Source organism: Rheinheimera riviphila, from assembly GCF_004005945.1.
GTDB classification, from domain to species: domain Bacteria; phylum Pseudomonadota; class Gammaproteobacteria; order Enterobacterales; family Alteromonadaceae; genus Pararheinheimera; species Pararheinheimera riviphila.
Genome location: NZ_SACS01000014.1, coordinates 57672 through 115342 on the forward strand (window position 1 = coordinate 57672; position 57671 = coordinate 115342).

The 57671-nt window shown below is 49.8% G+C and carries 57 protein-coding genes (2 of these 57 cut by a window edge); 32 read left to right on the top strand and 25 right to left on the bottom strand.

The window, feature by feature from the left end; translation table 11 throughout:
- The 5 genes from EOE67_RS13235 to EOE67_RS13255 all read right to left on the bottom strand — a co-directional run.
- Positions 1 to 839, bottom strand: the 5' portion of a protein-coding gene (locus tag EOE67_RS13235) for an IS91 family transposase (protein ID WP_206099588.1). The gene continues 241 nt to the left of window position 1, outside the view; only the first 839 of its 1080 coding nucleotides appear in the window; its start codon is at positions 837 to 839; its stop codon lies off the left edge, out of view.
- 79 nt (positions 840 to 918) lie between these two features.
- On the bottom strand, positions 919 to 1164 hold the full coding sequence (locus tag EOE67_RS20995) for a tyrosine-type recombinase/integrase (RefSeq protein WP_276317444.1): 246 nt from the start codon (positions 1162 to 1164) through the stop codon (positions 919 to 921).
- 64 nt (positions 1165 to 1228) lie between these two features.
- Complete coding sequence (locus tag EOE67_RS21000) at positions 1229 to 1903, bottom strand: site-specific integrase (RefSeq protein ID WP_127699670.1); 675 nt, start codon at positions 1901 to 1903, stop codon at positions 1229 to 1231.
- 211 nt (positions 1904 to 2114) lie between these two features.
- The gene (locus EOE67_RS13250) at positions 2115 to 2414 is read right to left on the bottom strand and encodes a type II toxin-antitoxin system RelE/ParE family toxin (RefSeq protein ID WP_127699672.1); all 300 of its coding nucleotides are present in this window, start codon (positions 2412 to 2414) and stop codon (positions 2115 to 2117) included.
- Positions 2411 to 2653, bottom strand: a complete 243-nt coding sequence (locus tag EOE67_RS13255) for a type II toxin-antitoxin system ParD family antitoxin (protein ID WP_127699674.1) — start codon at positions 2651 to 2653, stop codon at positions 2411 to 2413. The genes EOE67_RS13250 and EOE67_RS13255 overlap by 4 nt, the downstream gene beginning before the upstream one ends.
- An 867-nt stretch (positions 2654 to 3520) precedes the next feature.
- On the opposite strand from EOE67_RS13255, the gene EOE67_RS13260 reads away from it, so the two are divergent.
- The 7 genes from EOE67_RS13260 to EOE67_RS13290 all read left to right on the top strand — a co-directional run bounded on the left by EOE67_RS13260 (position 3521) and on the right by EOE67_RS13290 (position 7590).
- Positions 3521 to 3784 carry a hypothetical protein gene (locus EOE67_RS13260; RefSeq protein ID WP_127699676.1) on the top strand — a complete coding sequence of 88 codons (264 nt, stop codon included), beginning with the start codon at positions 3521 to 3523 and terminating at the stop codon, positions 3782 to 3784.
- A 105-nt stretch (positions 3785 to 3889) separates the two neighbouring features.
- Positions 3890 to 4366, top strand: coding sequence for an ASCH domain-containing protein (locus tag EOE67_RS13265; protein WP_164852330.1), 477 nt, complete (start codon positions 3890 to 3892; stop codon positions 4364 to 4366).
- Between the two features lie 62 nt (positions 4367 to 4428).
- The gene (locus tag EOE67_RS13270) at positions 4429 to 4851 is read left to right on the top strand and encodes a VOC family protein (RefSeq protein WP_127699680.1); all 423 of its coding nucleotides are present in this window, start codon (positions 4429 to 4431) and stop codon (positions 4849 to 4851) included.
- A gap of 160 nt (positions 4852 to 5011) precedes the next feature.
- On the top strand, positions 5012 to 5425 hold the full coding sequence (locus EOE67_RS13275) for a DUF1801 domain-containing protein (protein WP_127699683.1): 414 nt from the start codon (positions 5012 to 5014) through the stop codon (positions 5423 to 5425).
- 8 nt (positions 5426 to 5433) lie between these two features.
- Positions 5434 to 5847: a DUF5655 domain-containing protein gene (locus EOE67_RS13280; protein ID WP_127699685.1), complete on the top strand. Its 414-nt coding sequence runs from the start codon at positions 5434 to 5436 to the stop codon at positions 5845 to 5847.
- Positions 5848 to 6043: 196 nt separating this feature from the next.
- Positions 6044 to 6250, top strand: coding sequence for a DUF4287 domain-containing protein (locus EOE67_RS13285; protein WP_127699687.1), 207 nt, complete (start codon positions 6044 to 6046; stop codon positions 6248 to 6250).
- Between the two features lie 296 nt (positions 6251 to 6546).
- Positions 6547 to 7590, top strand: coding sequence for a hypothetical protein (locus EOE67_RS13290; RefSeq protein ID WP_127699689.1), 1044 nt, complete (start codon positions 6547 to 6549; stop codon positions 7588 to 7590).
- A gap of 60 nt (positions 7591 to 7650) precedes the next feature.
- On the opposite strand, the gene EOE67_RS13295 is transcribed toward EOE67_RS13290, so the two are convergent.
- On the bottom strand, positions 7651 to 8364 hold the full coding sequence (locus EOE67_RS13295) for an alpha/beta fold hydrolase (RefSeq protein WP_127699691.1): 714 nt from the start codon (positions 8362 to 8364) through the stop codon (positions 7651 to 7653).
- 315 nt (positions 8365 to 8679) lie between these two features.
- On the opposite strand from EOE67_RS13295, the gene EOE67_RS13300 reads away from it, so the two are divergent.
- From EOE67_RS13300 to EOE67_RS13325, 6 genes are all read left to right on the top strand, one after another.
- Positions 8680 to 9186 carry a GNAT family N-acetyltransferase gene (locus EOE67_RS13300; protein ID WP_127699693.1) on the top strand — a complete coding sequence of 169 codons (507 nt, stop codon included), beginning with the start codon at positions 8680 to 8682 and terminating at the stop codon, positions 9184 to 9186.
- A gap of 201 nt (positions 9187 to 9387) precedes the next feature.
- Positions 9388 to 9846, top strand: a complete 459-nt coding sequence (locus EOE67_RS13305; protein WP_127699696.1) for an SRPBCC family protein — start codon at positions 9388 to 9390, stop codon at positions 9844 to 9846.
- Between the two features lie 76 nt (positions 9847 to 9922).
- The gene (locus EOE67_RS13310) at positions 9923 to 10300 is read left to right on the top strand and encodes a GFA family protein (protein WP_127699698.1); all 378 of its coding nucleotides are present in this window, start codon (positions 9923 to 9925) and stop codon (positions 10298 to 10300) included.
- Positions 10301 to 10373: 73 nt separating this feature from the next.
- Entirely contained in the window at positions 10374 to 10886 is a 513-nt protein-coding gene (locus EOE67_RS13315) for a hypothetical protein (RefSeq protein WP_127699700.1), read from the top strand.
- Between the two features lie 187 nt (positions 10887 to 11073).
- Positions 11074 to 11430, top strand: a complete 357-nt coding sequence (locus tag EOE67_RS13320) for a DUF6694 family lipoprotein (protein WP_127699702.1) — start codon at positions 11074 to 11076, stop codon at positions 11428 to 11430.
- A gap of 227 nt (positions 11431 to 11657) precedes the next feature.
- A complete protein-coding gene (locus EOE67_RS13325) occupies positions 11658 to 12062 on the top strand; it encodes a GFA family protein (RefSeq protein ID WP_206099589.1) in 405 nt (134 codons plus the stop codon).
- 175 nt (positions 12063 to 12237) lie between these two features.
- On the opposite strand, the gene EOE67_RS13330 is transcribed toward EOE67_RS13325, so the two are convergent.
- The 4 genes from EOE67_RS13330 to EOE67_RS13345 all read right to left on the bottom strand — a co-directional run bounded on the left by EOE67_RS13330 (position 12238) and on the right by EOE67_RS13345 (position 17373).
- Positions 12238 to 13551: a sensor histidine kinase gene (locus tag EOE67_RS13330; protein WP_127699707.1), complete on the bottom strand. Its 1314-nt coding sequence runs from the start codon at positions 13549 to 13551 to the stop codon at positions 12238 to 12240.
- Positions 13548 to 14255: a response regulator transcription factor gene (locus EOE67_RS13335; protein WP_127699710.1), complete on the bottom strand. Its 708-nt coding sequence runs from the start codon at positions 14253 to 14255 to the stop codon at positions 13548 to 13550. The genes EOE67_RS13330 and EOE67_RS13335 overlap by 4 nt, the downstream gene beginning before the upstream one ends.
- Positions 14255 to 14644: a DUF3019 domain-containing protein gene (locus EOE67_RS13340; RefSeq protein ID WP_127699712.1), complete on the bottom strand. Its 390-nt coding sequence runs from the start codon at positions 14642 to 14644 to the stop codon at positions 14255 to 14257. Before EOE67_RS13340 ends, EOE67_RS13335 begins: the two co-directional genes overlap by 1 nt.
- A 122-nt stretch (positions 14645 to 14766) precedes the next feature.
- Positions 14767 to 17373: a TonB-dependent receptor gene (locus tag EOE67_RS13345; protein WP_127699714.1), complete on the bottom strand. Its 2607-nt coding sequence runs from the start codon at positions 17371 to 17373 to the stop codon at positions 14767 to 14769.
- Positions 17374 to 17679: 306 nt separating this feature from the next.
- Here EOE67_RS13345 and EOE67_RS13350 point away from each other — a divergent pair, with 306 nt between their 5' ends.
- The 5 genes from EOE67_RS13350 to EOE67_RS13370 all read left to right on the top strand — a co-directional run bounded on the left by EOE67_RS13350 (position 17680) and on the right by EOE67_RS13370 (position 22573).
- Positions 17680 to 18318 carry a c-type cytochrome gene (locus tag EOE67_RS13350; RefSeq protein ID WP_127699717.1) on the top strand — a complete coding sequence of 213 codons (639 nt, stop codon included), beginning with the start codon at positions 17680 to 17682 and terminating at the stop codon, positions 18316 to 18318.
- Positions 18315 to 19682 carry a cytochrome-c peroxidase gene (locus EOE67_RS13355; RefSeq protein WP_127699720.1) on the top strand — a complete coding sequence of 456 codons (1368 nt, stop codon included), beginning with the start codon at positions 18315 to 18317 and terminating at the stop codon, positions 19680 to 19682. The genes EOE67_RS13350 and EOE67_RS13355 overlap by 4 nt, the downstream gene beginning before the upstream one ends.
- Positions 19679 to 21175, top strand: coding sequence for a parallel beta-helix domain-containing protein (locus tag EOE67_RS13360; RefSeq protein WP_127699722.1), 1497 nt, complete (start codon positions 19679 to 19681; stop codon positions 21173 to 21175). The genes EOE67_RS13355 and EOE67_RS13360 overlap by 4 nt, the downstream gene beginning before the upstream one ends.
- 145 nt (positions 21176 to 21320) lie before the next feature.
- Positions 21321 to 21935, top strand: coding sequence for a DUF6151 family protein (locus tag EOE67_RS13365; RefSeq protein WP_127699725.1), 615 nt, complete (start codon positions 21321 to 21323; stop codon positions 21933 to 21935).
- Positions 21936 to 22033: 98 nt separating this feature from the next.
- Positions 22034 to 22573, top strand: a complete 540-nt coding sequence (locus EOE67_RS13370; protein ID WP_164852331.1) for a GNAT family N-acetyltransferase — start codon at positions 22034 to 22036, stop codon at positions 22571 to 22573.
- Positions 22574 to 22995: 422 nt separating this feature from the next.
- Here EOE67_RS13370 and EOE67_RS13375 read toward each other — a convergent pair whose 3' ends face one another.
- The 3 genes from EOE67_RS13375 to EOE67_RS13385 form a co-directional block, all read right to left on the bottom strand.
- Positions 22996 to 24027 carry an IS110 family RNA-guided transposase gene (locus EOE67_RS13375; RefSeq protein WP_127699730.1) on the bottom strand — a complete coding sequence of 344 codons (1032 nt, stop codon included), beginning with the start codon at positions 24025 to 24027 and terminating at the stop codon, positions 22996 to 22998.
- A gap of 347 nt (positions 24028 to 24374) precedes the next feature.
- Positions 24375 to 25346, bottom strand: coding sequence for a transposase (locus tag EOE67_RS13380; protein WP_127699732.1), 972 nt, complete (start codon positions 25344 to 25346; stop codon positions 24375 to 24377).
- Positions 25347 to 25742: 396 nt separating this feature from the next.
- Positions 25743 to 27368 carry an amidohydrolase family protein gene (locus EOE67_RS13385; protein WP_127699734.1) on the bottom strand — a complete coding sequence of 542 codons (1626 nt, stop codon included), beginning with the start codon at positions 27366 to 27368 and terminating at the stop codon, positions 25743 to 25745.
- A 228-nt stretch (positions 27369 to 27596) separates the two neighbouring features.
- On the opposite strand from EOE67_RS13385, the gene EOE67_RS13390 reads away from it, so the two are divergent.
- From EOE67_RS13390 to EOE67_RS13415, 6 genes are all read left to right on the top strand, one after another.
- The gene (locus EOE67_RS13390) at positions 27597 to 28022 is read left to right on the top strand and encodes a VOC family protein (RefSeq protein WP_127699737.1); all 426 of its coding nucleotides are present in this window, start codon (positions 27597 to 27599) and stop codon (positions 28020 to 28022) included.
- 193 nt (positions 28023 to 28215) lie between these two features.
- Positions 28216 to 30111, top strand: coding sequence for a DUF885 domain-containing protein (locus EOE67_RS13395; protein WP_127699739.1), 1896 nt, complete (start codon positions 28216 to 28218; stop codon positions 30109 to 30111).
- A gap of 128 nt (positions 30112 to 30239) precedes the next feature.
- Positions 30240 to 30662 (top strand): VOC family protein, encoded by a 423-nt coding sequence (locus tag EOE67_RS13400; protein WP_127699740.1) that lies wholly within the window; start codon positions 30240 to 30242, stop codon positions 30660 to 30662.
- 261 nt (positions 30663 to 30923) lie between these two features.
- Complete coding sequence (locus EOE67_RS13405; RefSeq protein ID WP_127699742.1) at positions 30924 to 31283, top strand: gamma-glutamylcyclotransferase family protein; 360 nt, start codon at positions 30924 to 30926, stop codon at positions 31281 to 31283.
- Between the two features lie 49 nt (positions 31284 to 31332).
- A complete protein-coding gene (locus tag EOE67_RS13410; protein ID WP_127699744.1) occupies positions 31333 to 31740 on the top strand; it encodes a cupin domain-containing protein in 408 nt (135 codons plus the stop codon).
- 25 nt (positions 31741 to 31765) lie between these two features.
- Positions 31766 to 32002, top strand: a complete 237-nt coding sequence (locus EOE67_RS13415) for a hypothetical protein (protein ID WP_127699746.1) — start codon at positions 31766 to 31768, stop codon at positions 32000 to 32002.
- Between the two features lie 228 nt (positions 32003 to 32230).
- Here EOE67_RS13415 and EOE67_RS13420 read toward each other — a convergent pair whose 3' ends face one another.
- Together EOE67_RS13420 and EOE67_RS13425 are read right to left on the bottom strand one after the other, a co-directional pair.
- Positions 32231 to 35206 (bottom strand): TonB-dependent receptor, encoded by a 2976-nt coding sequence (locus EOE67_RS13420; protein ID WP_164852332.1) that lies wholly within the window; start codon positions 35204 to 35206, stop codon positions 32231 to 32233.
- A gap of 376 nt (positions 35207 to 35582) precedes the next feature.
- Entirely contained in the window at positions 35583 to 36455 is an 873-nt protein-coding gene (locus EOE67_RS13425) for a hypothetical protein (RefSeq protein WP_127699751.1), read from the bottom strand.
- Between the two features lie 241 nt (positions 36456 to 36696).
- On the opposite strand from EOE67_RS13425, the gene EOE67_RS13430 reads away from it, so the two are divergent.
- From EOE67_RS13430 to EOE67_RS13440, 3 genes are all read left to right on the top strand, one after another.
- A complete protein-coding gene (locus tag EOE67_RS13430) occupies positions 36697 to 38784 on the top strand; it encodes a S9 family peptidase (protein ID WP_127699754.1) in 2088 nt (695 codons plus the stop codon).
- A 211-nt stretch (positions 38785 to 38995) separates the two neighbouring features.
- Positions 38996 to 40522: a sensor domain-containing diguanylate cyclase gene (locus EOE67_RS13435; RefSeq protein WP_164852333.1), complete on the top strand. Its 1527-nt coding sequence runs from the start codon at positions 38996 to 38998 to the stop codon at positions 40520 to 40522.
- Between the two features lie 121 nt (positions 40523 to 40643).
- A complete protein-coding gene (locus EOE67_RS13440; protein WP_127699758.1) occupies positions 40644 to 41591 on the top strand; it encodes a pseudouridine synthase in 948 nt (315 codons plus the stop codon).
- A gap of 89 nt (positions 41592 to 41680) precedes the next feature.
- Here EOE67_RS13440 and EOE67_RS13445 read toward each other — a convergent pair whose 3' ends face one another.
- On the bottom strand, positions 41681 to 42310 hold the full coding sequence (locus EOE67_RS13445) for a DUF2799 domain-containing protein (RefSeq protein ID WP_127699761.1): 630 nt from the start codon (positions 42308 to 42310) through the stop codon (positions 41681 to 41683).
- Positions 42311 to 42496: 186 nt separating this feature from the next.
- Between EOE67_RS13445 and torT the strand changes: the two genes are divergently transcribed.
- The 4 genes from torT (at position 42497) to EOE67_RS13465 (ending at position 46411) form a co-directional block, all read left to right on the top strand.
- Positions 42497 to 43534 (top strand): TMAO reductase system periplasmic protein TorT, encoded by a 1038-nt coding sequence (gene torT / locus EOE67_RS13450; protein WP_127699763.1) that lies wholly within the window; start codon positions 42497 to 42499, stop codon positions 43532 to 43534.
- Positions 43535 to 43679: 145 nt separating this feature from the next.
- Positions 43680 to 44609: a type 2 periplasmic-binding domain-containing protein gene (locus tag EOE67_RS13455; RefSeq protein WP_127699765.1), complete on the top strand. Its 930-nt coding sequence runs from the start codon at positions 43680 to 43682 to the stop codon at positions 44607 to 44609.
- A gap of 58 nt (positions 44610 to 44667) precedes the next feature.
- The gene (locus tag EOE67_RS13460) at positions 44668 to 45972 is read left to right on the top strand and encodes a class I SAM-dependent methyltransferase (RefSeq protein WP_127699767.1); all 1305 of its coding nucleotides are present in this window, start codon (positions 44668 to 44670) and stop codon (positions 45970 to 45972) included.
- 67 nt (positions 45973 to 46039) lie between these two features.
- Complete coding sequence (locus EOE67_RS13465) at positions 46040 to 46411, top strand: acyl-CoA thioesterase (protein WP_240652816.1); 372 nt, start codon at positions 46040 to 46042, stop codon at positions 46409 to 46411.
- Positions 46412 to 46442: 31 nt separating this feature from the next.
- On the opposite strand, the gene yjjX is transcribed toward EOE67_RS13465, so the two are convergent.
- The gene (yjjX, locus tag EOE67_RS13470) at positions 46443 to 46955 is read right to left on the bottom strand and encodes an inosine/xanthosine triphosphatase (protein WP_206099590.1); all 513 of its coding nucleotides are present in this window, start codon (positions 46953 to 46955) and stop codon (positions 46443 to 46445) included.
- 76 nt (positions 46956 to 47031) lie between these two features.
- Entirely contained in the window at positions 47032 to 47733 is a 702-nt protein-coding gene (locus EOE67_RS13475; RefSeq protein ID WP_068066515.1) for a YebC/PmpR family DNA-binding transcriptional regulator, read from the bottom strand.
- A gap of 155 nt (positions 47734 to 47888) precedes the next feature.
- On the opposite strand from EOE67_RS13475, the gene EOE67_RS13480 reads away from it, so the two are divergent.
- Positions 47889 to 48323 (top strand): cytochrome b562, encoded by a 435-nt coding sequence (locus EOE67_RS13480; RefSeq protein ID WP_127699773.1) that lies wholly within the window; start codon positions 47889 to 47891, stop codon positions 48321 to 48323.
- A gap of 61 nt (positions 48324 to 48384) precedes the next feature.
- On the opposite strand, the gene EOE67_RS13485 is transcribed toward EOE67_RS13480, so the two are convergent.
- The 7 genes from EOE67_RS13485 to EOE67_RS13515 all read right to left on the bottom strand — a co-directional run.
- Positions 48385 to 48780, bottom strand: coding sequence for a ribonuclease E inhibitor RraB (locus EOE67_RS13485; RefSeq protein WP_127699776.1), 396 nt, complete (start codon positions 48778 to 48780; stop codon positions 48385 to 48387).
- A 53-nt stretch (positions 48781 to 48833) separates the two neighbouring features.
- Entirely contained in the window at positions 48834 to 49352 is a 519-nt protein-coding gene (locus tag EOE67_RS13490; protein WP_206099591.1) for an acyl carrier protein phosphodiesterase, read from the bottom strand.
- A gap of 31 nt (positions 49353 to 49383) precedes the next feature.
- A complete protein-coding gene (locus EOE67_RS13495; RefSeq protein WP_127699780.1) occupies positions 49384 to 50142 on the bottom strand; it encodes a transporter substrate-binding domain-containing protein in 759 nt (252 codons plus the stop codon).
- A gap of 43 nt (positions 50143 to 50185) precedes the next feature.
- Positions 50186 to 51073 (bottom strand): DMT family transporter, encoded by an 888-nt coding sequence (locus EOE67_RS13500; protein WP_127699783.1) that lies wholly within the window; start codon positions 51071 to 51073, stop codon positions 50186 to 50188.
- A 108-nt stretch (positions 51074 to 51181) separates the two neighbouring features.
- Positions 51182 to 53695, bottom strand: coding sequence for a glucosidase family protein (locus tag EOE67_RS13505; protein ID WP_127699785.1), 2514 nt, complete (start codon positions 53693 to 53695; stop codon positions 51182 to 51184).
- A 344-nt stretch (positions 53696 to 54039) separates the two neighbouring features.
- Positions 54040 to 57303: an error-prone DNA polymerase gene (locus EOE67_RS13510; protein WP_127699787.1), complete on the bottom strand. Its 3264-nt coding sequence runs from the start codon at positions 57301 to 57303 to the stop codon at positions 54040 to 54042.
- Positions 57303 to 57671, bottom strand: the final stretch of a protein-coding gene (locus EOE67_RS13515) for a Y-family DNA polymerase (RefSeq protein ID WP_127699789.1). It continues 1227 nt past the right edge of the window; only the last 369 of its 1596 coding nucleotides appear in the window; the start codon falls outside the window, past its right edge; its stop codon occupies positions 57303 to 57305. The genes EOE67_RS13510 and EOE67_RS13515 overlap by 1 nt, the downstream gene beginning before the upstream one ends.

A 57671-nucleotide genomic window follows, 5' to 3' on the forward strand; every position in this document is an offset into this window, starting at 1 on the left:
CGCCATAAAAAATCGACGGCAGGCTCGGTGATGCGTTGATATTGCTTCGTGGTGCTGTTTTTGTACCCGAACGTCACCATGCCTTGTTGATAAGACAGGATGTTGTTTTCACTAATCACCCCGCGGTACAAATAGCGTGCAAGGTAGGTTAAGGCGCTTTGGCCACTGCCGACATGTTCACAATCGGCATTCCATTTCTGAGGGCATGGGTCGGGTAAGTGATAACCGGCCTGCTTCAGCGCATGAATACACTTGGCACGAAACACCTTGGCTAAGTTATCGGGGTTGAACAGGTATTTACCGGGCTTCTGCCGCCATATTTTATGTCGCGGGTTTAAACAACCTGCAGGCACAATCAGATGCACATGCGGATGATAATCCAGGTTACGGGCATGGGTATGCAGCACGGCGGTGAAACCAGCATTACCTTGTAGCTTTTTATCGCGCATAAAAAAGGCTTGCAAGGTGGCCATAGCGCAATCAAATAGCGCTTTGTAAGCCCAGCACTGGTGATGCCAGATAAAGGGGCGCAGTTGCCGCGGTACCGTAAAGGTCACCAGATAATAGTGAACCGGCAACAGTTTTTGTTGTTGCCGGGCAAGCCAGTCACTGTTGGCATTATGTTGGCAAGCCGGACAAAAACGGTCGCCACAAGAGCAATACTGCACGGTATCCCGCTGGCAACCCTGACAATGGCTGTGGATCTCACCACATTGTGGGGTATGGCAAGCAAGAATATGCGTAATAGCGCTGTGGTGCACGGCGTGCATCCGGGCGCCATAGTCGCGGATCAGGTTCGACTGTTGCTCGCGTAAAATGGTGGCTAAGCTACTCATCATCATCAGCCTCCGTAGCCCTAGCGTCAGCCCACTGAATGTGCAGGAGGCTGAGCATGTCATTAATCATCAATGCACTATTTTATGAAATACATCCCTGTATTTCATCCTTCGGACCATCCTGCGGATGTTCAAAATGGCTCCAGGCCATTTTGTGCGTCACTTCCTCAGTCATTCTGGTATAGCGTGCGGTGGTGATGGGGCTGGCATGACCTAAATGTGTTTGAATGGCACGCAAACTAACGCCCCGTTGCAACAAGTGGGTGGCGAAGGAATGCCTTAAGGTATGCACATGCACGTTTTTGCTAATACCACATTGTTTTGCCACGATTTTAATAGCTTTTTATTCGTGCTTTCCCTGCGCTCACCCCTTCGGGGCCAGCCTTCGGCTGTTAAAAATCATTCCAGATGATTTTTTGGACTCCACCTTTATCCATCACCATAGGTTTACCGTCACGAAAGTGAGGTGCTTTGCCGCCGGGAAACAACAGGGTGGGATGACGATGGGTCGCCCAATAACGACGCAGTGCCGCTAAGGTGCTTTGCGGCAAGGGCACAAAACGGTCTTTTTTGCTTTTAGTAAAGCGCAAATGTACCCGCATCAGGTGACTGTCAATATCAGCAATCGTGAGATTGAGAGTTTCACTCAGGCGCAGCCCCAAGCTGTAAGTCACCCAATAATAGGTTTGATAACGCAATTCCCGGGTGGCATTGATAATGGCAGCGACTTCGGAGGGCGAGAGCACATCTTGCAGTGGTTGCACCACCGGTGGCTTCACAATCGGGATCCAATCCCAGGGTTTATTCAGCACATGACGGTAAAAAAACTGGATGGCGTTCCGGGCAATTTTAACGGCGCTCCAGGATTTGGTTGCAACCAATTTCAGGAAATAACCTTTAAGTTCAGCGGCGGTGAGCGCATCGGGGCAGGTATCAAAAAACAGAGAAATTTGCCGCAGGTAGCGGCTATACATATCAACGGTTTTCGGACTTTTCCCTTGCAAGGTTAACGCATTAAGATATTCTTGATACAAATTGTTAAATCGGGTTTGGTCGTTGATGTTCATGACAGCACTCCTCAGATTACCTTCATCATTGAAGGGCAAAAGAAGTACAGTTGAAGATCATCTCTGCCGCAGAGCGGCTTCGTCCAACAAGGCGTTGCAGCACCGTTACGGCTTCGCCTCCACTGGACAGTTTGTAAGTCGCGCTTATGTGGTTTTGCTTCGCAAAAGTATTCCACAACGCGCAACTCACAAACTGCCGCTGAACTTAGCGTTATGTGCCAAGTATCGGATTAACATCCATACTCTTATGAAGAATACGGATGATTTTAATTTGTTGACTTCCGATCTGTTGATAAAAGATGACGTGGCTGCCTTGAGGGAATTTACGATATCCGATTCTGATTCCATCGCATGTTTTACCGATATCGGGGTTTTCTGCTAAAAGCCAAAATGAATCATCAAATTGTTTTAAATAGATATTTCGTTGCTCTTTTCCCCAGCGACGCTGGGTAAATAACGCGATATCTCGTAAATCGGCTTTAGCAGCAACAGTGAGATTAAATGGCTTCATCGAGCGTTTTCATTATCAAGCTCATTGATAAAGCTATCGAGATCATATTCTGCGTCACCGCTTTGTTCGCCTTCGACAAGTAGTTGACGAAGTGAGTTAAGTTTGGTTTCTTGGTTTTCGAGTAAGCGTAGCGCTGAGCGAATGACTTCACTCGCTGAGCCGTAACGCCCACTTTGGATCTGGCTTGCAATAAAGCCCTCAAAGTGTTCTCCAATAGTTATGCTTGTGTTCTTGGCCATGTGTAGTTCTCCGAATACCAAAAAATACCTAATTATGGTATTAAGTGGGATTGAGAGCAAGGCGCATCACAAACAAATTTTATCGCCAGCAAACAGCACTAAATTTGGGCGTTATGCATAGCGGAAGGGAATCAGCTTTATGACTGAAGAAAAGATCAAATCTATCGTTCACCAATACAGAAGAAAATCTGCAGCGTGTTTGCTCGTATTCCTTGGTTTTGCGATATTTGCAAATTGGTTTTTAGTTAATTCAAAAATAGATTGTCATTTTGAACTTGGTCTCGAATATACCCGTCATCCTTGAAGATTCGGGGTTGTTGGCCGCCTTCACTCACCCCAGTCACATAGGACAACTATGCTCCTGGGGATTCGTTCAGTTGCCGCCTACCCGAATCTTCAATGATTTTGGGTATATACCTCAGGCGATCAAGGATTTATTTGGGGAATAGTGATTTTGGGTCTAAATATTGTTTTACTACTTTTCTTTTATTCATTAGAGAAAATTTTACTGTGTTTATATAAAGAACACAGCGCTTAAATTATGCATAACAATCGCCAGAACAAAGCTTAGCGTTAAATTCATGGAGTGAAAATGAAAAATGTATGGATAGCTATAGCCTTTTAATCAATGGTCTTGTCTTCTTGTGGTGGTTCTGAGGGGGGGGCGGCTAATAAAGAGTTAACAAGCGACTTTCAATAAAAATCATCCAATACATCTTGAGAGAAAGAATTCTCTGCTTACAATAAATTGCGAGTGACGAGTTAAAAGATGCATGGGATGTCAAAATTAAGCTAAGTATAGATTATTCGCTGAAATCCACTTATCGAACAGAGTATTTTCATCCAAACGATACGGGATGTAATTCAATGATGTTCGATGCTATGGATATCTCGAAATTTGATATTAGAGGTCAAATAATAAGTGATGAGAGTATTGAAACTTATGTTCTAAATGAAACTTTTACTTATAATTCAGGTGGTCGAGATACCCCTCCGAATTACACTTTAGTATACATTGATAGTGAAAAATTATATTTTGGACAAAAATCTGCTAAAAGTTCTGGAAAAACATCTGAAACAAGGCATTCTTCTATTTCCCTTGATAATTATTTCAGGAAAATTATAAAGTAAAACCCTAACAAGGATGCACAGTCGCCGAATGCAAAAAGCTGTATTGGTCTGGGCATTGCGATCGCCCGGCCTGTGTGGCCGGCGTCATGCTACCGGGAGATGACTATGCACCGATCAATAAAACTTATGTGGGACAACTACCTTGCGTGTCAGTCTCAACCATCACAATACCCGGTTGATGCGCCACAAGCCTGGCATTTCTGCGACAACGAGGCCGATGCTCATGAGTGTGCTCAGTTGGTCTTGAGCGGCACTAAGCGCGCAACATCACCATCGTTGTGGTTTTTTGAGAGTAGCGGTGAGGCTCTGCCCCATGAAGGTGATCTGAATATTGTGACGGACTGGAACGGTAAGGCAGTGTGTATTATCCGCACCACCAAAGTGCAGATCCTTCCGTTCAACGAGATCACTGTGCACCATGCAGGAATTGAAGGTGAGGGGGACGGAACGCTTGATTGGTGGCGCAAGGTTCATTGGGACTATTACCATCACGAGCTCCAAGGGACTGGCTATGAGCCTCAGCCTGACATGCCGGTTGTCTTTCAAGAGTTTGAGTGCATTTTTCCGGCAGACGCGGTTTAGCCTTCACTGCGTGCATATGGGCGGGATCAGATTTTCAGAAAAGCAAAAAGGATATTCCCGGCATGAGCTTATCATTTCATCTCAACTTCAACGGCCAGTGTGAGGAAGCGTTTCACTTCTACGCCGATCACCTTGGCGGCAGCATTGGCACCATGTTGCGGCTGAAAGATTCTCCGGTCCCGCTATCTCGTCTGACTGCAGATGCGGGTGCTGAAGATCGTGGGCAACAAATTTTGCACGCCAATATCTGCATCGAGGGTGTTGAAATTGCCGGTGCGGATGTTGCCCCGGATCAATACCAAACACCTACCGGCTTTTGTGTGTTGCTTGGTGTTGATTCAAAAGCCAGAGTCGAAGCTATTTTTAATGCGCTGCAAGCGGGTGGTCAGGTGATCCTGGCGCCGCAGCAGACCTTTTGGTCACCTTGTTACGCCATTGTGGTTGACCGGTTTGGCGTGCCGTGGAAGATTAATTGTGTGGCCTGATGTTTCAGCCACCGCTGTCCGGCTGCGGTTGTCTTTTTTTCCAGCTTCCAGTTTTGAGCTAGGATTATCCAACGGTGTGCCAGCATTTGAATATTATCTTTTCGCCAAAGGGGTTCTCACGAACTGCCAATGCGTTTAAAAAGTGGTGAAGGAGCCTTCGATGCCAGAAAATAAAACCAAAGCCACCGATGCCAGCATTGATGCCTACATCGCCTCACGCGCCAATGTGCAGCAGGCTGCGGATTGTCAGGTGTTGCTGGCGCTGCTGGAAAGGCTAACCCAACAACCACCGAAGATGTGGGGTCCCAGTATTGTCGGTTTTGACTCCTACCGGTACACCTACGACAGCGGCCGCAGTGGCGAGGCACCGCTGGCAGGCTTTGCGATCCGTGGTCGCGAGCTGGTGGTTTATCTGAGTTGTGAGAATGACGACGAGCCGTTGTTTGCCAGGCTCGGTAAGCACAAGATGAGTAAATCCTGCTTGTACTTTAAACAACTGGCCGACCTTGATATGGCCGTGTTGGAGCAGTTGATTGTGAATTCGATGCAAAGTGTCAAACGGCGATACGGGTAACCCGCCAAATGACTCCGTCACAGTGGCAGTGTCCACAATGCAGCCGGGAGTTTAGCCGCAAAAATCAGCGGCACGCCTGTGATGCGGGCAATTCTGCGGACGTCATTCGGGATCGGCCGCAATCGGTGGTCGAGGTTTATCAGGCGATTGCCGACTTTGTGAACAAACTTGGCAAAGTTGAAACTATTGCCAAAGATCGCTATGTGCTGTTTCGTAGCGTGCGCATATTTGCTGATCTATCAATCATGAAAGACGTGGTGCGGGTGGCGATCCATATTGGACGGAGGATCGATAATCCGATCTTTATCAAGGTCGTTGACGATGGCCGGCAATTTACCCATGTGGCTAAAATTGGCAGCCTGCATGAACTGAAAGAAATAGAAACACTGCTTAGCGAAGCCTATGAGTTTTCGTTATTTTAAGTTTGCGTTATCTTAAGTTTGTGTTGGTTGGAGTTTGATTGGCCGGGGTTTTCATGCCCTTGCGTGATGAGCTGCTGCTGGATAATCACTCGATAGCACAGTTGCCAACTTGTAGAAAAAATAGTTAAATTGGCGTAAAAATAGACAAAATCGGTCAACAGTCCGCCACTGTTGAGTTAAAGCAGAGGATAGCGTGATGTCAGCAACGGAAAAAGTAACAGGTCCCGCCAGCTATTTCCCTTCCATCGAAACTAAGTATGGTCAACCCATTCAGTATTGGATTTCGATTGTGGAAACGAACCGGGCAATGAAGCATATGGAAATTGTGAACCTGCTGAAATCGGCGCATGGCATGGGGCACGGCCATGCAAATGCAGTGGTTGCGCACGTACTTTCCAAATAGACATTTGGTGTGCTAATTAAAGAACGGCAGCTGTAACCGAATTGTTGATTTTCCGGACCTTTTTCGGACCTTTTTCGGAACAACAGCTGCTGTCTTGACCTCGTTCAACTCCTTCAGCAATACGCAAAAACTATGCAATAGCTGTCAGCTTTTTTTGCATTTTTATGACGCTCAAAGTTGGCTAAAAAATAAACACCCTCATTTTGTTGCAGATTTTGCATTTGGTTTAGTTTTTGCTTATGTACTCCCCGAAACAGTGCCCGGCTTGGGCGCTGAAACAGCAAGGTGGAGGAGCTATGTTAATCACTCGTAAGGGTTTTTGGCTGGCTATCCTGAGTTTTGCAGTCACAGGTAGCCTGACATTTCCGGCCAAGGCCGGAGTCATTTCGCAATTTACTGAAATCAGCAGTTACCAACGAAGTTGTCCTGGTCTGGCCGATCCCAATTTCAGTAGCAATTGGGGCGCAGCTATCAAAACTATTTATGAAGTGGAAAGTTTTGGTACTGACATCGCCTGCCATTTTAACGGGTCTTTTCAGCGAAATTTTTACAACGCGGACGGCAGTCCTAAACGTCCCGGGCTGCCAGCTGGCGTGCCTTACACCTTAGCCGAAGTTGGAACCACGGAGGCCGCAATCGCCTTTGGTGCCAACAATGCAGAAATCGGTAGTATCGATGGCGATTTTTACGGCAAAGTAACGCTGGATGCGGACAATCTTGGCCTGCCGGAAATCAAAATAAAATCATCATCAGACGCGCTGGAACGCAATTCGGTCAATGGTTTTGCTGCGACAGAGTACCAATGGCTGGGCGCGGCACAAACGCTGAGTTACAGCGTCAATTTTGACTTTTTTAATTCGTATGCGCTGTGGGGGATCCCGGGGGCAACAGAGGTGCATGACTATTCGCTGGGGCTGACGTTTGGGGTGAGTCAGGACATGGAATTCTCGTATGACGTGCCGTTTAACTTTGACTTTGGTAACGTACAGACGACGGCAGCCTTCATGAGCCATATGTTGGAGATGATTGACTCCGATTTAGAAAATCCATTTATGGGCTCCCTGACCATCAACTTCGACGTGGATACCGGTGACAAGTTCTGGTTATGGACGCAAGTACAGGCTTTTGGTTTAAATGGCGGTTTTATTGATGCCACCCATACCGTAACGTCGGCGCTGGCGGTGGAAGGGCTGAGTCAGGAGGAAAGCAAGCGGCTATTCGCCACCGATTTACGGCAGGTTCCAAACCAGATCCCACTTCCTTCTGGTTTGGTGTGGTGGTTTACCGCCTTGCTGTTGTTGTGTTGGAAACGGCGAAAAATCGCAATCAGACGGCGGTAAGCCGTTATTAAATGACTCGCTTTTGAAATTTAGGCCGGTATCGCACCGGCCTTTATGCCTTCACTTTATCAGCTCGTACTGTGTGGCCGCAGTATCTGTTTGCAGACCAAAATGCCCCAGCGCATAGGTATAAGTAGCGTTCTGCCCCCAGATGCTGCTGCTATGGACACCATAGACCAAACAAGATCCGCTTGAGCACACCACCTGATCGATATTGCTTTTTATCGAATACACTCTGCTGCCAAATCGAACGCCGTATAGTCCATCCAAAAATGGGTTGCCAACTGATAACCCAGCGCTGCCGCAGGTGCTGGTGAGCACATTAAACGGATACACACCGCAACTTAACAAGCCACGAAAGGCTCCGGCCACACCAACAAAAGCGTCAACCTGACTTTGGATACCCAGTTTAGTAATTTGCTGCGCTGCCAGCGTCGCGCCCATCGAATGACCAATCACATCAATTTTGCCGGTGCAGGAACTGGCCAGCGCATTCTGGATCGCAGTTCGTACCGGCGTTTCTTCACTACCATTGTGGTCGTTGCATGCAGCACAACTACTACTGCCCCAAGCCGGACGCTGAATTTGCGCTGCGGTATAACCTTTGGTAAGCAGCAAATTGTAAGTATTATTCCAGCTCGATGGCGCCGCTGTATTGCCATGCACTAACACGACCGCATCTAAGCAGGCGGCCAGAGCGGCAGGACTGCAAAGCAGCAGGCAGATAACGGAGCGCATTAGTAACACGCGGTTGAGCATTGTTTTAGTTTTCATATCGTATCCTTGGTTAGCAGGCTGTTCAACCATAGTGAGGTGATTGAAAAATAGACATAACACTTTGGTGCAGTGCCCCCTGGATAATGTAACTAGACAGTACATTGCAGTGGCAATTGCCAGCACTTATAGAAAGTGGGTTTTTGTTATCAAATGGTTTTTTCGGTGTTAGCATGTTTGGAGCCTGCAAGGGGCGGCGGTGACGGTCGGGAACATTGAATTGACGTTGCAGCCGAAGGCCTGGAATTGTTGACAGCAGTCGTTGCTGAAGTTTACCGCCGGGTTTTATATGCTAAGCACTAACAAGGATTTCTGATGTCGCTTGAAATTTGTCAACACACTGATGAACACCAGGCAGTGATTTGGAATGTTTTTCAATACTATTGCTACGATACCTCGGTGGAAGATGGTTACGATCTGAAAGAAGATGGCCGGTATTCGCTCTGTGCTGAATACTTTTCGCAGTACTGGACCAACCCGAAGTGGCGTGCGCATTTGCTACGATGGAATGGCGCTATTGCCGGTTTTGCTTTGCTTGAAGAGTCAGATGCGCTTATTGGGGCGCAGGAAATTGCCGATTTGTTCGTGATGAAACGGTTTCGAAGGCATGGCATTGCACGCAAAGTCGTCCAGCATTTTATGACGCAGCGCGTCGAGCCATGGACAGTCGTGGTATTTGATGAAGCGACTGAAGCACAGCTTTTCTGGCAAAGTATCTTTCAAAATCCACAATTTAAACCAGATCGGCTGGTGGCGGATCCGGATGATCGAGCCGTGACTGTTTACGTTTTGGAGCCAAATGTTCAGCACGAGCTGGCGTAATGCAGGTCGTGACACGCGGCGCAAAGCTGCTCTGATCTGCAGCTGTAAAAATTTCTGGCCGCTGTCGAATTTGCAGCATGGCTTTCGACTATGGCGGTTGCTGCTGATTTTCATCAGGCAAAATTTGCTAGCACATCATCCGCGAGCAGGCTGCTCTGGGTCTGCTCGCGAAGGTCAATTTGTCACAATATGGAGCACAAAATGTCGAATGAAACAGGTACAGTGCGGTTACATCGGGTATTAAAAGCACCAGCGGCGCGGGTTTACAAAGCTTTTACTGATAAAGGCGCGCTGGAGCGTTGGATCCCGCCTTATGGATTTATCGGAACTATCCATGAGATGGATGTCCGGGTTGGTGGTGGTTATCGCATGTCTTTTACCAACTTTGGTACCGGTAGTAGCCATTCGTTTGCGGTGACTTACCTCGAGCTTATTCCGGATACGCTTATTCGTCATACCGATGTGTTCGACGATACCAATTTGCCGGGTGAAATGCAGGTGACTGTCGAGCTGAAACCGGTGCTTTGTGGCACTGAACTCAGCATCGTACAACAAGGGATCCCGGCCGTGATCCCAACCGAAATGTGTTATTTAGGCTGGCAGGAGTCGTTGGAGCAATTGGCGAAACTGGTAGAGCCGACGATACCGGATCATGGCTGAGGCGGTGATTGCGATTTGCCGGGCTGTTGGCCTTGAATTGACCTGACAATCTCGTCATGACCTAAAGGAGCGACAAATGTACCAGGGCAGTTGTTTATGCGGACAAATTCGTTACCAGCTAATAGCGCCAATTCGCGCCTCGCACTGTCATTGCCGGATGTGTCAGAAGCAGCATGGTGCGGCTTTTGCCACTTATGTCAGTGTGCAACTTAGCGATTTTCAGTTGCTAAGTGGCGAAGATCTGCTGGTGCAGTTTCAATCATCGCCCGGAATTTACCGTGGATTTTGTCATTGTTGTGGCTCCAGCCTGTTTTGGCGCGACAGCAGCAGTGATGAAATTGCTGCGGCACTAGCAAGTTTTGATACCCCTTATGTACCCGAGCAAATCCCGGATATTTATAGCCAAAGCCATGCACTTTGGTGTCCGGCTGCGCAGCAGGATAGATCCAGCTAATTCTGCTCCTTGCTGTGATCATCTTCAATCGCCAGTAGGGTAGCCGACATCGTCAACTTAAAGGAACGCTTTGATGCAAAAGCTATTTTTATTGATATTACCGCTATTAACGCTGCCACTTTCCTGCGTTGCGGCAGAAAAATCTGCAGAAGAAACGGTGGCCACGCTATGGAACGCGATATCCAACGACGCCGGTGCCACCGCAGATACGGCAACTTTGCAACGGATTTTTCATCAGGACGCGGTGATATTTGGCGGACGTTACCAAGATGGCAAGCCGGTGGTGCAGCGCAGTATGCTGGACGATTTTCTAAAGCCATTGGCCAGGGTGCAGGAAAAGGGTTTTTACGAGTGTGAAATTTCCAGAGTTGTTCAGACGTACGACCGTTTTGCCGTGGCCTACAGTGTGGTTGAATCCAGAACCGAAAAAACCGCCACCAAGCCGGATTTTGTGGGGGTGAACAGTGTGCAGCTCTATAAACAAGGTGATTCGTGGCAGATTTTGTCGTTGTATTATCATGTAGAAAAACCTGATTTGCCGATTGCAGCTCCCAATGCTGTATCCGGTCGCTGCCTGAATCACTGATGCTCACCCCTTCAAACCGATTGAACACAGCAATTTATTGCATTTAGGTACATTTGTCTTTATTGTAAATGTTGTACTATTTATGTATCGCAAATTTATTGTGCTGCATTAGTATTTCCGCGCTGACATCATGCAAATGAGCGATGCGGGTGGCGCAAACTTTTTTAATTAAAATGCAGGAGTATGTATGAAAAGGAAATTATGTGCCGTGATGGTGGTTTTATTATTGTCGGCTTGCGCCTCAACCACCGAGGAACTTCGGATAAATGGCAGTTCGGCGCTGACCACGGAGCGGGGGATCGCGGCGATGAAACGCCAGCTCAAGAAGGAAGATCGTCTGCCATTCAGTGCGGCTATCATGACCATTCAGTTCTCTGAGTTATCGAGCGCAGTGGATATGACCGACAAAGAGAAGTTAACAACCACAGACATGACCGTTGTTGGCAAAAAAATTCACGGCATGACTTATCAGGAAATTCTGGCGCTGGCGGCAGCATCGCCGAACAAAGTCACCATTGAACGTCACTCGCGGGTTCGTTACTGATCTGCTGGTATATACCCAAAATCATTGAAGATTCGGGTAGGCGACAAGTGAGTACGACCCCAGGAGCATAGCTGTTCTATGTGACTGGGGCGGACGAGCGAAGGCAACAACCCCGAATCTTCAAGGATGACGGGTATAGGTCGATGATTCGAGTTGGTGCCTTGGTGAGACGGATTGATAGGGTCAGTGTAACCCACTGACCACGAACCAGTTATAAGAAGAACATCATGTATTTAGGAAGCTGTCTTTGTGGGGGAGTTACTTTAGAAATCACTGGCCCCATTGATTCGATTATTCACTGCCACTGCTCGAAATGTCGTAAAAGTAGTGGCACTGCTTACGCCACCAATGGCTTTGTCGCGGCGAATGCATTCAAAATTACCGCAGGCGAGCCGTTATTGGCCAGTTACGAAAGTGCCCCTGGCAAACGTCGCCATTTCTGTAAAATCTGTGCATGTCCGGTTTACAGTAGCAATGCTGCTAACCCGGAGCGAATTCGGTTGCGGTTAGGAATTTTGGACTCAGCCATCAGCGAGCGGCCCATTTCGCATAACTTTGTGTCATCAAAAGCAAACTGGGATGATTTGGATGCGCAGCTGCCACGCTCCGATAGTTATGAGCCAGGGCGTTAGTCTTGTATAAGGATTTTTTTGCTGATTGTCGCGGCAATTTTATGGGGGGTGATGTGGCCTGGTGCATGCAGTGCCGGGCGAGCGTTAGTTGTTACGCCGGTTGTTTCAGCGATATCTTGCCGCATCTGTCTGGCAGTATGCTGATGGCCTAAGCAGGGCAGGTTATCCTTTAGTTTTACCCCTCTTGCTCTGCTGCAGCATTTGAAGCAGGCGCTTGTTCTGCTGTCGTATCCGATCCCACCGGCAGCCGCAACCTTGCGATAGCACCGCATTCGGGCCGATCAAGCCGGATAAACTCGCCACCGTGTTGATGGGCGACTCTGGAAACAATCGCCAGCCCAATGCCATGGTGCGAGACGCCATCAGTGTGTCCCTGATTGGCTGAACTTGTTGCCAGATTGACCGGATTTGCTGGATAAGCTGCGCTGCTTTCTTTTACCGGTGGCTGTTGCCAGCCACTGCCATCATCACAAATATCTATAAAAATATCAGTGCCTTGAATACTGAGTTCAATCCAGACTTTATCGCGGCAATAGCGCAGCGCATTACTGAGTAAATTCGAAAGTGCCCGTTGTAATAGTTTTTGGTCGGCCTGGATCATCAGCGTTGGGCCTGGCAACAACGCCAGTTGATGTTCGGAATTGGCGGCGAATTTATCAATCAGTTCTTGCACCAGGGCGGGTAAATGAAGCTGACTGAGCTGTAAATCGGCGCGAAAATCCTGTTGTGCCAGTCGTAGGTAATCGTACACATTGTCTTCAATTTCCTGCAGATTACGCTGAACTTGGGCGTAATGTGCCGGGCTGACGTTCGCTTCGATGCTCAGCATAATAAAACGTAGCCGCGCCAACGGCGTTTTGATGTCATGACAAACGGTGTCTGCCATTTCCCGTTGTAGCGAATTTAAGTCAGTAATACGTTGATTCATCCGGCTTAATGAGCGTGCCAGCGGTTGCAAATAGGATTTGGCGCTCAAGCGAAACGCCGGTAAATGACCAAGTTTTATTTCCTGCAACGCGCTTTGGCGCAGCGTTTCGACATCCCGGAATACATTGCGGCTGAGCCAAAACAAACACAACAACAACAGCAGAATAAATACATGAGCAAGATCAATACTAAAATCGGTGCCGTCAGGCAGATTGAGCTGACTTAGACACAACAGTTCGCCACCGGCCACTTCGCTGCACATTGAGGCGTGGCCGTTGGCATCGCGCATCACTTCAATGGCGTAATAAAAACCCGCTTGCGGCTGCCACATGCCGGACGGATAAGTCACAAATAACGCATCCAGACAATCGTCGGTATCAGAAATGCGGCAACTAAGCCGGTGCTGCAAGGTGTATTCATTGACGTGCAGCAGCATACTTTGAGCGGCATCGGCAATATCATCACGCTGATAGACCCAGCTGTAGAGCTGATTCAGACTGAAAAACAGCAGCAGCACCACCAACACAATACCCAGATAAAACCGTAGCAGGGTTGATCTCATTGGCTAGTCACCGTATCAGTGGGCGGGACATCGGCATAACTGATGCTATAGCCCTGGCCCCACATCACCCGGATATTCCAATGCGGATCAACGGCTTGTAATTTACGTCTTAGTCTAGAGGCGCGGCCGTCCATGGTGCGGTCTTCGCCGTCATATTCACGGCCGAGTTGTTCGCGAAACAGCCGCTCGCGACTAATCGCCATGCCGTAATTGTCCAGCAGCGCCAGCAATAACTGATGTTCGGCGTTGGTCAGACAAATATTCTGCCCGGCCATACTGACCTGGCCGCTCAGCCGGTCGACCGTCAGATTGTGATGTTCCAGCACAGTGCTGATTTGCGCAGGCTCGGTGGCGCTTAAAAATATCTTGATTTTGGCCAGTAAAATGCGTGGATCCAGCGGTTTTAACAGATAATCCTGCGCGCCCAACGCCAGCCCCTGCAGCTGCGCGCCGACCGAGGTTTGCGCCGTCATAAACAAAATTGGCCCTTTAAATTGCTGGCGGATTTGCCGCACTAAATCAAAACCGCTGCTGCCTGGTAGCATCACATCACAGACAATCAAATCAAAACGTTGCGCTAACAACAGCTTTTTGGCTTTTTGCGCATTACCGCAGCTGGTCACTTTGTAGCCTTCACTTTGCAGGAAATCGGCGACTAACTTTGCCAGTTCTAAATCATCTTCAATCAACAATAACTGGTGCATTATGGGTTGCCCCAGCTGGCGCGACTGCGTTTTAACAGCTGATCACCGGCATTTAAATCGACCTGCAGCACCCGCACCAAGCGTGAATCGAGCAGGGTGCCGTCTTGTTGCGAGCGCAGTTCTAACTGGGTGTTGGCGGATAAATTTAGTGTGAGTAGCTGCTCTTTGCCATCACCACAGAGTAGTGGCTGCTGCCCGGCTTTTTGGTATAAACAAGCCGGCTCCTGTTGTTGCCAGCTGACCTTGACCTTGAGTTCACACTGTTGTTGTGGATAGTGCAGGCACAATCGGGGTTGCAATTTAAACTCAGCGGCTGCAAGCGGCTGGCTGAAACAACCAAGCACCAACCACAGGCCAGCCGAAAGTACCATCAACAACCTGCCAATCATGGTTTGCTCCTGTGTTCAGTGGCCCGGCATCACACCGGGCTTTGCCTGTAACAGATACTGCCGTGTTCCTTGCCAGAGGTAAAGCTCGGCAAAGCACCACAATTCGGGTCACACAATTGGGGTCAGAACTGATACCGCACCTCAGCACCATAAGTCCGCGGCGGATTAAGTGAAGTGATAGGGGTGCCCAACACATCCGCCGCCCAGCCACCGATACCACCGGTGGTTTCACTGTCGGTCAGGTTTTTGCCCCACAGCGCCAGCTCCCATTGTTGGTCGGCGCTGGTCCAGCTCACTCTGGCATTCAGGCTTTTACTGTCGGCAAAATAGGCCGGAATGGTTTTGGCCACTTCCAGTAAATCCGGGTCGTCGGCACGGGTATTTTCTTCATACACATAATCCATGTGGAGCTTGATATCACCTGCCAGCCATTGCTGGGCAGGGGTCCAGTCGGCGCTCGCAGTGTAAGAATCGGCGGTAGAAGACTTTTCAACATCGGTCACTAAATTACCTTCGGCGTTGTAGAACTGCTGCCATTTCGATTCAGTGCTGCGATATTCGGTCACCAGCCCCAGTTTCAGGGTGTCGGTGGCTTGATAATCAAGGATCATTTCCACGCCATTGATATCCTGATCACCGTTGATCACCACCGGCACCGCGACACCAGCGCCAGGCTCTTTGCTATTGACCGAGCGTTGGCGGTTGGTTAAGTCCATCTGAAAACCAACCAGTTGCAGCCGCACCTTGCCCCATAAATCAGCTTTGTAACCCAGTTCTAAGTTACCAACTTCTTCCGGCGCAAAGGGGGTGAACGCTGAACGTGGATCTAACGAATCGTAACCACCTGATTTATAACCGGTTGAATAAGACAGATACAGCATGCTGTCTTCATCGAGGTGATAACGGGTCACCGCGCGGCCAGTGAGTTTACTCCAGCTGTGGCCGGCATCGAGGCGTGGCATCACCGGAAATAAAAAGTCGGTTAGGCCAGGCATCGCCGCGCCAAACGAGCGTTCTTTAATTTCCCAGCTGAAGTCTTTGTCATCGCGACTATAACGTAGGCCTGCGGTGAAGCCCCATTGGTCGTTGAACTGATAATCAACGTCGGAATAGACACCATAAGAGGTAAATTTGCCGCTGTTGATAATATCTTCTGCCCAGAGTTTGCCGGCATTGGACGGGCCAAAAATCTCATTGATCCCAAGACCGGCGCCGATTGCCTGATAGGTTAAGTCGCCGGTGGCCGCGATTGCGCCTACCAGTTCCGGGCTAAAAGGTGCAGCGCCTAGCATTTGCAATAAGTCGCCGACGCTGGGGTCAACCATCGCCATTACACTTAAAATGCTGGCCCAGTCTTGTGGGTTCCACAGGTGATCGGCCGGCAAACCCATTTGCGCGATCATTTCATCTGGCAAGCCAGCGCCTTGTAAAGCGCCGATCAGCATGCCATTCAGATTGGCGGTGGTAAGCCTGGCGACAGTGTCGGCCATAATATTCAGGCTGGTTTTCTGGTAGACATTTTCGGTGCTGTAGGTGACACCGCCGACATAGCTAAACCTTTCTTTTTGGTAGTTAATTTGCAGCTCGTTATAGAAAATATCGGAGTCTTCAAAGTTGATGGTATCCAGATAACGGGTTTTATCGGCAGTGCCGTCCGAATCATCGCGGCCTGAAACTTCCCATTGCCGCTTACTGCTAATCAGTTTTCCCGACCAGTCGTCGTTAAAATCGTGGGTGATTTTCAGCGACAACGCGCTCATATCCCGCCGTTCATGGCCGTCTATCACATCGTTTTCGATGGTGCGATCAAGTGGATTGGTGCTGTAGGCAAAAGGGCTGACGCCAATCGACGGTGCGTAACCCTGATTGACGTCGTCCCAGTCATAGCTCAATTGCACTTTGGTGGCGGAACTTGGTTGCCACAACGCGGCCAATCGCGCCGCCTGATGATCGGTGTTGCCAAGCTCTTCGCCCTGATAATCGGGATAGACGTTATTTAAAAATGAATCACGCTGATTGCTCATTAAATTCAGCCGCAGCGCAAATTCATCACTGAGTGCAGTATTGGCCATCGCCTCATACCGGCGCAGCGCATAGTTGCTAACAGTGGCTTTTAAAAAGGCTTCGTCTTCTTGCGACGGCGCATTTGGGATCATGTTCACCACGCCAGCGGCGGCATTTTTACCAAACAGGGTGCCTTGCGGGCCTTTCAGGATTTCAATGCGCTGCATATCAGAAAACATCACACTTTGCGCCGCGCGTGGCAGGTAAAAATCGTCAAAAAAAATCGCGACTGATGGGTCGCCGCCGGTGCTGATATTGCTGCTGGAAATACCGCGCATGGTAGCACTGGCCTGGACCACCGCGTCTTTGCTGAATTTAAAGCCCGGGGTGTAATCGGCGATATCGCCGAGCAGCACTGAGCTGGTTTCTTTTAAATCGGTGGCAGAAATGCTGTCGATGGCCACCGGCACATCCATTACATTTTGCACCCGTTTTTGCGCGGTGACGGTGATGGTTTCGATGGCCTGATCTTTCGCTGCTGTCTCTGTTTTATCCTGTGCCAGCAACGGGTTGTTGTAGCCAGCGAGCAGCAGGGTGATGCAAAGGGCTAATGGTTGCGCTTTAAAGGTTAACGGGTGGCTGGTTGTTTGATGACTGATTGTTTGAAAAAGGGGGTGCTTGGACTTGGTTGGCGCAGCGCTTTTGGACTTAGCTGTTGTTGACATCGCTCTCTCCGTTTTTTGTACCGGTTTTTGTGCCGGTTTTTTGGCCGGTTATAGTACCGTTTGTTGTAATTATTGTTTGTTGTTGGCCCGGGATCTGAAAATCGCTCTGCGTATTCGCAACCTGCTTTTCGCAACCAGCTTTTGCAACCACTCAGAAAGGGTCCTAGTCGCATTGATAGTAACAATGCAAAGCGCTAAATAAAGCCAACTGGACAATTTTGCACACTTTTCGGTTTGAACCTTGAGTCCCAAGAAAGCAAGCTACAGCCCATGTCCACCGCAATGAGCAGCCACTGCTGAAGCCTGATGCGAAAATTAAAAACATTAAAAAAATCGTCCAGTGCATTGTTTTTATTAAGTTTACTGTTGTTACTCCCTGTGCAATGGGCTGTGGCGGCGACTGCCGATACGTGCAACGCTTGTCATGCCGCAGCTGTACGTAAGGCGAGTAAAGCGCCACAACTGGCCGGTCAGTCCGCTTCGTACCTTAAAAAGCAACTTTTGCAGTTTCAATTGGGCGAACGTGGGGCAGCTGCTAATGACATGACAGGGCAGCAAATGGCAGTGATGGCGAAAACGCTGACGGCGGCGGAGATTGAAACACTGGCGATTTTTTATAGTCAGCAAACGGCTGTCGCTGAACCCGTTACCGGATCCAATGCCAGTAACGATGCTGTGCAACTTGATCAAGGCCGTCGATTGTATATTGGTTCTTGCGGTGCTTGTCATGGTGCCAAAGCGGAAGGAAATCCTGCGTTAAATGCGCCGGTACTGCAGATGCTCGGCAAAGATTATCTGCAACTGCAGGTGCGGCATTTTCGTGATGGAGTGCGCGGCGTTAGCAAAACCGATAAACCGGGACGGCAAATGGCACTGATGAGTCGTGAGCTTTCCGATGCCGATATTGAGGCCGTGGCAGCTTACATTGGAGCTGAATTACCATGATGCTGACTTTGCTGTTGGCGCTGGCCACATCTGTTGTTGATGCGACGCCAATGACCCTGAATGCCAACTGTCCACCCAGTTTTGAGCGAACTGCGGCCAACACCTGTCAGCTGGTCACCCGTTATGATGCTTATGATTCGTTGCAAAACAAAGGCGTTGGCGGCACTCAAACTGCTTTGCCCAAAGCGCGGGATGGCTTTAGTCCGCAGCAAATTGATTTAGGCCGTTATCTGTTTTTTGATCCGTTGCTGTCCGGTAATCACCGGCAGGCTTGCGCCAGTTGCCATCAGCCAGCACAAGGTTTTGCCGATGGTAAAGCTTTGAGTACCGGCACTCATGGCGATATCGGAACCCGCAGCGCACCTGGTTTATGGAATGTTGCTTTTCAAAAAAAACTATTCTGGGATGCCCGCGCCGATTCGCTGGAGCAACAAGCGCTTATTCCATTATTTGCCCCGCATGAAATGGCTAATACCGCCGAGCAGTTATTGGCTGATTTAGCGGCGAGTCGTGAATATCCGGCGTTATTTGCGCAGGCTTTTCCGGAATCATCTCAGTTTGAGTTGTCGCAGGTCGCGTCGGCGCTGGCGGCGTTTCAAAGCTCGTTGATTTCACTCAATAGCCGGTATGACCAATATGCCCATGGTTATCACGAAGCGCTGAATGAGGAAGAAATCAAAGGTATGAATGTGTTTCGATCTTTTGTTGCGCGCTGTGCGGAATGCCATACGCCACCACTTTTTACCAATCAACAAATTGCGGTGATTGGCACGCCGGAGCCGGACGGTATGCCGTTTGATAGCGGTGCTGGCAATAGCAGCGATAAATCCAAGCTACGTGGTGCTTTTAAAGTACCAAGCCTGCGTAATGTCGCCCGCACCGCGCCTTATATGCATTCCGGCCGTTTCGCCACTTTGGCAGAAGCGGCCGAGTTTTATACCAAAGGCCGTGGTCATGCGGTGGCCGATCAAAAACTGCTGTTGCACTGGCATATCTGGGAGCCAAAACTGACCCCGGAAGAAATTGGGCAAATCAGCAAATTTCTACACAGCTTAACTGATGAAAGCCTGATGCCGGCGGTACCAAATAGGCTGCCTTCGGGGTTGCCGTTGCCTGCTGAATTACGGACACCCACTGCTGAATTACGTGAATTACGGACACCCACAGATCTAAACACCAAAACAGTTAAATTGCGGACACCCATAGATCTAAACACTAATGCTGAATTACGGACACCCATAGATCTAAACACCAAAACCAAGGCTGAATCGCGGACACCCATAGATTTGAAATCCCAAATCAACACAGAAAACAACTCAGAAAAAATAACAACACCATCCAACACCCAGGGGACCCAACCATGAGAAAAACTACCATAGCGCTGGCGTTGCTGGTGCCTGCTGCATTTTTTGCCGGCCAATTTTTAAGTGCCAAAACACCGGTTGCGCCCAGTTACGCACCGGAAGTCAGTTACAATGCTAGCGGTGCTGCAAAGTCAGGTAACGTGAAAAAGTCGGTGATAAACGCCGCACCGACCGGCAAAGTGCATCAGGTGAAAGATGGTCAGCTGATTATGGACGCGGTAAAGGCAGCCAATCCCGGTGATGTGATTGAGGTCTGGCCCGGCACTTACACCGAAACCGTGTATATCGATAAAAACAATATCCGGTTAAGTGGGGTGATTGTTGAAGGTAAAAGGCCAAAACTGTTTGGCGACGGTCACTTAAATGACGCCATTTTGTATTCGGGCAATAATATCGTGGTCGAGAATTTTCTAATCACCAAATACAAAGGCAATGGCATTATGGGCCAGGCCGGTAACAACTTTGAGATCCGCAATAACATCATCGAAGACACCGGCGTGTACGGCATTTTCCCGCAACTGGGCGAAAATGGCATCGTCGAACACAACGTGGTGTCGGGCATTGAAGACGCCGCGATTTATGTGGGTATGAGCGATTATATTCATGTTGCCAACAATGAAGTGTTTGATAGCGTGGCCGGTATCGAAATTGAAAACAGCCGCCATGCGGTGGTTGAAAACAACTTCGTCCATCACAACACCGGCGGCATTTTGGCCTTTGTGACCCCGGGGTTGCCAATCAAAGACACTGTGGATGTGATTATCCGCAACAACTGGATCAGCGACAACAACACCAAAAACTTTGGCGCGCCAGGCAGTATGGTAGCGGGTATTCCGGCCGGTACCGGCATTCTGATTATGGCGGCAGATAAGGTCATCGTTGAAGACAACCTGATCCTCAATAATAAAACCGCCGGTATTATTATTACCGACCATCAAAATGCGCCGAATACCACTTTGGATCCAGGGTCTGATCCAACGCCTGATGAAATTATGATTTTAAATAACCTGATGTATAACAACGGGTATGACACCATTGCCGAAGCGAAAGTGCTGCTCACCACCGAGCTAAAACAAGGTAACCCGGACATCGTGCGGGTCGGTAATACCAATAACAGCTGTATCAATAATGCTCAGCAATATGTGACGGTTGGCGTCAGCAGCTGGCCAGCCTGTAGTTTTAGCAATACCGATTCTGTGGTCAGTTATTTGCTCGATACCCCAGCCGCACCACGTTCAGTAGCGGCGGAAGATAAAGGCAAATATGCCTACCTTGGCATCTGCACCGGTTGTCACGCCTACACCGGTCGTCTGATTGGCCCGCCAGTGCAAGTGATCCAATCACTGTACATGGACGACCCACAAGCACTGGCCGATTACATCGCCAACCCGTTGAAAAAACGCGAAGACTATCCGCACATGCCAAAACAAGATTATCTCGACGCCGAAACCCGGCTGGCAGTGGCGAAGTATTTGTTGGAAGTGAAAAACTAAGTGGATTGAGGCCGATGGCGACTTGAGTTAGTGACGCCATCGGCCACCAAATGTTTCTGCTTTAGCGAAATAAATTGATGACAACGAATGCTGTATTCATTAAATTATCGTTAACATCGGCAAGCTTAATGAATAAAGGCCAATCATGCATCCATTACAGTGTCAATGTGGTTTGGTTCGCGCCGAGGTCGATTGTCGTGGCACACACAACCGGCTGATTTGTTATTGCACCGATTGTCAGGCGTTTGGCCGTTTTGTGACTGGTTTATGCGAACCGGCTGCGAACTCAGGCTCAGACCACCCGATACTGGATGCACAAGGCGGTACAGAACTTATCCAGGTAGCGCAATCAAAACTCAGGTTCCTGCAAGGTGAAGACCAGCTGCTGGCAGTGCGGCTCAGTGAACAAGGCATGATCCGCTGGTACACCCGCTGTTGTCAGACGCCGATTGGTAATACGATGGCAAGTCGTGGTGGTGCTTTTATTGGCGTTATTCACAGTTGCCTTAATCGCCTGCAGCTCAACGCCGATTTTGGCGAGCAAGTGGCACAACTCAATACCAACACCGCATTGGGTACACCAAAGCCACCGCAACATGGTTTATTCCGGGTGATCAGTAGCTTTTTGTGGTTGCTTATCTCTGAGCGGGTAAGTGGCAGGTATCTTCAATCCCCGTTATTTAACCCTGACGGTTCGCCAAGATCGGTACCGCTGGTGTTGAGTGCAGCTGAGCTTGCAGCATTGAAAACGCTAGGTTGAACATGAAAAAACTGCTGGCACAGTGTGTTGCTCTCATATGCTTGCGCTAGCCTGCGAAAGCGGTTTTAAGTACCTAAGCGACCTAGGAAAAAATAACAGTGCTGTTAAAACCGATCCCTGACAACCTTGTGCTGCAAAGCGAAAGATTAACCCTGCGACGGTTTACCAGCGAGGACGTCGAGGTATTTTTCCGTATTAATTCCGAACCCGACCTAGTGCAATATACCACCAGAGCGGCGTTAACTTCGTTGGATGAGGCCGCGACGACGCTGGAAAGTACTCATTTTCGCGCTGATGAAAGCGTTGGTCTTGGCCGCTTTGCTTGTGTTGAAAAATCGACCGGGCTGGTGGTTGGCATTGCCGGATTAAGACCTGCGCCGGAGCACGATAGTTTTGCTTTTGGTTATCGGATTTTGCCGGAATACTGGGGGCGGGGCTTTGCGACAGAAGCGGCAACGACGCTGCTGCAATATGGTTATGGCATGCTCCAACTCGACAAGATAGTTGCCACGGTTTTTCCGAAAAATTTGGCCTCGCAGCGGGTGCTGGAAAAACTCGGTTTGGTGTTTGAAAAAGAAGTGATATTGGCAGATAGCCCGCAAATTTTGTGGTTGTATCAGCCGCCGGCATCAGCCTAATCTATTGCCGGAGAAAAAAGGACATCCGGAGAAAAAAGGACATCCACTAATTAGAGAACGGAGAAAAAAGGACATATATGGACGCTCCCATGCTTGTCAAGTAAACCAACCTGCCAGCAAGCGTTTGTTTGCTGGTTTTCTTTTATATACTCCCAAACTGTTTTGCTGACGCTGCAGGCTTTACAGATAAAGTTCTGTCCTGACATATATTCGGGCTATCTTTTTACCGATGCCCCGCATGAGCTCTGGACCAAAACGCCGTTAAAAATCATCCACTCGGGTTTATACCCTTGTCCTTAGCTGGCTTGGTTTTGGTGAGTTGCCTCTTGCCTCATCATTTTCAACAGATTGGTTAAAATGGCATGCCGCCTAAACATCCACTCGGGCTCAGGGCCCTTGTCCTAACCAGGCTGGCATGCCGGTCAACACTTGGCGCATACAGCCTGAGCTGGCTGCGCTTGATATAAACTATTACGGCTTAATAACACCCACATCAGCCGGGCGAGCCGATGGGCAATCGCCACTACCACGCAATTCACATGCTTGCGACAACGTAAATTCGTGATCCACTGATTCAGTGCATCCGGTTTGTGCTCGGCGCGCCGCAGCAACGTCCGCGCCCCGTGAATGATTTGTTTACGCAGATAGCTATCCCCGCGTTTGCTGATCCCCTCCATCTTCGACCGGTTACCAGAAGCCGATTGCTTAGGCGTTAATCCTAACCAGACAGCGAAGTCCTTTGCGCTTTTAAAGGCTTGTGCTTTATCAACCGACGCAGCAACGGCTGAAGCGATAATAGGGCCAACGCCAGGTAGACTTAGTAAAATCTGCGCTGCTGAGCTTTCGCTAATAAAGTGCTTCAGCTGCGTTTCAATCTGTGCTTGCTGCTCACGTAAGTGTTTGTAATCATCTAAAGATTGTTGAATAACAAAACGCTTGGTGGCACTGAGTTCGGTATCCAGTAGCAAAGTGAGACCTTCAAAAAATGCTTTATGGCCTTTATTGAACACCAAACCAAAATCCGTTAATAAACCGCGAGTTTGATTACTCAGTTCGATGCGCTGCTTGGTGAGACGTTCACGAATATTGTGCAACATCAGAATTTCTTGCTGGTACTCAGTTTTAACCGGCACCGGGCGAATAAAAGGTCGCTGACTCGCCTCAAAAATAGCCAGAGAATCATTGCGGTCATTTTTATTGCCACGCACAAATGGCGTGACATGCTGTGCCGGGATCAGTTGAACGTGATAACCCAGCTGCTGCAATTCACGACCCCAATAATGGGCGGAGTAACAAGCCTCCATGACAACTTTGCAAGGCGGATGGTTTTTAATAAATTGATGAAAAGCTGCACGACTAAGCCTTCTTTCCTGCTGAACTTTGTGTTGTTCATCAAACATCATCAATTGAAAAACACTTTTTGCCAGATCGATAGAGATGGTGCTAATTTTCATATCGGACGCTCCTGTGTAACTGAATGTGTTCAACATCAGTTTGGCGCATTGACGCCGGATCGGGAGCGTCCATCTCATCATCCACTAATTAGAGAAAAAAGGACATCCACTAATTAGAGAAAAAAGGGCATCCACTAATTAGGCAAGTACAAAAAAATATTCTTTAAAAGTGGATTTACGGCAAGGACTATTTAAGTTTGTGGTTAATTCGCAAGGAGCGATTGTCTAATCTGATATTGAAACTGTACTTTTTTTGAGTAAAACCGAAAAAAGTTCAGCATTGTGTGCCGGGTATGGAGTTCGGAAGCAAAAATCTCAGAAGATGAAGTGGCCTGATTAAATAATGCTCAGCCAAAACTGCGCTGACAGGCGGTTTGACCGTGAAGCCAGCGCAGACCAAGCTTTTGACAGAATTGTTTGAGCGAGCTGATAGAGCCAATGGCTTGGTGAAAAATGGTTTCAAGTTTTTTGCAATTCTGCAGCCAGCAATCCGCTGAAATCCCCAGACGAGCCAGGATGGGTGGTAAAGAACTGTCGATAGCACCGCGTTTGTCTTCCCGGATTTGGCGACCTGTCCAATCAACAAGTTCAATGTAATCAATAAGGCTGTAAGGGATATTGTGCTGAGCGTTTTCTTGATGGCTATTCCCAGCAAATGGCAGCAGCTCGCCATGAAAAGCACAATGAATAGCTTTACCAAGCCGTTGCTGGATGCTGGTATAGTCAGAAGATTCTGGTGTCAAAGCCACCTGTGCGCGAATTGGATTTAAATCAACGTAAACCATACCGGTTAGCAGGGCTTTGACGTCCAGCAGCGCTTGTGATTTAAACCTGCCTTCCCAGAATCGACCGGTGCACTTGTCTTCAAAATTCGCGAGCCTGGCAATATGTTCATTCAAACAGCGCATAAACCAACTGATATCACAGAGTCTCGCCCGCCAGTTTTCAATCATGGTTTCAGTGACTTGGTTTTCGGCTTCACCGCTTGAGTCACCACTGAGATACCGTTCAACCAGTACAGGTAAACGGAACAGCATCTGCCAGCGCTCAGTGATATCTTTTGCGCTCCAGGCTGCAGCTTTTGCCGCATCTACCCGCACTACCAAGTGGTAATGATTGGACATGAGAGCAAAAGCAGCGATATCGATGGCAAACATTTGGGTCAGCAGTTTCAGGCGCTCCAGAATCCAGTCACGGCGATGTTCAAAGTTATAAGTTTCTGTAATACCACACAAAAATGCCCGCCGTACGCAGCGGCTGACTAAGTGGTAATAAGGTGTTTCGGTCACACTGATTTGTTGCTTGCGTGGTTTTGGCATGATGTCATCCTGACAGTTGAAAATCGATAGGCTTTAAATTTGGTTGCAAATAAGTTAATGTCAAGTTTTTATAGAATTGGTGGGTGTCCGCAATGGTGCTGCAATTGGCTTGTCAATTGCCTGGCACATTATAGAATAGGTGGGTGTCCGCAATTGGCTAGGCTCGAATTGGTGGGTGTCCGCAATTGGCTCAATTGGCTCGATAAAGGTTTAGATGCACTTATCTACTGAAACAAAACACGAGCCAATGTTCGATGGCGTTGCGCTTATCAAACCTACGGTTTTTGATGTGAGTTTGGTAGGGTCCAATTCGTTAAATTTTAAAACAAATGGTAGGGCCGATAAGCGCAACGCCATCGGCCTTGAAGGTTAAAAACACAATACAGCTTATCGAACCTACGGTTTTTGCTCTGCAAGTTTCGCCTGCTCAACCATTTTCCTGACATCACTCAACAACTGCTGCGCATCATAAACTACACCGTCTTTAATGGTGTACCGCACGCCTTTAGAGCGCTCTGGCTGGTTGTTGGCGTTGAGCTGATAATGGCCGGTGCCGTATAACACTTTAAAATTGGCCAGCGGGTTTTCGGCGACAATCAGCATATCGGCTTTTTTTCCGGGTAGCAGGCTACCAATCTCATCGGCTAAACCCAGCGCCTGCGCGCCGTTGAGCGTGGCTGCCTGAACAACTTCCAGCGGATTAAACCCGGCTTCCCGCAATAGCTCTAATTCCTGAATATAGGCAAAACCATAAATTTTATAGATATAACCGGCGTCTGAGCCAGCGGTGATGCGGCCGCCGTGGTTTTTATAGTCGTTTAAAAACTGCATCCATAACCGGTAATTTTCGCGCCAGGCGATTTCCTGATCGGTGGTCCAGTCAAACCAGAACGAACCATGGGCGTAGCGGTTTGGTTTAAAGAAATTACTCAAAGTCGGCAGGGTATATTCCTGATGCCAGCTGGCGTTCCGCTGTGCTTCGGCGTCGCGGGTGGCTTCATAAATAGTCAGCGTCGGGTTGATGGTAAAATCGAGTTGGATCAGTTCATCCCGCACCGCATTCCAGCGCTCGGAACCCGGCGCTGCGGCCTGTTTCCACAGCTCGCCTGCTGCGCCAAACCGGTCTTGTTCATTCTGATAATTGTAGTGTGCCGGATAATTCTGAATGGTCTGTCCGGTATAAAGCGCCTCTGGCAAGCCATACCAGTGTTCCATTGAGGTTAAACCCAAGCGTGCGCTGTCGAGCGCGTTGGTGCCAAGCACATTCAGCTGCGCGTGGTGCATCATGGTGCCGAGCTTTTGTAGTTTGGCTTCAGCCAGCGCCGCAGCAATAATGGCCGGTGGTGCGCCAAAAAACTTAATGCCGGAGGCGCCGGCTTTTTTAATCTCTTTTACCCATTTGCGTGCCTGATCCGGGCTGAACACCGGTTTGCTTAAACCCTGACCAAAACCGACATAAGGCACAATTCGCGGCGCGACAATTTTATTGTCAGCAGCCGCTTTAACATGGCGCATCGTCCATTCGACACCATTAAAACTGCCGGGCTCGCGCACTGTGGTAATGCCGTGCGCTAGCCATAGCTTAAACACGTATTCGGCTGGAATGCCGGTAGCAGAGCCGCCAATATGACCGTGCATATCAATAAAACCAGGCAGAATATACATGCCACTGACGTCAAGTTCCTGATCGCCTTGGGCAGCTTTGGGTCTGCCTTCAGGTAAAATCGGCACCTCAGGATTACCCACAGCAGTGATTTCCACGATGCGGTCGTTTTCAATCACGATATCGACCGGCCCGAGCGGCGGCGCGCCTTCACCACTGATATAAGTGCCACCACGCAAAATTAACCGCGCGTAAGGGCCTTCGCCACGATCGCGCTCTGGCGCTGATGTCGTTCGTTCCGGTTTTTTCGCCGGGCTGGCACTCTCCACACGGTCAGCAGTATCGCTTAAAGCCAGCACCGGACTGGCCTGGGTGAACAATACCAGCAAACAACAACTCAGCAATGCGCGTTTGAACATGATTTTTCCCGTTTTTTATTATTGTGAAGATCTGATAACTCAGTGTCGCAAGCAACCGCACAAGCTGCAACTGGATCCGTTTAATGGCGAGGTTAAAGCGGTAAAACGGGGTTAGCATCTGAATGCTTTACTGCTGCCCCAGCAAAGATTGTATTCGTGGTAACGAGCGAGTAAATTGCCGGTTAATGAATAACTTATCGATATTTCTATCTTCAGGAGTACAGCTACGTGCTACACCATATTTCGTTTGGCGTGACAGATTTGCATCGTTCGGTGCGGTTTTATGATGCGGTGCTGACCTGCCTTGGTTATCAGCGGGTGTGGACAGATTTTGATGAAGGTGATCCGGACGCCGCTGTGGGCTACGGCCATGCCGGTGGTGGCGATAAATTCGCATTAAAACTGCGCGCCGGGCAGCAAGTGGTGGCGGGTGCCGGTTTTCATCTGGCCTTTGCTGCGCCAAGTCAGGCGGCTGTCGATGCATTTTACGCCGCTGCACTGGCCAATGGTGGCTTCGACAACGGCCCGGCTGGGTTAAGGCCGGATTATGGCGATCACTATTACGCGGCTTTTGTGCTGGATCCGGACGGTTATCGGATTGAAGCGGTGCTGAATCAGCCGGATGGGGAAACGCCGTCTGGCTGTCAGTGCTGATCCACGTAACTACACCACAACTAGGCACCACAACAACACACCACAACGACAACAAATGCTACCAATCCACAACCAAGCGCTACCATTGACCGGTTGACTCTCTTGCGGACGTCCGGCACTGCCTGCACTATGGATGACCTTTATGAAACCGGACTGCCGGTTTTTGTTTATCAAATTCAAAAGGATCTGCCTTGTGCGATATTCATTATTAGCGTTAAGTCTGGCCACCGTGCTGGCGGGTTGTCAGCCTGCTTCAACACCTGAAGCGGCTGTGCTGGCTGCTGCCCCGGAAACAGCAGTTGCTCCGGTAACCGTTGCAGCTGAGTCGGAATCAGCAAAGTTAAATCAATGGTTTGAAGCTAAATATGAAGAGCAATTGCAGATGAGTCCGCTGCAACTGACAGCGCAAGGGCGCAAAGACCAATACGATCAGATTGATGATGTGACCGCTGAAGCGGAAGCAAAACAACTGGCCTGGCTGGCAGCGACAGTTGAGCAGCTAAAAAGCCAGTTTGATTACAGCAAACTCGATGTTGAAGCCAAAACTTCATACGATTTATGGATTTATCAATATCAGCGTAGTGTGGAAGCTGCGAAATTCCGTGATCACAATTATTGGTTTAATCAAATGCGCGGCATGCATTCGATGTTGCCACAGATGCTAATGAATTTTCATAAAGTTGATGAAGTTGCTGATTTAGAAGCCTATATCAAACGGATTGGTGGTATTGCCAAAGCCATTGCTGATTTACAGCAACGCGCAGCAAAATCAGCCGAACTAGGCGTGCGGCCTCCGCGTTTTGCTTATGAAGGCGTGATTGTGCAGCTGAATAATTTGCTGAGCGGTCAGCCTTTTACTACTGAAGGCAAAGCAGGGGCAGACGAAAAAGAAGCGCCGCTGTGGACTGACGTCAACAAAAAAATCGATGCGCTGATCAAGGCTGATAAGCTGACCGACGCGCAGGCGACCCAATTACGCAATGACGCTAAAACTGCTTTAACCAGCCAGTTCCAGCCCGCTTATGCCGCACTTCGGGATTTTTTACAGGCTGAGCTCGCTTTTACCAGTGCACAAGCGCAGGGCGCCTCAGCCCTGCCAAACGGCGTTGAGTTTTACAATTTACGCTTAAAACAGTCGACAACCACCGCGCTAACTGCCGATGAAATTCATCAGATTGGCTTGGATGAAGTCGCCCGGTTGACCCAGGAAATGATTGCGATCAAAGATAAAGTCGGGTTTAAAGGCGACTTAGCGGCGTTTTTCCAATTTATTAAAACCGATCCGCAGTTTTTCTACCCGGATACCGATGAAGGTCGTCAGGCCTATATCACGGACTCAGAAGCGTATTTAGCGGTAATTGCCGACAAACTCCCGCAGTATTTTGGCATTTTGCCCAAATCAAAACTGGTGGTGAAACGGGTCGAAGCGTTTCGTGAACAGCCAGGTGCGGCGCAGCATTATTCGTCTGGGACTGCCGATGGTTCGCGCCCAGGTGTTTATTACGCGCATTTGTCTGATATGAAAGCCATGCCAAAAAATGAAATGGAAGCCATTGCTTATCATGAAGGCAGCCCTGGTCATCATATGCAAATTTCGATTGCGCAGGAGCTGACCGCCGTACCTAAATTCAGAACTCAGGCGCGTTTTACCGCTTATTCTGAAGGTTGGGGTTTGTATTCGGAAATTCTGGCCAAAGAAATGGGCGGTTATCAAAGCCCGTACAGTGATTTTGGCCGGCTGATCACCGAAATGTGGCGCGCGGTGCGTTTGGTGGTCGACACCGGTATGCACGCTAAAGGTTGGACTGAACAACAAGCCATTGATTATTTTCTGGAAAAAACACCTGTTGCTAAAACTGCAGTGATTTCCGAAGTGCGCCGTTATTTGGTAACTCCGGGTCAGGCCACGTCTTATAAAATTGGCATGCTGAAAATTCTGGAAATCCGCGCCAAAGCGCGTGAGCAACTTGGTGACAAGTTTGATATCCGTGGTTTCCATGACACGGTGTTAAATGGCGGTGCGTTGCCATTGGAATTGCTGGAAAAACGGGTGCAACAGTGGGTTGATACCGTCAAAAGCGCAAGCTAAAGTTGAGGCAGGACACCAGTTCTGATTAACCACAAAAACGAAGTTAAAAGCTGCAGTTGTATCGCAATTGTGGCTTTTTGTTTTCTGGGCTGATGTGATGAACATAACGATAAAGCGGAGAAAACCCGATGCAATTATCTGTTTATGCGTTGTTTGACGGCCAGTGTCACAGCGCGATGAGCTTTTACCAGCAAGTGTTTGGTGGTGAGCTGAGTCTTATCAAAGTGAAAGATTCACCAATGCAACCGATGTTTCCGGAAGCATTGCAGGAGCAGGTGCTCAATGCCAGATTGACTTCAGCCGAAGTGGATATCTCAGCGTCAGATTGGTTACATCCGACTGAACAACCAACACCGGGCAACATGTTGTGCCTGTATTTGCGAGGTGGCAGTGTCAGCCGGACCCGTGAGGTTTTTGCTTTGCTGTCAGCACAGGCCACAGTAACCGATCCGTTAACAGAGCAGCCTTTTGGTCTGTATGGCGCACTCAACGACAACTTTGGTGTGCGCTGGATGTTTCATGCCAGTGTGGTATATACCCAAAATCATTGAAGATTCGGGTAGGCGACAAGTGAGTGAGACCCCAGGAGCATAGTTGTCCTATGTGACTGGGGCGAGCGAGCGAAGGCAACAACCCCGCATCTTCAAGGATGACGGGTATAGGGATGGCGGACAGCAGTGCTGAATACATTTTATAAATACCAACAAACTCAATGCACTCGCCATTGTGCTAATGGTAAATTGTTACCTTCTGACGGTGCGAAGCAATAGTTCTACTGCTCTGCCATCGCTGTAACTTTGAAGGAACATAAGGTGGAAAAACACCCACACACTGAATTTTTGTTTTCATACGGCACCTTGCAACAACTGCAGGTACAGCTGGATACTTTTGGCCGGGCGCTTAGCGGCAAAGCGGATGCATTGGTCGGCTATCAGCTGGCGCAAGTGCGGATCACTGATCCAGCCGTTCTGGCGAGCAGCGGTCAGGAATATCACCCGATTTTGCGCTACAGCGGCGAGCCATCCGATCAGGTCACAGGCACAGTGTTTGTGTTGAGCGCGGCCGAACTTGCCGCAGCGGATAGCTATGAAGTTGATGATTATCAACGGGTTGCTGTTACTTTGTTGTCTGGCCAAGCCGCCTGGGTTTATGTTGCAGCCGGGAAAAATTAACACCACCCGGCTTTAGCAACTGTGACATAAGTAAAAGTGTGGGGTGTTGATGCAAGTTTCTCAAATCACAGAGCATTATTTACAGCTTTCGGCTGAAGGTCAGTTTGGCGCTTTGCTCCCGGCGGGCACATTCTGGCAAGAACTTGCGTCGGGCCAACATCCGCAATTAGAACAAGGTTTGTTATGCTCGGCTTTTAGTTTTGATGCGCCATGGCCAACTTGGGAACGTCATCCGGCCGGAGCTGAACTGGTGTTATTACTCAAAGGCGCAGCCACGTTGATCCTGGAACAAGATGGCGTCGAATCGCAACAATTGTTGCAACAAACCGGAGATTTTGTGTTGGTACCGGCGGGGGTCTGGCATACTGCAGACCCGATTTTAGAGCACAACGACCTTTGTACGTTGTTATTTTTTACCCCTGGCGCCGGAACTGAACACAAAGCACGGTCGCTGTAGGTATTTGATTTACAGGAATAACCCGATGAATTTACCTTCGTATATCTCGATTCAAGCCGTTGTCATGCTGATCCTGTTTGGTACCAGCGTCAGTTATTTGTTGGGGCGGCGTAAAACCAAGCGGCCTTTTTTAATGGCGCTGGTCGGTGGTGTGCTGGCAGTGATGCCGCCGTTATTTGTCATTTATCTGGTACTGTTTCTGCTGAAAAAAGATCTGCCATCTGCAGCTGCTGCGGCTAATATCGACGAACCAAAACCCTAGCTATACCCGCATCTTCAAGGATGATAGGTATATACGCAAAACTTGCTTAAATTGAACAGTAGTGCGGACTGACCGGGTTCGCCGTCATGCAAAGCAATATCAAATCACCATTCGGCGTACTGCCGCTGCCGCGGCGAGTAGCGCCATACAGTAAGTATCTGATTATATTTGGAAAAGTAGGGCGGACTCAGCCTTAGGCTAGTCCGCCACTATTGGATCTCAGTTTAATCAGAACTGATAACGCACTACCAATGACATGGTGCGGTTTTTCTGCAGTCGGCTGGCGACGCCCCAATCCGGATTGGCGGCGAAACTGCCATTGGTGTTGGTGATCTGTGCAATTTCGTTCACCCGTAGCGGTGTGTCGAAGTTAAACAGGTTGTAGATGGTGCCTTTGACGGTCAAATCACCACCGGCGACGCTGGTCAGGTACGTCAGCGACAAATCGACTTCGTATAACCAGTCCAGATTACCGGCCGAACCGCGAGGTGCTGGTTTACCATCCCAATCATAGAATGACGCTTGGTCATACCATTGGCTGGCACACCAATCGGCCCACAAGCTTGGTGCTTTACAGGTATCGACGCCGGTTGGGTGGATACTGAAACGGTTCAGTGGCTGGCCAGAGGTGGCACGGGTCACCAAACCAAGTTTCCAGTCGTCGTTCAAATCGTAAATACCACTGAGTTTTAACACGTGGCGACGATCGTTTGGCAGATTACCGGCACCGTGATCCATCAAATCGGCATAATCGTAAGACGTGGTCCAGCCCGGATCGGCCTGGCCATTATCGGTACGTACCAAACCTTCGGTCATGCCCCAGCTGTGTGACCAAACGTAAGATCCAAATATCTGCAAATCTTCGGTTGGGCGGCCTTCCAGAGTAAATTCCCATGCCAGATAACGGCGTTTTGGATCCGGTAACGCCAGATCGGCAGCGCTTAACTGCACATGCTCTTTTTTGCCATCCAAATCAAAATCGTAGAAAAAGTTAACGTCTTTGCCTGGGTTAATCAGGGTGTAGAAGTAACTTTCATTGACCTTGTTCTGCACTTTGTTCGTTGCGAGCCACTGTGCCACCACCGGGCCTAAGTCCGAGTCTTCAATCGATTGTTTTAAATCACGATAGACAAAACGCACACCACCTTTGAGTTGGTCACCAAGTTCCTGCTCGTAACCTAAAGTCCATTCGTCTGAGTACATTGGGCCTAAGTTATCAGAGGCAATCCGTTCCACATCGACGGCGCCACTTTGCACTGTGTTAGTCGCAACCAAAGCGCCAATATCCGGCGAGCCGTCAGGTTTAAGTACCGGACTGCCATTGGCGGCCAGTTGGCCTGGCTTGTAATAAAAATGCAGATCTTTTTGACCACTGGCTTGTTTGATGTTCATGTTGGCGGCAATTGGCTGGAAATAACGGCCAACAGTGGCAAACACTTTTTTGTCACCATTGCCGGTAGGATCCCAAATCAGCTGTAAGCGAGGTGCCAGCTGGCTTTTGAGCTCAGCATAGGTTTCGCCGGTGGTCGCGGTATTTTCAAAATTGCTGTAACGAATGCCGGCATTCAGTACCAACGAGTCGGTCATTTGCCAGCTGTCTTGCAAATAAACAGCTTCTGAATTTACTTCTGTCTCGCCGCCGGTATCGCGTTGCCGTTGGCGAATATAGGTACCGCCTGGCAGATTAATCCGCGGGATGGCGGTATAAGTCCGGTATTCCCACCAACCACGGGCCGAGTCCACCCCATTTTGATATTCCAGGTAATCGACGCTCAGTTTTTCGCTGTCGACCCCAAATTGCAGGGTGTGAGAGTCCAGCTGCCAGGTTAAATCAACACGCGCCTGATCCCGCTGATAGGTCTCGCTGATCAGGTTGCTGGTGGTCCAGTCGCCGATGCGCTGGCCGTTCAGATTGACGTGATCCCAGACGCCAGGTAAGGCATTGGTTGGTACTGTATCACGTTGGTCTTCTACCCGGCCGATGGTCGCGGAAACCGATAAATCATCGGTTAAAAAGCCCTGATAGCGTGCTGAATACATATTGCCGCCGGCCGTGCCTAAAGTGGTGCCGGTATGGTCGCCAGTGCCTTTTTCAGAGTTCCATTTGTAGCTCTGCCAACTTTCTTCAGCACTATTATCCAAAGCGGTTACTGTAAGCGTGTGATCTTCGGTGATATACCAATCCAGATTGACGAACCAGCGGTCTTCTTTTTTCTCATACTCAGTAAAAGCCGTAGCAGCTGAGTTGGCATACTCAGAGTTGTACCGTCTTGGATTGAGCAGCGCATAGAAAAACGCCTTATCTTCTAAAATCGGGCCGCTGAGCCAGACGTTGGCTTCACGGAAGTTTTCGTCAGCATCCTGATTGTTGATCGACAGGCTGCCATTGGGGTTGTAAACGCTATTTTGGCTGCTGTAAAACGCCGATGGATCCAGCCGCACTTCACCGCCATAACGGAATTCATTGGTGCCCGATTGCGACACTGCGTTGACCACACCCCCGATAAAACGGTCATATTCAGCGGAAATACCGCCGGTTTTAACCTGGGTCTGAGCGATTGCTTCCCACGGCAAATTGATCGAACCGATACCGGTGCGCAGCGCACTGATATTCATGCCGTTTAAGAAATAGCCGTTTTCAGCGGCAGAAGCGCCACCAAAGCTGGACGCATCAAACTGCGCGCTTCTGGCGACGCCAGGGGTCAATAAAGCGACGTTTTCAAAACCGGTATTCACCGGCATTAAATCCAGCGTGTCAGCATCAAAAGTTAAGCCTGCGGTGGAATCGCCGGTATCGATTTGCCGCATTGCTGCCGCAGTTACGCCAATCCGTTCGATATCGCCGCTGTCCGGCAATACCGGGGTAAACACCTGCGACTGACCGAGGCTGATTTGCAGCTGCTGTAATTCTACTGGCGCTTGTCCGTTGCGACTGGCCAGCACCTGATAGCGGCCAACCGGTAAACCACGCAACACGTATTCACCTTTGCTGTTGGTTTGCACCGAACGGCTAAAGCCTTGTTCCAGATGTTTGACGGTGATGGTGACGTTGGAAAGTTGTTGGCCGCTGGTGGAGCTGACCACACCGCGCAGCAGGCCTGAAGTATTGTCTTGTGCCAATACCGGCGCTGAGTGCAGCGCAACGGTCAGCGCAGTTGCCAGTAGGGACAAACGTAAGCTGTTGATTTGGTGACTGTGTTTCACTCTACATTCCTTATTATATTGTATGTAATATATTGTATACCATTTAAGGTGGAGACCATCCTAGATTAAAAATTCAGCAGTTGTAAAGGGGCAATTTTCGAAATGGGGAGCAGGAATGAGTCTGAGGATTGGCTGGGGCTGGTGTTGAACTGGCTGCCTGGGCTGCAGTTTGTTGTTGAGTTTTAGGTTAAATCAAATTTAATCAATGACATATCGCATTGATTGTCACTATCGTATTCACCGGAAACTGCAACGATAGCAGCGAAATCATGCTGGTCAGATGAGGTTGTGATCCGGCGAGTCAGCGCAGCGCTTTTGCTGAAAAGCGACTGTGCTGACTGCCTGTGGCGTGAATGGAGGGAAAGTCGGTGGCCAGTTAAAACGGGCAGGCCGGATATTGTTGCAGGCTGGCTGAAGCTTGCTGGGCTAAACGTTGTTGTACCGACGCCGGTAGCCCAAGATCAGCGATGTATGGCAATTGATCGGCCGGATTACCGGTAATCACCTGATAAAACAGCATCGCAGTGAGCACCGAACCTGCCTGATTCGCATGGTTTCCGTCATTCATATGCAGCGGAATATCGACCCACTGCGCCAGGCTGCTTTCCCAGGCTTGTGGCACCGGAGCCAGACAAGCGGCTTCGCGCTGCATTATGCTCTGATGTAACTGATACACTCTGGCTCCTTCGGTTTTATGACCGCTGGTCGCATGCTCGGGGAACAGGATCGGAGTAGCCTGCTGTGATTTTGCCAATGCGACCCAATACAACGCGGCATCGATGGGATAATAATAAAGTCCGCTGGTCGAGTATTTCTGACCTTGCAGGATCACATGGCTCCAGCTTTGTTGCGTCAACAACGGCAACGTGACTTTGTCGTTGAGCCGTTCGTCCAGATAACCGGCACCACCAGCCGTCTGCGTATGTACTCTGGCTTGCGGCCGGCCGGTTTGCAGCAGATGTTTTAACAGTCCGGCTAAATTATTGTAAGCCACATGACTATTGCCCAGCAGCACGACCCGGAATTCACTGACGGTGCGATTGTCTGGCACAGCAAGATTTGCCGGTGGCATTGACGGCGGTGGCGGAGCAGGCGGCGGATTTTGCGGTACGGTTTGCACTGGCGGCGGATTAACGGCTATATCGGCATTGTCTGAGCCGCCACAGCCGTTTAAAGCAATGCCGAATAACCATATAAAAAGTGTGGCCAGCCGCTGGTTGCGGCCTGTCGTGCTCGATTGGTGGTGCATAGTGGAAATACCCGTTATGCGGAAAATTGATACCATTGAGCCTAACCACAGCGATAATCGACGACCAGTAACAGTGACTGATGAATAAACGACATTTAACTTACCAAAAGCTTATTGGACCTTTTCTGCCTGCTGCGTGCCGTTAAATCAGGGTTATTGGTCGCGACAAAATTGTGTTGTTGCCATCAGCGCTGTAGCTTGTTTAGCATGCTAAAAATAAGAAATCACTGAAGGGCTTTTGATGAAACCAACTTTTCACTCCCGGCGTTTATGCCAGCTGGCTGCCGTCTTATTCTGTAGCCAGTTACCGCTTGCACTGCAGGCAAATACTGCGGGCACAGCGCTAAGTGGCAATACAGCTGCGAACTACTTTAACGCCGAAGACATTTTTGCACTGGAATATGCCAGTGAACCGCAAGTGTCACCTGATGGTAAATCGGTGGTTTATGTGCGTAATAGCAACGACATTATGACCGACGGTACTCATAGCACTTTATGGCTAGTTGACGTTAAATCCGGTCAGCAGACGCCGTTATTTGTCGACCAATATAATTACAGTCAGCCAAGCTGGTCGCCAGATGGCAGCAAAATTGCCTTTATTTCTGACCGTTCAGGTTCAAGACAAATTCATTTGCATTGGCTCTCGGAAAATCGCACGGCGCTATTAAGTGCCTTGCCAAAAAGCCCGGCCAATCTCACCTGGTCACCGGATGGTGAACAGCTTGCCTTTAGTATGAGCGTTCCGGCAGCCGGTGCCAAACTTGCACAGCTGACCAAAATGCCGAAAAAACCAAACGGCGCCAAATGGGCGGAGCCGGTCGTAGTGATCGACCGCGCGCAATATCAAGCCGACGGTCAGGGCTTTTTGAAACCCGAATTCCGGCAAATTTTTGTGTTACCAGCGATGGGTGGTAAAGAGCGTCAGCTCACCCAAGGCGAGCGCCATCATGGTGCTGACTTAACGTTCACCCCGGATGGCAAAGGTTTGGTATTTTCCGCCAATCTGGATCCAGAATGGGAATATCAACCACGGGATAAAAACCTGTATCAGCTGAATTTGCAAACTGGCGCTTTGAATGCGTTGACGACACTTGCCGGGCAAGAAGAATCGGCGCAGTTTTCCCCTGATGGCAGTAAGTTGGCGTTTATCTGGGGCAATAATGCCAAGGTGCCTTTTACCAATGGCAAGCTCAAAGTACTGGATCTGAAAAGCGGCGCTATTGCCGATGTGGCGAAAGAGCTGGATTTAGATCTAGTTTCGCCACAGTGGCTAAATAATTCCGAGCTGGTGGTGCAGTATGACGAACGTGGCCTGCGCAAACTGGCGCAAATGAACTTAAAAGGCCAGCATAAAGAGCTGACGGCCAGCCTTTCCGGCACTGCTTTACCGCAACCTTATTTAAGTGGCGATTATCATTTAAGCAACGGCGTCATCAGTTATACCCACGGCACCAGCCAACGTCCGGCCGATATTGCAGTGATTAGCCAGGGCAAAAGCCGGGTATTAACGGCACTGAATGAAGATTTATTAGCGCATAAAAAACTGGCGCAAGTTCAGGAAATTAACTATCAGTCATCGTTTGATAAGGAACCAATGCAAGGCTGGTATTTAACCCCACCGGATTTTGATCCGGCGAAAAAATATCCGCTTATTCTGGAAATTCACGGTGGCCCGCATCTGGCGTACGGTCCGCATTTCAGTGCTGAAATGCAGCGTTATGCCGCCGCTGGTTATGTGGTGTTTTATGATAACCACCGCGGTAGCACCAGCTATGGTGAACGATTTGCCATGCTGCTGAACGGCAAATACAGCTCAGAAGAAGATTATGCCGACCACGATTCTGGCGTCAATGCCATGATTAAACTGGGGTTTGTCGATGAAAATAACCTGTTTATCGCCGGTGGTTCCGCCGGAGGTATTGCCACGTCTTATGCGGTTGGCTTGACCGACCGCTATAAAGCCGCAGCGGTGATTAAGCCAATTATCAACTGGCTCAGTAAAGTGCTGACCGGCGATAGTTACCTGTATCAAACTTATCACCAGTTCCCTGGGGTGCCTTGGGAAAACGTTGAGCATTATTGGAAACGCTCGCCATTGTCGCTGGCTGGCAACGTCAAAACACCGACTCTGCTGATGACAGGTGAAGAAGACCGCCGCACGCCGATTAGCGAATCAGAACAGTTTTATCAAGCATTAAAACTGCGCAAAGTCGATACTGTATTAGTGCGGGTGCCGGGTGCGCCGCATGGCATTTCCAATAAACCCAGTCGGATGATTGCCAAAGTGGAAACGATGTTGGCCTGGTTTGAGATGTACCGGACGAAATAAATCGAGTCACTTAGCAGACGCTAACAACCAGCGTGACAACAACAAAAAACCAAAGGCCGGCGCCACAACGCCGGCCATTTTGGTTATTTATTTGACTGTGTGGCGAAACCAGTAATGCTTAGACCAAGAGGGTTAAAATTAAACTGGGATAGTTGCGTTGACTGAGTCGGAAGTGCCACGACAGCGAACGAAAAAGATGCGGATCGGCTTTTTGGAAAAACCGAAACGTCAGCCGCTGTCTGTACTGTTGTTGTTGATGTTTTGTTTGTATCTGGGCCTTGCGCTCATCACCATGTTTATCTTCGAAACCATCACCGTCTGGCCATCAACCGGCGTTGCGCTGGCGGCGTTTTTGCTCTGTGGTAAGCGCATTTGGCCTGCTATCTTTGCCGCGTCGCTGGCGGTGCTCCTGATTTATTTTTTCAGCCTCGGTCAGCCTTTTTCGATGACGCAAAGCTTATTGATCATGCTGGCAACCGCCAGCGGTAACACCCTGTCGGCGATGCTGGCGTTGTATTTTTGTGGTCGGGTCAGCTCGTTACAACAATCCTTTGGCGATTTGCTGTGGGTGCTGAAACGGTTTTTACCGGCGACCGCGATTTGTGGCGCAGTAGCCTCAGTGTTTGGGATCGGCGTGTATTGGCTGTTAGGTCTGTCGTGGGTGGAGCACTATGTCACCGGTATCGCCAACTGGAGTGTCAGCAATATGGTCGGGGCCTTAATTGGCACACCCTTATTGATCAGTTGTTTTTTACAACCGGGCTGGCGGCGAATGCTGGATAAAGTGCGCTGGAAGTATCAGGCGGTATTTTGTCTGCTGTTGCTGGCGTTTTTTTTATTTGGCCCTGGCCAGATTTGGTTGCCACCGGGTTTCCAGCAACCCGCCTTATTGCTGATGCCGCTGCTGTTTGTGGCGCTCACCGCCAATCAGAGTTTTATCTTTATTTTTCAAGGTCTGACATTTTTGCTGGTGTGGGTCGGTACCACCATGGGTTATGGACCTTTTATCACCGGGCATGCCGCCGAAACCGCCACTGCCATGCAGCTGTTTTGTGGTTTTCTGGCAGCAGTGGTACTGATTATTCAGGCGTTATTGTGTGAGCAGCGTAAGCTTCGTAAATTATGGACTTCAGATTTACTCAGCAGCAATCGCAAATTAGAGCAGCGCGTGCAGGAGCGCACGCGGCAGTTGTCGGAAGCCAACCGGCAATTGGCACAACTGAGTGTTACCGACGGTTTAACCCAGCTCGCTAACCGGCGGCGTTTTGATGAATATCTGCAGGCCGAATGGCAAAGAGCCAGTCGCTTACAGCAGCCGCTGGGACTGATGATGCTGGATGTGGACTGGTTTAAAAATTACAACGACTGTTATGGCCATTTGCAGGGCGACGAAGCCTTGCGCCAGGTCGGCCAGTTATTGCGGCTTGGTGCCAGACGCACCACCGATTTAGCGGCGCGTTATGGCGGTGAAGAATTTGCGTTGGTGGTGCCGCTGGCCGATGCCAATTATCTGAAACAACAAGCTGACCTGTTACGACTGGCTTTTGCCTCACTCAATATCGCTCATCAAACCTCACCACTTGGCCGGTTGACGGTCAGTATTGGTATTGCCGTGCTGGTGCCGCAAGCGCATGAAACCAGCATGGTGTTGATTGAAAAAGCCGATCAGGCTTTATATCTGGCAAAAAACAATGGTCGTAATCAAGTGGTTATAGCGCAAAGTACCCCACTGCAATAAACTGAAGGCGGCCAACAACCCCGAATCTTCCAGGATGACGGCTAGCCAGCATGGCTGCCATCATGCCGCCTATGCTATGCTGCGCGCCATTCAAGCCTGTTGTAAAAGTCCGGTTATCGTCATGGCCATTGCCAATCGTCCTTCTGAAATTACCTTGCCAGCCAACAATCAGGGCTGGGCCAATTTGTATGAATTTTTATGCTGGCAGTTTCCGCGGATTGACTCAGCAATCTGGTTAGAGCGATTGCAGGACGGCAAGGTGTTTTGGTTTGACGGCGACAAAGTCACACCGGACACGCCGTTTAGCCCGAGTCGAAGGTTGTGTTATTTTCGGGAAGTCAGCGCCGAGCCGCACATTCCGTTTAGTGAAGAATTGGTGTATCAGGACGAACATCTGCTGATTGCCTGCAAGCCGCATTTTCTACCGGTGATCCCGGGTGGTGAATATATCAACGAATGTTTGTTGGAGCGGTTACGACAAAAGTACCATGCGCCTGATTTAGTGGCGGTGCACCGGCTGGATCGGGAAACCGCCGGGCTGGTGCTGTTTAGCAAACAAGTGCCAAGCCGCGCTGATTATTATCAACTATTCGCCAGCGGTCAGATTGAAAAAAGTTATCTGGCAGTGGCGCATATTGCCGAGCATATTCCGGCCGAACCTGGACAGCAATGGCAAGTGCAGAACCGGCTGGAAAAATCTCAGCCGCGGTTTTTAATGCAGCAGGTGGAAGGTGAAGTGAATGCCCGATCGAGCATCGAATTGTTGCAACGGCAGGGTGATTTGGGCTTGTTTAAGCTGACGCCACACACCGGCAAAACCCATCAGCTACGCGTGCACATGCTGGGGCTTGGCATGCCGTTGTTACATGACAAATATTACCCGCAGTTGCAGCCAAAAACAGCGCTCGATTTTAGCCAGCCGTTGCAATTATTGGCGGCTGAGCTGAGCTTTATTGACCCATTGAGCGGTGAAAAACGTGCGTTTCGCAGTAATCGGCAATTAGCCGGTTGGCCGGAAAATTTAAAAGAGGGCGACATGTACCGCTCCGGCGGACTAGCCTTCGGCTGAGTCACGCCCTACTGTTTGTGATGACTGATATGAGATTGATCTGCCAGCGTAGGGCGTCACTCACCGCGTTAGCGGTAGTGCGCCGGTACTTAGCGTTGCCGCTGTTGTTGTTCCACTTGCGAATACGCATGTTCCGCCTGATACAGCTGCACCTGTAAGCGACCAACTTCGGTATTGAGCTGATCAAGCTCGGCGCCTAAATGGTCATTGCGATATAACAATTGCGCCCGGACGTCCGGGTTTTGTTCCCGCACCAGCCGTTGGTTGTTGTTATATATCAATTCGCGGTTTTGCTGGATCTGCCGAAAACGTTGTTCCAGTTCGAACTGCAGATTATCCACCGCCGCTTTTACCTGATACCAACGATGACCGCGCTCATACCCTTGCCGGAACTGCTGCTCTAACCTGCCACTGCAAGCGGTGTTGTAGGAAGCTCCGGAGCGACCGTGCGCTTCGCCGTGGGCAAAGTCACAATAGAACACCAGACCTTGCTCGTACCCCTGCTGATAACGTGGATAGTCAGCTTGAATACCGTGGCTGGCGCATTCCTTTTGATATTTGCGATATTGTTTGCTGTCCGCACCGGCTTTACCGTCGTTGACGCCAATACTGTACCAGTCGCCAATCTCGCATTCCTGCTGGCTGATACTGCTGCAACTACAGAGTACCAATGCCAGTGCGACCAACCGCAGTAGTTGAAAAATCCTGGTGAAGTGCATTAAAAAAATCCTGTGACAGCCTTGGGTTGTTGCTGCGTATGCTAATACCTGGCCAGGTTGCTGCCAAGTGAATTGTCGGCGCTGATTCTATTGACTATAGTCGGTGCAGGGACTTCGCCGCAATTCGCAATAACTCGCAACTACTCGCAACCACTCGCAACTACTCGCAACGAAAAGGAAGGTGTTATGGGCAAATTGATTGCAGTGCTGTTGGTATGGTGGCCGTTCATGGCGTCCAGCGACAACTGGTTTCCGGTGACAGTGCAGGCCGATGGGGTGACGCAGCCATATCAGCCACTGGCGAAAGCCAACAAAATCTGGCGGATTTGCGCTTTATTGCCGCACGGTAAAGATCATTATTGGTGGGGCGTGGCCTGGGGGCTGTCCGAGGAAGCCAGCCGTTTGGGGGTGATGCTCGGCATTTATGAAGCCGGCGGTTATGATCAACCCGACAAACAACGCGCGCAATTACAGCAGTGCCGGCAGAAAAAAGCTGATGCCTATATTATCGCCGCCATTGCTGCCGATGGTCTTAGTCCCGAGCTGCAACAGCTGGTACAAGCCGGTATTCCGGTGATTGATTTAATCAATGGTATTGATGGCGATAACGTTACCAGCCATTCGGTGGTGTCGTTTACCGATATGTCAGCCACCGCGCTGCGTTATATTTTGCAGCAATCAACAAAACCCATCCGGCTCGGCTGGTTCCCTGGCCCCAAAGGTGCGGCCTGGGTGCGTGATGCCGACCTTGGCGTGCAAAGCCTGATCCAAAACGGCAATATTACTTTATTAAATGCCGGTTACGGCCCTCCTGACGCCTTTCATCAAGCCGGATTAACGCGGCAGTTTTATCAGGATCACCACGCCGTGGATTTTGTGCTGGCCAATGCTGTTGCCGCCAAAGCGGTGGCGCAATTTCAGCTTCGGAATCCGGTCAGCCAAAGCCCGATCGTGGCTTATTACGCCAATCCGGCAGTGATTGAAATGTTGCAAATGCAGCAGCTTGCGGCAGCTGTGACCGATTCACCGGTACTGCAGGCGCGGATTGCGGTGGATTTAGCGGTGCGCAGTTTACAACGCGAAAAGGTGCCCAAACGGGTATCACCACAAATTGAAGTCCTGACCCCAGCGAACCTGGCCGATTTTGATTTAAGTCGGTTATTGCCGCCGGATGAGCAATGGATTATCCGCCGTGAGTTGCTGGATATTCCGGCACAGGATTAAAACCATGCTGCAACCTGGCAGATGAGCCGTCGCCAGCAGGCAAGTTTTTAGCCAATCGCTGAGCTAGCCCGGCGCCACTATTTCCTCTATGCTGAATTAATGAGACGGTGGATGTGGTTTTTGCACAGTGCTGCGATTTAACACAATGAATCGATTAACAAGAACGGATGTAGTGCGTTGGCTGCTGTTGATCCTGATTGCGGCTTTAAGCTGCAAAACGCTGGCGGCAGATCAGGTGCAGTATATTCATACGCTCGGTCAGCAATCGGTGCAGGAAGCCAGCCATGCTTATTATCAGGATTTGCTGGCGTTAGTCCTGAAAAACACCGAAGCCGAGTTTGGCAAAGCCGAAATTCGTGAATTAAAACCGCCTGCGCAAGGCGATATGCACTACCTGTTGATGAAAGGTAATTTCATCGATTTACATCGTTTTGGCACCGATTTAAAAGTAGAGCAAGATTTGCTACCCATTCGGGTGCCGTTGCTGGCCGGCGGCCTTGGCTGGCGCGGCTTGATGATCCGTAAAGCCGATGCCGTGGCCTTTAGTCAGCTCGATAGTTTGTCACAACTGAAAAACCTCACTGCCTGTCAGGGCCACATCTGGCCGGATTCGACCATTTTGGAATATGCCGGGTTAAAAGTGCTGCGTGTTGACGGTTATGACCAAATGCTGCAAATGCTCAGTAAAAAACGTTGTGACTATTTCCCGCGCAGCATTTTTGAAGGCCCTGCCGAAGTGAAGCAGTTCAGCAAATATTATCCGGATCTGTATTTTGATACCGGCATTTTATTAAAGTACCCCTATGCCATGTATTTCTTTGTCAAAAAAGACAATCTGGCATTGGCTGCCAGGCTGGAACGGGGATTATCGGAACTGGCATTGTCAGGGAAACTGCAGCAGTTTATGCAACAACATCCGGTGACCCGCCATGTGTTCCCGTTGAGCCAATTTAATGACTCCTTGGTGTTTAATCTGGTGAATCCGATTTTGCCGGAAAAAACACCGGTCAACCAACCGGCGTACTGGCTGCAATTGCCTTCGGCGGCGCGGGTGATTAGCGTGAAGCCCAAATAGGTGAAAGTCTTTGTTATAATGCGGCACTTTTTCTAAGTTCGATGCCCCGAGACTGCCGATGACTGCTGCGATACCAACTTCTCAAACTGACGTTCAAAGCAACGTTCAAAGCAACGTTCAAACTGACGTTCAAATTAACACCGAAGCTGATCCGAAGCTTTTGCAATTCTTGCAACTGCTGACGGATGCTTTTCAAAACGGGCAATTGGTGCGGTTGGTATTATCAAAGTATCAGGGGGATGATCCGGAATTGCAGCGTTTGGTGATCCGGCCGGTGCTGCTCAAAAATGAGTTGCAGCTGTTGTTTTTAAGCCAAAACCGCACCTTTGATCAAACCCATAACTATTTATTCCCTGAAGCGTTATCGCTGTTAAAACAGCAGCTTGGCCAGCAGTTTTTCAGCGCCCATTTACAAACATCCAGCCATGAACTGCAGCTAAGCTTCAGTAAAAAAGGCAAAGTTCTGCTGAGTAAACATCCGGTGAAAACGGCGGTAGCTACTGTGGAAACCTCGGTCGATTTGACGCATAACAAAGCCAAACAACGTTATGTTGAACAAAGCCGACCTTATTTACAGGCGCTGGGCATTACCGACGCTAAAGGCGACATCATTCCGGCGATGTCCAAAAAATGGAAGCAAATCAATAAATTTATTGAAGTTCTGGCTAAAGCTATTCAGCAAACCGGACTTATGCAGCCCCAATCGCAATCGCAATCGCAATCGCAACAGCTGCATGTGGCAGATTTTGGTTCGGGTAAAGCCTATCTGACCTTCGCAGTTTTTGATTATCTGACCAGCACGCTGGGGCTTTCGGCTAAAGTCACAGGGGTAGAACTGCGCCAGCCGCTGGTTGATTTATGCAACGAAGCGGCGACAAGATTACAGCTCAGCGGCTTGCAGTTTGAACAGGGGGATGTCAAACATTTTAAAACCCGTGGCATCAATGTGATGATTGCGCTGCACGCCTGTGATATCGCCACCGATTACGCCATCGACATGGGTATTCGCACCGGCGCCGAGATTATTATGTGTTCGCCTTGTTGCCACAAAGAGCTCCGCCCGCAACTACAAAGCCCGGCCGTGTTGTCGCCGCTGTTAATCCACGGCATTCATTTAGGGCAGGAAGCAGAAATGCTGACCGATGGCCTGCGCGCTTTGTTGCTGGAAGCCCACGGCTACGACACCCAGGTGTTTGAATTTATTTCGCTGGAACACACCAGCAAAAACAAAATGATCCTGGCGCAAAAACGAAAAAAAGCCGGTGATAACAGTGCAGTGTTGCAGCAAATAGCTGCGTTAAAAGCTTTTTATGGCATTAAGCAGCATACGCTGGAAACGTTATTGGCCAATTCAGAGCAATAAATACAACAAAGTAGTGTCGTCAACAAGCCAAGCGAGGGATCAAACATTGTTTAGTGTGGAATTTAAAGTGCGTGATTATGAATGTGACATGCAGGGCATCGTGAACAACGCAGTGTATTTTAATTACTTAGAACACGCCCGCCACGAATTTTTACACAGCCGTGGTGTCGATTTTACCGCTTTGGCGCGTGATAAAGTGAATCTGGTGGTGGTGCGCAGCGAGATGGACTACAAAAACTCGCTGACCAGTGGCGATAAATTTGAAGTGACGGTCGCTTTTGAAGCTATTTCCAAACTCAGATTTGGCTTTCGCCAGCAAGTCATTCGCCAACCCGATGGCGCTGTGATGCTACAAGCGCTGGTGATTGGCACCGCGCTGAACGCCAAAGGCCGGCCTTTTGTGCCTGCGGAATTGGGGTTATTGGCGGAGCCGGTCTAACTGCCTGCAGGAACTGCAAACATCAAAAGGCTTAAAACCACTGTGGATTGAGCATTGGAATTAACGCCAGCAACAAGGCTTGTTGATACACCGACGACCGGCTCAGCCGGTTGTGGGTTAACAACCCAATAGCGCCACCGGCTTGCTTGATATTGTCGGTGCCAAACAGCTGATCCATCACATCCCCAAGTTCCAGCCCTTGCTTGATTAAATCCAGCGCTGCTGGCGGCAACATCAGACTGGCCGAGCGCGCCATCCCTTGTTGGCCATGATGTTCAATCAACATCCAGGCAAAGGTAAAAGCACCGTCTAAACCCGCTTCAATACTGACGTAAACATCGGCTTGTTGCTGTTGCTTTAGCGCTTCGATGCGATTTTTTGCGCCTTGCAGTGTTTCATTACTACACATCGGCTGCGCCGCCACGCCTGAAGGGACAGCGTAACCTGTGACCTGAATGGCCTGGTCAGGGAAAGTGTCACTAAAACACTGACGCACGGCATTAATTTTCGCCGGATTGGCCGACGCAACGGCAATAGTCCACATCAGTCACATCTCCTGAGCAGGAAAAAAATGAAGGCAGCCGTAGCTGCCTTGGATCGGTATTGCTGGAAAGCTGTGATTAGCCAGCTAGTCCGACGTATACATGTTGCACGTCGTCATCACCGTCAATCGCATCTAAAAACGCTTCGACTTCTGCGCGGGCGGCATCGTCCAGCGTTACCGGGTTTTTCGGCTTATAAATCAGTCGGGCAGAACTGACGCTAAAACCAAACTCAGGTAAGGCTTTTTGCACTAAATCCAAATCAGTTGGTTCAGTGTAAAACACCACGCCACCTTCTTCGTCCTGCTCAAAATCCTGGGCTCCGGCTTCAATGGCGGCAACTTCAACGTCGGCATCTTTGGTTAAAGCAGTGGCTTCAATGGCACCTAAATAGTCAAAATCCCAGGACACTGCGCCTGAACTACCTAATTGACCTTTGCGGAATAACACGCGGATACTTTGCGCTGAACGGTTTTTATTGTCGGTCAGACATTCAACAATTACCGGCACCTGATGCGGCGCAAAACCTTCATAAACCACGTGCTCATAGTTGACCGGGCCGTCCAGTAAACCGGCACCTTTTTTAATCGCGCGTTCCAGCGTGTCTTTTGGCATCGATGCTTTACGCGCTGTTTCAATCGCCAGCCGTAATTTCGAGTTCATCGACGGATCAGCGCCATTTTTGGCGGCAACCATAATTTCTTTAGCCAGCTTGGTAAAAATCTTACCTTTGGCGGCGGCGGTATCGCTTTTGTGTTTATTTTTCCATTGTGCGCCCATGGCTGCAGTCTCGCTATATGCTGAAAATTGTCTGAAGAAATAGAATGAGAAAACCGCCGTAGTCTAGCCAATGGCCTGCGCTGGCGCAACTGCCTGGCCGGACCTTGCGCCAATTATGTTAGACTATGCGCCTTTTCAAAGGTATTGGTGCAAATATGACGTTGTTGAAGGATCTAAGTCTGATTTTATTGCTGCTGTGCGGCGCAGTGCAGTTTTCTGGTAAGACTTATGCTGAAGAGCCGGTGCCAACGGTGATAGCCAGCACTGATGTTGAAGCCACCATGAAAGCGATGGCTTTTGCCTATAAAAAAGCGATGACAGCCGCTGATGTACCGCAGATGCAGCAGCAGATCAGCGAATTACAACAACTGGTTGCCTCGGTGCAGTTAGTGCAATTTTCACCGGAAAAACAGGTCAAATTTCAACAAGGACTAACAGAAGTGCAGTTGCAACTGGATTTGGTACAAGCTAGTCTGGTAGCGAACAACCATGAACAAGCCAAACAACAGCTGCAACAGGTTGATATCCTTAAAAAACAATATCATAAAGAACGTAGCCCCAGTTTCTGGCAATTGTTGTTCGGGAATTAACTGATCAATACGTGAAAAAAAGGCAGCTCATTCAGCTGCCTTGTTCATTTTACGGTGAGGATTAATGGTGATGCCCGCAATGGTCATCACAATCATGGTCGTGCTCGTCGGCAAACTCGTCGTCGCCGTCCTGATTTTGCATCACGCCCCAACCATCGTTATGACCACCAAATTTCTTAGCAAACTTATCCAGTTCAGCTTCTTTGGCGGTTACCGTAGCGTGCTCTGGCACCATGGTCAGGCTGACAATCAGCTCCCACTGCTCCAGATCGTTAAAATTCAGTTCTACTTCACCAGGTTGGTCTAAGGCTGTCAGCGCGTTTAATGCCATTTCGGCTTTGTCGCGGTTTGGAAACACCAGATAAAAATCCAGCGCCAGACTTTGAGTTAAATCGAGGCCGGCATCGGCCATTGCTTGCAACATATCACCGTTGCCATCATCCGGAAATTGACTCATAAAAAAGCTCCCGTCGTGAAAAATCAAAGGCGCTAGTTTAGCAAGCTTCTGCGTTATCGGGCAGGATTTTCTGCGGTTAACCAGCGCTGTTGCTGCACATGCTGTTGTAATCGCGGGAAAAACTGCAAAAACAACTGCTCAAGCTCAACGTAATGCGCCTGGATATCCTCTATAGAACCGGCAAATTGATTGGCAAAACGGATGCGCTGCGCCACCCGATCCAGTGCCAAGCCTAATTGGTTGATGTCGGTATAACTTAAAAACCAATCCTGACGAATAATGGCGCTCACCGTTGGCTGCATCGAAGCGGGCATCTGCGGCAGGTCGGTCTGAAGTTTTTGATACAGCTGCTTGGTATATAAATCAAAAGGTTGTGGATGAAAGGTCGACCAATGCCGGATCAAAAAATGGTCAAACAACATATCGATGGCGATACCAGAAAAACGGCGGCGCTCTGCTGAAAAGTATTGTTTGGCGGCCAGCACTTCTGCACTGTGATCGGTAAAAACATCGACCGCCCGGTGTTGGCGCAGCCCTAGTTGCACAGCCTCGGGTAGACTTTTGATATCCACACCACGGCAAAAAATAAGTGCGCCAGGTAATTCATGGTTGTGGCAGGCTGCGGGCTAAATACAGACAACGGTGTTTTTGGGCAAATTGGGTAATTGCCTGCTGCATCGCGGCCTGATGTTTTGATTGCGCTGATACAATATAAAAAGTATCGATACTGGTGATGGGCTTGCGCTGTAACTCTTTGAGCAATTCGGGCTGCGATTTACTGAGAAAGCTGCGAAAGGGGCCATCATAAGTGATCAAATGTTGACTGCGCTGGTGTAGAAAAAACTGGCTGGCGCTGACGCTATCGGGCAAGTCGACAAAGATATAGCCCCGCTGCAGTAACTGCTGCCGTTGCCCCTGATAGTCAAAAGCGCGGATCGCCGCCACACTATCATCACGCGGTGCATCGCTGCTGTGGTTGTGACTGTAAAGCACTAACTGCAGTTTTGAATAAGGCGGCTCGACCGGCAGATGCTGGCGCGATAGTTTTAGGGTGCTTTTGATATTGATGGAAAAATCGATGTCGCCGCTGTCGAGCAACAAGTACATCCGGGCTGGCGTAATGCAGCGGGGTTCCACCTGCATGCCAGCCGCTTCGAAAATATCCCGGCTGAGTTCAAGACCAGGCCCGCCGCAACTGCCATCAGCATTGACTACGATATCCGGCGGAAAATTGTGGACGCCCATTTTCAGCACCACCGGCGCTGCCTGTGCATAAAACAGCGGTGCACAAAACAACTGTGAACAAAACAGTAGGCTGCTGATGCGCAAGAGGTTTGGGCACCATAAGTTTGCTCGCGCCATCGGTCGGCCCGTCTTTGAAATACTCGCTACAGTATGCAAAGGCTTAGCCGGTCTGGCAACTGGTAGCATTGGCGGTTGAAGGTGAGGGGCGGGCAAGGGCTGCTTGCGCCACACCACAAGCTACAATCAGCAGCACGCCAGCCAGCTGCACCGGCACTAACACTTCCTGAAATAACCACCAACCAGCCAAGATCACCGTCACCGGTTCGATATAAGCCAAGGTGCCGAACACCCGTACCGGCAAATGCTGCAGCGCGACAACCGCGCCAACAATCGCCAGAAAGCCGGGGAAAATACCAGCCAGTAAAATCCACGGCAATTCTTTCAGCGGCGGCAAACTGCTGTCGGTTAAAAACGGCAATACACAACAAGCACCCATCAATAGCTGATAAAAACTGCGTTGATAAGGGGATTGGTCAGGCTGCGGTTTGCGGTTGAGCAATAAAAAACCGGCATAGGTGAAAAGCGATAACAAGGCAAACCCAAAACCAGGCAATTGCGCTGGCGTCAGGGCTAAATCGAGCTTAAATTGCTGCAGCATGGCAAAACCCAGCACCGATAAAGCAATAAATAACAAACTGAGCAGGGTCAGCTTTTCGCCATAAATAAAATGGGCGACGACCGCGGTCAGCGGAGGTGCCAGATAGACCAGCATAATGGCATTGGCCAGACTAATGCTTTGGATCGCCTGTAAAAAGCCCAGCATAAAACTGGCCAGCAAAATGCCGTTGATGACCACAATCCGGTCGGGCCGGCGTTGAAGCTGTTGGCCTTGGCGGCTGGCAAGCAAAAACAAGCCCAGACATAAAGCGCCAACCGCTAACCGGCAAAACGTTAATTCGGCTGCCGATAATTGGCTATAACGGGCAATAATACCGCTACTCGCCATACAAACCGCCGAGAACAACGCTAACAACAAATACCGGTTCAAAACATCTCCTGCGGGCGAATGGCCAACCACAGCTCAGGATATGCGCTGTGGTTGGCTTTAGCCGTATCTATCATTTTATGCTGACTCGTTCCTTGGCAGATGTCGCAATTACACGGCCGGAACTATGCTGACCGCGTGGATCACCGCCTGATTTAACGGACCACTGCGTCCACCTTTGCCGCCGGTATAAAGCTCAAAATGCTGCAGGTAACTCATATTAAAACCATCTTTGATGGTGATGCTGCACTGTTGGCCGACAGTCGCCTGAAATTCCAGCTGCGATGAAACCCCTTGTTCAGTGGCAATCGACAGGTGCGGCATCACCAGCGTGCCTTGTTGCGGTTTTGCCTCAGCACATTGCACCTGGGCCGTTTTCACCACAGCGGTAATGCCGGTATTAATCGGCCCGTTGTCGATAAAATACTGCAGTTGCAAGCGGTGCGGGCCCGTGTGCGTGGCGGTAAAGTTCAGCTGCAGTTGTTGCTCCGGCAACCCCCAGTTTTTATATACATCCAGGCCCAGATGTTTGCTGGCGGCAAGGTCCGGGCTTTGTAAACCCTGACCTGCGACAAAGATTTGTTGGCCCGGCGTGGTACAGAGGGTTTTGCTTGGCAATGAGGTTAAATTGCTCTGGTGCGGTTTACTCTGATAACTCTGTACCAACGCATAACACTGACTGACCTTGCTGCGATCGGTATCGGTGTAATCAGTTTTTCCCCGTTTCAGCGTTACCTTGCTGCCATTTTTATACAAGGTGAAGCGGGTTTTTTCTTCGCCGTTGCTATCGAAGGTCAGTTCAGTCTGGCCTTTGCTGTTTTGTGTAAGGCTCAGCAGCGGCTCTTTTGGTGCAAATAAGGTGTATTGCTCGGTGGCGGTGAGCTTGGCCGGATTAGCAGCTTTTTGCAGCGTCAGGTTTTGGCGTGGCATGTCAACCGCAGTCAGTTCAAGCTCCAGCTCGTTTTGCTCACCGGATAAATCATCCACTTGCAGCGTCAGCTGATGTGCAGCGGTTAATGCAGTTTCAACGCCGTTCAGCAGCGCTTTTTGCAAGCGGTAACTTTGGGCGCGGCTGGCGTTGCCATTGAGTTTCAGCGTGACATTTAAGCGGCCTGAAGCAACGGGTAATTGCTGTAATTTCAGCTCTTTACCCAGTTGCAACGCTTGTTGGGTCAAGGCCGGAATAAAGGGGTTGATCTGAATCTCGCGGGCGTTAATGTCAATCCCAAACAAACTGTTGGCGACAAAATCATGATAAGCCGCTACGGACCAGAGTTGACGCTCGGAATTAATCACCGGCCCCGATAATTCACCATCATCGACATGTTCTTGTTGGGTCAGCCATTCCAGGTTCTCCATATTCGACAGGTTAAAAGCGGTACCCTGAAATAGCGACATGGCAATTAAATGAAACAGCTCAGTATGTTGCTGCTGTTTGGCCGCGCGCAGCGCATAGCTGCTGACAAAAGGCCAGATAGCGCGGTTATGGTAAATCGGGATCTGTTGCCGTGCCGGGAAGATCACTGGTGGCCCTGCTGGGGTCAGTGGGTAATTGGCCAGAATTTGGCTGGCCTGGGCACTATTTGCCACCTGATGGGTGATGGCCAAGGAAAGGCCAAGTAAATCAAATTGTTGTACCGGAAGAGGGTTATATTCTTCGCCAATATAACTGGCATATAACCCTTGGTCGGCCAGCCAGAATGACTGATTAATGGAAATTTTAAGGGCAGCTGCCCACTGACTGAATTGTGCGGCCAGCGCCGGTTCCAGTATTTTCGCGGCAGCTGCAGTACGTTCCAGCGCGACATAATGCAGCACGTTGGTCGAAAGTGCATAAGATTCAGCCAGATACAGCGTATCTTTCGCGGTCCAGCCTGGATAGGTTTGCTCGCGCCAGTCTAAAAATGAGGTTTCACCGCGGTATAAACCGAGTTTGTTGCTGAAAATATGCTGGCGGTCTTGCAACAAGGTTTGCTTGGCAATGGGGTACCATTTTTCCAACCAGGCTTGTTGCGCATCACTGCTGGAACCTTCAGCTGCCGCTTTGGCGGTTAAGTTACTGGCGGCTAACACCCAAACCACCCTGTCCGAACTCACCGGCCAGCTGCCGCCGGAGCCGGTGTCCTGCAACGCGACTTCGGTCGGCGCCACACCACGAGCAATTAGTTCTGGCCGGACTTTGGAGGTTTTAAATAACAAAGAATTGCTGGCGCGTTCCGGGTCAAGATAACCCAAGCCTAAATCCAAACTGTAGGATAAATCGCGGGTCCAGACATAATGCCACTTGGCACCAGTTTCAAAACAAGGGCAGGGCACCGGTTGTTGATCGTTAAAGCCCCAGTCGGTAATTTCGCTGACGCTGTTTTGGGCGCGTTCCTGCTGGGTGAGGCTAAACAGGGCATCAAATAATGCATTGTTGCTATGAACCTGCAGCTGCGTGGCATCGACATTGATGGTTTTCTGTTTACCGGCGGTTTGCAATTTAAATTCGCGCTGACCGTCGGCTTGTTGCAAAGCTTCAATCGAGACCTTACCAAACTGATGGGCATATTGGCGTTGTTGCAAACTGCCTTCGCTATTGGCCAGCAGTGGTGCGGAGAAAAACATCGCTACACTTGTAGTCACAGATAAGCCGGTAGCGGATTTTGGTAAGAAGAAGGCAGCGCGCATCACAATAGAGATCCTTGTCCACAAAGTCGGGTTGAGTTTAACAGTGTCTGGTGCCGGAGTGTAGCGGCGATGGCCAGTCTGTTGCGAAAGCACGACCAGTTGCAATCGTATGCAGCTATTCTTTTGTCAAAACCTTTCGTGAATATACCCTGCATCCTTGAAGATTCGGGGTTGTTGGCCGCCTTCACTCACCCCAGTCACATAGAACAGCTATGCTCCTGGGGATTCGTTCAGTTGCCGCCTACCCGAATCTTCAATGATTTTGGGTATAAACACCAACCGTTAATGAAAACCTTCTGCTAATGAAAGTTACGGCTGGCACTTTGCAGCTGGGGCAGCAGGTGATCCAGACTTTGCAACTGGCCGGCGATCACGTGAATGACCTCACCTTCGCGTTGTAACATGCCATGCACCCATAAAATTCTGGCGGTTAAAAAGGGTGTTTTTTGGGCGATGGCTGTGGCGCGCCACACCAGTAAATTGACATTGCCGGTCTCATCTTCCAGCGTTACAAAAGTGACACCACCGGCAGTGCCGGGGCTTTGCCGCGCAGTCACCAATCCCGCCACCTGGACTGCGGTTTTATCATTCAGGTTATTAAGTTGCGCTGCTGTTTTCACCTTGTGTGGTAAACCCGTCTGGCGCAGCAATGCCATCGGATGTTGATGAAGACTTAACCCCAGCCTGGCGTAATCTTCAATTAAATCATCAATAGGCGCTGGTGCTGGCAGGGTAAAGGCTGCTGAATCTAAGTCCGGTGGCGGTTCCGGATCTTCGGTGAGCAGTTGCAGGTCCCCGGCTTTGTGCTGATGCGGCAATGGAGCCGCAGATTTTGGTTCTGTAAGCAGTTCCAGCTGTTTGCTGTGGCGATAAGCGGCTGCTGCTTGTGCGACAGCTGCCTGTTCCGTGTTAGCAAATAATGGTAAATCGGTCAGACTGTCCTGTAACTGCCAGCGGCTTTGATAACGATGGCCACTCAACAGTTGCAAAGCACCGCTGCTGGCCAATAAGGCTAAATCGTCCTTGCGCATGCCACTGTGGCTTAATGCCGCGAGGTTGGTAAAACCATCAGCGGGCCGCATCGCCACCATGTGCTGGCAACGTTGCTGATTGAGCCCTTTAATTTGCCGAAATCCCAGTCGTAATGCCCGGTCGCTGGTCATTGTTTGGCTGGCATCGGGTGAATGGCACGCTGGCAAATGTTCTATCTGATGATCCCAGGCCGAATGTTGGATACAGACCGGCAGAATATGCAGCTGCTGGCGGGTGGCGTCTTGCACCAGCTGCGATGCCGAGTAAAAACCCATTGGTAAGCTATTGAGCAAACATGTAAAAAATTCCAGCGGATAATAATATTTCAGCCATGCCGAGGCATAAGCCAACAGCGCAAAACTTGCCGAATGCGATTCCGGAAAACCATATTCACCAAATCCACAAATTTGCTGAAAAATCTGCTTGGCGTAGGCTTCGGTGTAACCGCGCGCCAGCATGCCTTGTTGCAGCTTGGGCCAGAACTGGGTCAGCTCGCCGGTTTTTTTCCAGCTGGCCATCGCCCGGCGCAATTGATCCGCTTCGCCGCCACTAAAACCGGCGGCGACCATCGCCAGTTTAATCACCTGCTCCTGAAAAATCGGCACGCCCATGGTGCGACCCAAAACTTCCTTTAGAGCGAGCGAAGGATAACTAATCGCTTCCAGGCCACTGCGCCGACGTAAAAACGGATGCACCATGCCGCCTTGAATGGGTCCCGGCCGGACAATCGCAATCTGGATCACCAAATCATAAAAGCAGGCTGGTTTGAGCCTCGGCAACATACTCATTTGCGCCCGCGATTCAATTTGAAATAGCCCCACTGTGTTGGCATGCTGGATCATTTGGTACACCGCCGGATCGTCACCCATCCGGCTGATGTCAGCCAGTTGCAGCGGCCGCTGCTGCTCAGTGGCCACCAGCTGCAGAGTTTTGCGCAGGGCAGTGAGCATGCCAAGCGCCAGAATATCGACTTTTAATAAACCCAGGGTTTCCAAGTCGTCCTTGTCCCATTGGATCACAGTGCGCTCTGCCATTGCCGCATTTTCGACCGGTACCAGTTCGTACAAAGGGCCGGCAGAGATCACAAAGCCACCGACATGCTGCGACAAATGCCTTGGAAAACCACGGATTTGGTTCACCAGTTGAATAAATTGCTGCGCCATTGCCGATTGCAAATCGAAGCCGACTGCAGCCAGCTGCTGATACCAGGGCTGATGGGGATCCCGGCGGTTGATTTGCTGCAAAAAGTGTTCGAGCTGAGTTGGGTGAAAACCGAGCGCTTTACCCACATCGCGCACACTGCTGCGCAGCCGGTAACTAATCACAGTGGCCGCCAGCGCCGCACGTTGCCGGCCATATTTTTGGTAAATGTACTGAATAATTTCTTCGCGCCGTTCATGCTCAAAATCGACGTCAATATCTGGCGGCTCAGCACGTTCTCTGGAGATAAACCGCTCGAACAACACCGAAATTTGCCGAGGATCCACCGCAGTAATTTCCAGGCAATAACAGACCACCGAATTAGCGGCAGAGCCGCGACCCTGATACAAAATCTGCTGGCTTTGGGCAAAACGGACAACGTCGGCGATGGTCAGAAAAAAATAGGCGTAATGAAGTTCTTCGATGAGTTGCAACTCTTTGGTAATTAGTTGCTGAATATCCTCCGGCACCCCGGTTTTAAAACGTCGCAGGCAACCTTCAGCCACCAATTGTTTTAAATACTGGATGGCGCTTAGTCCTTCAGGCACCAATTCGGCCGGATACTCATATTGCAGTGAGTCCAAATTAAAATGGCAGCTATCGGCGATAGCAGCACTTTGTTCCAGCAATGCTTTTGAAAATAAAGGTTGCAGCTTGGCAATCGGTCTTAAGCTGCGCTCTGCATTGGCTTCCAGCGCTAAACCAGCTGCTGCAACGGTGGTGCCCAGCCGAATAGCGGTCAGCACATGCTGTAGTGGTAATTGTGCGCTGTCATGCATCAGCACCGCACCCACAGCGCAGCTTTTGAGGTTAAAACTGTGGCCAAGTTGCTGCAGATAAAGTTGGCTGGCAGCATCATCGGCTTTGAGTAAGCGTTGCTGCGCCAGATACAGCCGTTGGCCAACCTGTTTTTGCAGCCACTCGCCCCAGTGGTGGTCGGTTGCGGTTTCACCGGAGGGTAGCCAAAGTACCAGGCAGTGGCGGCAACTTTTTAAATCCCATAATTCCAGCAGATACTGACCTTTTACCGCGCGGCTACGGGCTTTAGTAATAATGCGGCACAATTCGGCGTAGGCCGTGCGATCCGGGCATAACAACACCAGTTGCAAGGTACTTTGGTATTGGAAAAAAGCGCCGACAATTAATTTGATTGGCAGTTGCTGCTCTTTGATTTGTCGATGTGCCCGAACCACGCCAGCCACCGAGCACTCGTCCGTCAACGCCAGCGCCTGATAGCCCAGACTAGCCGCAGTGCTGACCAGTTGCTCCGGGCTGGAAGCGCCGGTTAAAAAGGAGAAGTTGCTCTGACAAAACAATTCGGCGTAGCGCATCAGGCAAAGTACCCCTGTAAATACCAGCCACTGGCATTTTTAAACGCCCAGCACCATTGGCCATCTTCATTACGGCCAATGTAATAATCGCGTTGGATTGGCTTTTGATCCCACCAGCCGGTCGTGATCCGTTCCAATCCGGGTTGTAATTGCAACTGCATCCGCAGTGGGATCGGCTGAATCAGCAGCAAGCCGGGTCTGAGCGGTAACAGTGAAAGGCTTGGTCGATGCGGTGGCCGATTGGCCCGATAATGACCATCTCCTTTGCCTGCGACCATCAGCAGCTCTGTTTGATGATAACTATTGGCCAGCTCTGGGCGATGATCGGCGTGTAGCGACGGCTGTTGTACCCGTTCCGCTCCAAGCTT

What these genes read in the sequence shown, in the direction of transcription:
- EOE67_RS21000 (WP_127699670.1), bottom strand. Translation starts at nt 1,903, where the DNA reads ATGAACATCAACGACCAAACCCGATTTAACAATTTGTATCAAGAATAT.
- EOE67_RS13250 (WP_127699672.1), bottom strand. Translation starts at nt 2,414, where the DNA reads ATGAAGCCATTTAATCTCACTGTTGCTGCTAAAGCCGATTTACGAGAT.
- EOE67_RS13255 (WP_127699674.1), bottom strand. Translation starts at nt 2,653, where the DNA reads ATGGCCAAGAACACAAGCATAACTATTGGAGAACACTTTGAGGGCTTT.
- EOE67_RS13260 (WP_127699676.1), top strand. Translation starts at nt 3,521, where the DNA reads ATGATGTTCGATGCTATGGATATCTCGAAATTTGATATTAGAGGTCAA.
- EOE67_RS13265 (WP_164852330.1), top strand. Translation starts at nt 3,890, where the DNA reads ATGCACCGATCAATAAAACTTATGTGGGACAACTACCTTGCGTGTCAG.
- EOE67_RS13270 (WP_127699680.1), top strand. Translation starts at nt 4,429, where the DNA reads ATGAGCTTATCATTTCATCTCAACTTCAACGGCCAGTGTGAGGAAGCG.
- EOE67_RS13275 (WP_127699683.1), top strand. Translation starts at nt 5,012, where the DNA reads ATGCCAGAAAATAAAACCAAAGCCACCGATGCCAGCATTGATGCCTAC.
- EOE67_RS13280 (WP_127699685.1), top strand. Translation starts at nt 5,434, where the DNA reads ATGACTCCGTCACAGTGGCAGTGTCCACAATGCAGCCGGGAGTTTAGC.
- EOE67_RS13285 (WP_127699687.1), top strand. Translation starts at nt 6,044, where the DNA reads ATGTCAGCAACGGAAAAAGTAACAGGTCCCGCCAGCTATTTCCCTTCC.
- EOE67_RS13290 (WP_127699689.1), top strand. Translation starts at nt 6,547, where the DNA reads ATGTTAATCACTCGTAAGGGTTTTTGGCTGGCTATCCTGAGTTTTGCA.
- EOE67_RS13295 (WP_127699691.1), bottom strand. Translation starts at nt 8,364, where the DNA reads ATGAAAACTAAAACAATGCTCAACCGCGTGTTACTAATGCGCTCCGTT.
- EOE67_RS13300 (WP_127699693.1), top strand. Translation starts at nt 8,680, where the DNA reads ATGTCGCTTGAAATTTGTCAACACACTGATGAACACCAGGCAGTGATT.
- EOE67_RS13305 (WP_127699696.1), top strand. Translation starts at nt 9,388, where the DNA reads ATGTCGAATGAAACAGGTACAGTGCGGTTACATCGGGTATTAAAAGCA.
- EOE67_RS13310 (WP_127699698.1), top strand. Translation starts at nt 9,923, where the DNA reads ATGTACCAGGGCAGTTGTTTATGCGGACAAATTCGTTACCAGCTAATA.
- EOE67_RS13315 (WP_127699700.1), top strand. Translation starts at nt 10,374, where the DNA reads ATGCAAAAGCTATTTTTATTGATATTACCGCTATTAACGCTGCCACTT.
- EOE67_RS13320 (WP_127699702.1), top strand. Translation starts at nt 11,074, where the DNA reads ATGAAAAGGAAATTATGTGCCGTGATGGTGGTTTTATTATTGTCGGCT.
- EOE67_RS13325 (WP_206099589.1), top strand. Translation starts at nt 11,658, where the DNA reads ATGTATTTAGGAAGCTGTCTTTGTGGGGGAGTTACTTTAGAAATCACT.
- EOE67_RS13330 (WP_127699707.1), bottom strand. Translation starts at nt 13,551, where the DNA reads ATGAGATCAACCCTGCTACGGTTTTATCTGGGTATTGTGTTGGTGGTG.
- EOE67_RS13335 (WP_127699710.1), bottom strand. Translation starts at nt 14,255, where the DNA reads ATGCACCAGTTATTGTTGATTGAAGATGATTTAGAACTGGCAAAGTTA.
- EOE67_RS13340 (WP_127699712.1), bottom strand. Translation starts at nt 14,644, where the DNA reads ATGATTGGCAGGTTGTTGATGGTACTTTCGGCTGGCCTGTGGTTGGTG.
- EOE67_RS13345 (WP_127699714.1), bottom strand. Translation starts at nt 17,373, where the DNA reads ATGTCAACAACAGCTAAGTCCAAAAGCGCTGCGCCAACCAAGTCCAAG.
- EOE67_RS13350 (WP_127699717.1), top strand. Translation starts at nt 17,680, where the DNA reads ATGCGAAAATTAAAAACATTAAAAAAATCGTCCAGTGCATTGTTTTTA.
- EOE67_RS13355 (WP_127699720.1), top strand. Translation starts at nt 18,315, where the DNA reads ATGATGCTGACTTTGCTGTTGGCGCTGGCCACATCTGTTGTTGATGCG.
- EOE67_RS13360 (WP_127699722.1), top strand. Translation starts at nt 19,679, where the DNA reads ATGAGAAAAACTACCATAGCGCTGGCGTTGCTGGTGCCTGCTGCATTT.
- EOE67_RS13365 (WP_127699725.1), top strand. Translation starts at nt 21,321, where the DNA reads ATGCATCCATTACAGTGTCAATGTGGTTTGGTTCGCGCCGAGGTCGAT.
- EOE67_RS13375 (WP_127699730.1), bottom strand. Translation starts at nt 24,027, where the DNA reads ATGAAAATTAGCACCATCTCTATCGATCTGGCAAAAAGTGTTTTTCAA.
- EOE67_RS13380 (WP_127699732.1), bottom strand. Translation starts at nt 25,346, where the DNA reads ATGCCAAAACCACGCAAGCAACAAATCAGTGTGACCGAAACACCTTAT.
- EOE67_RS13385 (WP_127699734.1), bottom strand. Translation starts at nt 27,368, where the DNA reads ATGTTCAAACGCGCATTGCTGAGTTGTTGTTTGCTGGTATTGTTCACC.
- EOE67_RS13400 (WP_127699740.1), top strand. Translation starts at nt 30,240, where the DNA reads ATGCAATTATCTGTTTATGCGTTGTTTGACGGCCAGTGTCACAGCGCG.
- EOE67_RS13410 (WP_127699744.1), top strand. Translation starts at nt 31,333, where the DNA reads ATGCAAGTTTCTCAAATCACAGAGCATTATTTACAGCTTTCGGCTGAA.
- EOE67_RS13415 (WP_127699746.1), top strand. Translation starts at nt 31,766, where the DNA reads ATGAATTTACCTTCGTATATCTCGATTCAAGCCGTTGTCATGCTGATC.
- EOE67_RS13425 (WP_127699751.1), bottom strand. Translation starts at nt 36,455, where the DNA reads ATGCACCACCAATCGAGCACGACAGGCCGCAACCAGCGGCTGGCCACA.
- EOE67_RS13430 (WP_127699754.1), top strand. Translation starts at nt 36,697, where the DNA reads ATGAAACCAACTTTTCACTCCCGGCGTTTATGCCAGCTGGCTGCCGTC.
- EOE67_RS13440 (WP_127699758.1), top strand. Translation starts at nt 40,644, where the DNA reads ATGGCCATTGCCAATCGTCCTTCTGAAATTACCTTGCCAGCCAACAAT.
- EOE67_RS13445 (WP_127699761.1), bottom strand. Translation starts at nt 42,310, where the DNA reads ATGCACTTCACCAGGATTTTTCAACTACTGCGGTTGGTCGCACTGGCA.
- torT (WP_127699763.1), top strand. Translation starts at nt 42,497, where the DNA reads ATGGGCAAATTGATTGCAGTGCTGTTGGTATGGTGGCCGTTCATGGCG.
- EOE67_RS13455 (WP_127699765.1), top strand. Translation starts at nt 43,680, where the DNA reads ATGAATCGATTAACAAGAACGGATGTAGTGCGTTGGCTGCTGTTGATC.
- EOE67_RS13460 (WP_127699767.1), top strand. Translation starts at nt 44,668, where the DNA reads ATGACTGCTGCGATACCAACTTCTCAAACTGACGTTCAAAGCAACGTT.
- yjjX (WP_206099590.1), bottom strand. Translation starts at nt 46,955, where the DNA reads ATGTGGACTATTGCCGTTGCGTCGGCCAATCCGGCGAAAATTAATGCC.
- EOE67_RS13475 (WP_068066515.1), bottom strand. Translation starts at nt 47,733, where the DNA reads ATGGGCGCACAATGGAAAAATAAACACAAAAGCGATACCGCCGCCGCC.
- EOE67_RS13480 (WP_127699773.1), top strand. Translation starts at nt 47,889, where the DNA reads ATGACGTTGTTGAAGGATCTAAGTCTGATTTTATTGCTGCTGTGCGGC.
- EOE67_RS13485 (WP_127699776.1), bottom strand. Translation starts at nt 48,780, where the DNA reads ATGAGTCAATTTCCGGATGATGGCAACGGTGATATGTTGCAAGCAATG.
- EOE67_RS13495 (WP_127699780.1), bottom strand. Translation starts at nt 50,142, where the DNA reads ATGGCGCGAGCAAACTTATGGTGCCCAAACCTCTTGCGCATCAGCAGC.
- EOE67_RS13510 (WP_127699787.1), bottom strand. Translation starts at nt 57,303, where the DNA reads ATGCGCTACGCCGAATTGTTTTGTCAGAGCAACTTCTCCTTTTTAACC.